Below are 54169 nucleotides of genomic sequence, written 5' to 3' on the forward strand. Positions count from 1 at the left end.
TACGGAGCATTTTCTTTGAGCACCGCGCAGATTGCTAGGTTTTCACACAGTCTGCTTTGCTCCCGTTTTGTTTGCGCAGGCTCAGCGCGGAGGGTAATTCGACAGGATCCGGGTCACCGTCTCGCGAATGGCATTGCTGCGATCCGCCGGGTTCGGCGTGCGGCTGAGCATTTGTTCATCGCTGCCACGCCACACCAGTTTGCCGTCCTTGCCGTCGAGCAGGTCAACCTGAATGGTCGCGACCTTATAGGTGATGTTGCGGGTTTCGTTGTACATCGGTGCGCCCCAGTAACCGTTCCATGGGCCACCCCAACCGCCGCCGTAATTGGTCGTCACCTGTTGCTGGCGATCCTCGACGATCAGGTAGGTCTGCACATTCAAGTCACCTTTGCTGCCCGCAGCGGCCGGACGCAGGCCGCGCTGGTCAAGCTGATCGGCGACGGACTGGCGGATGCGCTGTTCGGTCAGGTCGCTCTTGATCCGTGGATCGTCGGGACGGTATTGCAGGGCGGGTTCTTTCCAGCTCCAGCTGCGGTAGGCGGCAAAGTCGCGGCTGGCGTCGAAGTCATGATTGACCTGGTTCGCGGCACACGCACTGAGCAGCGCGGCCATGGTCAGTAAAACAAAACGGCGGAACATGGTTTTTCTCCGGTGGAAAACATGAACCTGAGGGAGCTTCCGGTTCACGGGAAGCTAACTGGGAGGATACGCCGACATCGCCTTTTCGACAGCCTCCCGGATCGCATCGGCCCGGTCACTCTGGTTGCCCTGGGTGCCGGTTTCGGCGCTGGCACTCCAGACCGGCTGACCGCTGCCGGCATCGAACAGATCGACCCGCACCACCACGACCTGTTCCTGATAGGTACGTACGATCGGCACCGTGTTGTACATCCCGTAGCCGCGGCCGTAACGGTCATAGCCACCGTATCCGCCGCCGTAGTAGCCGTAATCGTCCTGGACCTGGCGCAGGCGGGTTTCCAGACTCAGGTTGGCACTGACAAACAGGTCGGCCGGGCGATTGTCATGCAACGGGCGCAAGCCGCGCTGGTCCAGCGCATTGCTCACCGCCTCGGCCACTTGCGCCGAATCCGCCCACGCGGTGCCTGGAGGCAAGCGCCCATTGAGCCACGCCCAACTGCGGTAGCGTCCGTAATCCCGTGGCGGCGCGGGATAAGCGCTGCGGTCGAAAGTGGTCGCGGCTTGCGGTGGCGCCGGCGGCAATGGCCGCGACTGCGCCACATAGGGGTTGCTGCCCTGGCACGCGGCCAACCCCAGACAGATCAGCAGTAACCCTGAATGACCTTTCATTTCACGCTCCGATCAGATCGGCCGGCAGATCCAGTGCAAGTAGCGCCCAAGCCCGGCGAAGCTTGGGTGACGACGGTGGGCGAGCTCCATTTCGAGCAAATCAATCAACTCGGCGCGGGCCTGGAATTCCACCGGCATGTAGTCGTGGAAAACCCGCACCCCGCTCTGAGTTTCGACCTGCCACATGCCTTCGAGTTGCGTGGCCAGCTCCCGAGGATCCAGCGGCTGCTGCGGGGTCAGACTCTGCTTTTCGCCGGCCATGTCGTTCTTGCGCATTTTCTTGAAATGGCCTTTGAGCAGGTTGCGGTAGACCAGCGCATCACGGTTGTAAAACGCCAGCGACAGCCAGCCGCCGGGTTTGGTCAGTTGATGCAACACCGGCAGGATCGCGTGGGGTTCGGCCAGCCATTCGAGCACGGCGTGGCAGATCACCACGTCATAGGGTTCGGTGAGTTGACCGAGCAGTTCCTGCCACGGCGCCTGAATGAATGTCGCAGTCTGCCCGGCCTCGGCGAAACGCTGGCGCGCGCCTTCGAGCATCGGCTCAGCCGGCTCGGTGAAGGTCACATCGTGCCCGCGCTCGGCCAGCCACAGCGACATGTGGCCCAGACCGCCACCGATGTCCAGCACCCGCAACGGGCGATCCGGCAGGGATTCGGCAAGATCGGCCTGCAACACCGCGAGACGAATCGCGCCTTTGGTACCACCGTAGATTTTCTCGGCAAAGCGGGTCGCCAATTGATCGAAATGACGGTCGCTCATCAGCTGAACCGCCGTTCGCTGTCGGCGAGCTTGCTGCGCACCACTTCATTCATGTCCAGCCCCAGCTCGCTGCACAGCAGCAACAGATAAAGGACGATGTCACCGACTTCCTGGCCGGCATGGGCCAGTTTGTCCGCGGGCAATTCGCGCGACTGGTCTTCGCTCAGCCACTGGAAGATTTCCACCAGCTCGGACATTTCCACGCTGGCCGCCATGGCCAGGTTTTTCGGGCTGTGAAATTGCCGCCAGTCATTGCGGTCGCGAATGGCGTGCAGGCGTTCGGTCAGTTCAACAAGGTTCATCGATTTCTCCTGAAGGCGTATAGCTTCGGGGGGATGCTGCACGAAGGCAAGGGGCAGCCACCACCCGGCAAACCCTCTATGCTTGCAGGGAACTCGGCCGCCCCCGGCGCGGCCCAAGGCTCAGCTCTTTCATCAGGATGCAAACATGCAGGTAGAAAGCTTTTTCGAATGGCTGGGCCAGGCGCTCGGCTCGATCATCCGCTTCATCGTCGACGGCCTGAGCGGCCTGTTCAGTCTGTTGAGCAATGCCGGTGGCAACTTCGTCGACGGACTGGCGAAGGCGCTGGGCATGGACACTTCGATCATCAGCATCATCGCGTTGATCGTCGGGCTGATGCTGCTGTGGTCGGCGATCCGCGCTTTCATGAACGCGTCGATCATTGCGGGAATCATCTGGTTGCTGCTCGGGTTATGGCTGTTGAGCTGGATCATTCACTGACCCCACCCGCTACAATGCCGCTCCCCAAGGAGCCCGCATGTCCAACCTGATCGCCGACTGGCGCGACCGCCCGACCCATCGCAGGGTCTGGGCCCTCGCCGCCCCCATGATCCTTTCGAACATTTCCGTGCCGCTGGTGGCGCTGGTCGATAGCACCGTCATCGGTCACCTGCCCCATGCCCATCAGTTGGGTGCGGTGGCGGTCGGAGCCAGCCTGTATACCTTTCTGGCCTGGGCCATGGGTTTCCTGCGCATGGGCACCACCGGGTTCGCCGCACAGGCTGCCGGGCGCAGCGATGGCGCGGCGCTGCGGCAGATTCTGCTGCAAGGCCTGTTGCTGGCGATGGGGCTGGCGTTGCTGCTGGGTGCCGTGGGCGTGCCGCTGAGCGGTGTCGCCCTGCATTTCATGCAGCCGTCGCCGGAACTCAATCAACTGACCCGCGACTTCTTCCATACGCGCCTGTTCGGGCTCCCGGCGGCGCTGGCCAGTTATGCGCTGGTCGGCTGGTTTCTCGGCACCCAGAACGCCCGGGCGCCGCTGGCGATTCTGCTGACGACCAACCTGATCAATATCGTGCTGAACCTGTGGTTCGTCATCGGTCTGGACTGGGGCGTGGTCGGATCGGCCCGTGCCTCGGTGATCGCCGAATGGAGCGGCGCCCTGCTTGGCCTGGCGCTGACCCGCAAGGCCCTGCGCGCTTATCCCGGGCACATCGTCTGGGCGGCGTTGAAGGTGTGGCAGAGCTGGCGACCGCTGCTGGGGGTCAACCGCGATATCTTCATCCGCAGCCTGGCGCTGCAATCGGTGTTTTTCCTGATCACCGTTCAGGGCGCGCGACTGGGTGATGCCACCGTCGCGGCCAACGCACTGCTGCTCAACGGCCTGCTGCTGACCGCCCATGCGCTGGACGGACTGGCCCACGCGGTCGAAGCCTTGTGCGGGCATGCCATCGGCGCACGTGACCGCCTCGCCCTGCGCCGCTCGCTGGTGGTGGCCGGCGGCTGGTCGCTGCTCGCCAGCCTGGGGTTCGCCGCGCTGTTCCTGTTTGCCGGGCACCTGTTCATCGAGATGCAGACCAACATTCAGAGCGTGCGCGAGACCGCGTTCATCTATCTGCCCTATCTCGCCGTCCTGCCGTTGATTGCGGTCTGGAGCTACTTGCTCGACGGCCTGTTCATCGGCGCCACCCGCGCCCGGGAAATGCGCAACGGCATGCTGCTGACGGTCATTCTATTGCTGCCTTTTGCCTGGGCGTTGAGCGGACTGGGCAATCACGGGCTGTGGATTTCATTCCTGCTGTTCATGGTGCTGCGCAGCCTGACTCTGGGCACATTGGCGTGGCGACTGCGGCGCAACGACGGCTGGTTTGCCGGCGCCGCTCACTGAGGCGGCGTGTGCCGGATAAAACCGACAACCTGATCCAGTACCGGCGAAAGCCAGCGCAATGGCCGCGACAAGGTTGCCACCAGCGTCGCGTGGTTGGGCCGGGCATAGTACAAATCCTGCGCGGGCACACCGGCCTCGCGCAGTGTCCGCGCCAGCCCGCCGGTATTGCGGGTCGGATCGACCAGACTGTCCCGGCTCGCGGCTATCAGCAAGGCCGGTGGCGCACCGGGGCTGACATGCCGGATCGGCTGCGATTGCGGCGGTGAGTCCGGCCAGAAAAACACCGGACGCACTTGCGGATTCTTGATCGGCAGGAAATCGTAGGGGCCGGCCAGGCCGATCCAGCCACTCAGGTCCGACGGCGACATCCCGACCGCGCCCAACAGTCGCGGATCCAGCGCCAGCATCGACGCGTTGTAGGCCCCGGAACTGTGCCCCATCAGGTACAGCCGCCCGGGATCGCCGGAAAATCCGTGGATATGGGCCTTGGTCCACGCGACGGCGCGAGCCCCGTCCTCGAGAAACAACGGGTAACGCACCTGCGGATACAAGCGATAGTCCGCCAGCACCGCCACGATGCCCCGTGAAGCCAGCGCCTCGCCGACAAACCGGTAATCGCCACGGTCGCCGCTGTTCCAGCTGCCACCATAGAAAAACACCACCACCGGGGCGTCTTCGAGCAGATGGCGCGGCACGTAGACATCGAGCTTCTGACGCGGATCCTCTCCGTAGGCAATGTCCGCGGTTCTGACGTAGCTGTCCTCGGGCGTCAGGCCGTCGAGCATTTTCAGTGGCGAACAACCACTGAGTACCAACAGCAGAAAAACGGCAGGGATCGCGCACAACCAATGCCGTAAAAAGTGGGCCATGCGCGCAAAACCTCGTGTCAGGGTTGATTGTTCTGCCAGCGTCGACGCAGATGATCGAGCCGCTCCTGCTGGGTCAATCCTTGTGGCAGTTGCACCAGTTCTGCGCGCGGATGCTGCAAGCGTAGCCACAACCAGTCGTCCAGCACGGCCCGCTCGCTGAAACCCAATGTCAGGCCTTGTTCAACGTGGGAGGACAAGGTGCGGTAGTCGGTTCCCGTCGATTGGCTCCAGCGCCAAACATGTTGTTCCAGCAGGCAGCGATGCAGCCGCTCGCGCTGATGACGGGTAAGCCCCTGTTCAATCTTCAGTGGCTCGACGTCCAGGCCCGGGTTGCGCAATTGTTGCCAGCCCAGGCTGCCGCTCGCCCGGTCGGCCCAGGTGCCGCCGAACCAGCGCAACCAACTGATCGGCCCGAGCCAGCGGCTCAACTGGCGGGCATCGCAGGCGTCGAAAAAGTAGCTGGCGGTCTGCCGGTCGTAGTAATTGAGCAGCGCACGATGATTCAGGCCGACGGAAACCGTCAGCATCCGCTGCAAATGCTCACGCAATGATTCGGTCGAGGCATCGCTGCCCAGCAACAGCCCGCACCAGGTCTGCGGGTCGGTGTGACACAACGCCGACAGCACCGGACTGTCACGCAGATCGACCAACAACGGCCCCTGCTCGCACACGAGCTGGAACTCCGTGCCGTCAAACAGCCTCAGGCTCGGTACACCAGTGAACCCCCGGCGCAATACGCTCGACGCTTGCGGTGCATGCATGACATCCAGCAAAAGCCATTGCGCACTCTGCCCTGGCGCCTTGCCGCTCATCGTCCATCGCCAGGGCTGAGCCCGGCGACCAGTCGGCAGCTGCACACCGACTCACGACAGTGCCGGTAGCTGCCGCCCCCCGGCATCAGGCACAACAGCAACAAAGGCTCGCCCGTACTCAGCCATGGCGCCAGGCCTTCACTCGCCAGAATGTCGGGCAGCGGCGGTGGTTCGTCATCCTCATGTGCCTCAGTGGTTGTCGCCGGCTGCAGGACACCACTGATCACCGGTTGCTCGGGATCGCCTTCGACAAAACTCACCACCACTTCGACACCTTCACGCAATGACGTCAGTGCCGTATCCGCCAACGCGGGTGCCAGTGGCAGCCAGCAGTGACTGGGTTTCGCCCCTTCGCCCTGATAGAGCCAGTCGAACTGCACCGCGACCGGCCGTGAGCGATCCGGCCGCGGCTCATCGACCGCCACCACCCAGGCCCGTTGCAGACTGCCCATGCGCAATGCCGTACGTTCGACATCCGGCTCACACACCTGCAAGTGGTCGACGGCGCAGAGCCGGTTGCTGTAGGAGGGTTCGAGCATCTGATCGGCGCGATGCTCGATTCGGGTCAACAGCCAGTGCGTGTCGCACCCTGCAAACGGCTGAGGGGCCACACTCAGCCACCGACCGCAACGCAGGGTTGGCACATCGGAATGTCCCTGCGCCGTTCGGGCCCGCTGGGCGTATTCACCGGGCCCCAGGGCCTGTTCCCGCATCAGCCAGCGGCGCACCGCCGGCGCAGGCCCGTCAGCGGCGAAACTCACCCGACCGGTCTGCGGCAACAACGCCGGATCGTCACCGAACACCAGGCAATGTTTCTCGCGCCCATGCTCGAAGTGATAGTGGATCCGCGACTGCGCGCACAAGCGCTGCACCAGTTGCAGATCCGATTCGTCGTATTGGGTGCAGAACGTGCGGGACGGGTGCTCGGCCTGCAATTCGAACCGACGCTGGTGGCCGGTGATGCCGTGCTCCCTGAGCACCTGATCGAGGATCTGCGGCACCGACCGGCCGCTGAAGATTCGCTGGCTATGGCGCAGCCCCAGACAACTCAGTTTCGGGCCCAGTCGCGCCCGGCACAACCTGGCGCCATGGCCATGTTCATGCTGGACGAGGCTCTGCAACTGTCCGTGCACGCCGTTCCCCGGAGGCCCGAAGCACAGACGTGCCGGGCGGTACAGCAGGCCGGCAAGGTCAAGATGAGGATCGTCGATCAACAGATCGATTTCGAACGCAAAAGGCTCGCTGATCGCCTCGCAACCGGTAAAGGCCAGGACTTCGAGCGGAGCGGACAGACCCGCGACATCGAGACGAAACGACGACTCGTCGGCTGGATCGAACATGGGCGAATCTCTACAGGAGGGGCGGCCGGGGATTCTCGCCGAGAGCCATGGCCGAGTAGAGAGCCGAAGTACAGATTAGGAAATGACCTACGCGAAAAGCAGACGACATCACTTTTCTTGTGAGGATGAAGGCCATTTCGCTGGCAGAAAAAGAGAAGTCTCATCAGGTCATCCGAAACTTCCGCCACATGCGGAACAATTTCAGACAACCTGATGGATTTGGAACCTGACGTCAGGAAGACAGGTAGGAGGAACGGGTCAGACCCAGGCGCAGCGCATCGAGGAACTGGGTACGCTCGGTAGCGCTGATACGGGCACTGGCGCACTTGTCGCGGTAGTGGGTCATCAGTTCTTCCGGCGACAGGTGCACGTAGCGCAGCATGTCTTCGATGGTGTCGTGGGTTTCGATCCCGGCGTGATACACGCTGCCATCGGCGTTCTGGTAGATGTTCACCGAATCGGTGTCACCGAACAGGTTGTGCATGTCGCCGAGAATTTCCTGATAGGCGCCCACCAGGAAGATACCCAGCAGATAGTCCTCGCCTTCATTCAACCCGTGCACCGGCAGACTGGTCTCGATGCTCTGCTCGTCGACGTATTGCTTGATCTTGCCGTCGGAGTCGCAGGTCAGGTCTTGCAGGACGGCACGACGCAGTGGCTCTTCGTCGAGACGGTGCAGCGGCAGAATCGGCAACACCTGGCCGATGGCCCAGGTGTCCGGCAGGCTCTGGAACACCGAGAAGTTGCAGATGTACTTGTCGGCCAGCTTGTCGTTGAGTTCGTCCAGCACCTGACGGTGCGAACGCTGACGCGCCTTCAGCGAGTTGTGCAGACGACGGCACACAGCGAAATAGCACTGTTCGGCCAGGGCTTTCTCGGCCAGGGTCAGTTTGCCATCGGCGTACTGGGCGGCCACGTCGCTCATGTAGTGAGTGGCGCGCCAGTAGGTTTCGGTGACCATTTCGATATCGGTCGGGCCGAGCAGATCAACCAGCCATTGCACGGTTTCCGGCAGCGCTTCCTTGTTCTCGATCTGCGGCACGTCGTCGTTGTGCTTCTCGACGTCGGTCACCTGCACCACCAGCATCGCGTGGTGAGCGGTCAGCGAACGGCCACTTTCGGAGAAAATGTTCGGATGCGGCAGGCTCTGCGCATCGCAGAATTCCTTGAGCATGCCGACCACGACACCGGCGTAGTCATCCATGTCGTAGTTGATCGAACTGGCGTTGCGCGAGTGGGTACCGTCGTAGTCGACACCCAGACCGCCACCGACGTCGATGTGATCGACCGGCAGGCCCAGGTTGCGCAGTTCACCGTAGTAACGGATCGCTTCCTTGAAGCCGTGCTGGTAGTCCGCCAGGTTGGCGATCTGCGAACCCATGTGGAAGTGCAGCAGGCGGATGCCCTGATCCAGGCCGGCGGCGCGGAAGCGCTCGACCACCGACAGCAGTTGCGCCGCCGACAGGCCGAACTTGGATTTCTCGCCACCAGTGTCAGCCCACTTCGACGAAGCCAGCGACGACAGACGAACACGCAGGCCGACCTGTGGCTTGACCTTGAGCGAGGCGGCTTCTTCGATCACCAGACCGACTTCGGATTCTTTCTCGATCACGATGAACACGTTGTGGCCGAGCTTCTGGCCCATCAGCGCCAGACGGATGAACTCACGGTCCTTGTAACCGTTGCAGACAATGGTGCCGCCCTTCGGTGCCAGCGCCAGCACGGCCAGCAGCTCAGGCTTGGAGCCGGCTTCCAGACCGATGGAGACGTTCTGGGTGGCGATGATGTTCTCGATCACCGCTTCTTGCTGGTTGACCTTGATCGGGTACAGCGCGGTGTATTTGCTCTGGTATTCCAGACGCTCGATGTTGGCATCGAACGCACCGGTCAGCTGACGGACACGGTCTTGCAGGATGTCGGGGAAACGCACCAGCAACGGCAACGACAGGCCGCTCTTGCGCAACTGGTCGACTTGCTCGAACAGATCGATCGGTGAACTGCTCGGGCCGTTCGGACGAACTTCGACGCGACCGGCGTCATTGATCGCGAAATACCCGGCCCCCCAATGGCGAATCCCGTAAACACTGCGGCTGTCCGCAACTGTCCATTGGCTGCCATCGTCTTTGCGTGTGCGTCGTACGGACATCGAAGTCCCCTATAAAGAAGTCATAGTGCGTCGCCTGATTGCAGGCCGGCGCAGTCTAAAGAATGAAAATGACGGTTCGTCAGCGGGGCGGTAGACCGCGCTGACAGCGTTGAGTTTAGAAACCGGTCATGAACAGGCTCTGTGAAAACCATGGAGACGACGTCGGAACTGATGACAATCAGCACCGGAGCAAGCCGCTGGTGGTTTTCACAGAGGCTGCTAGCCGCCGGACTTCTTCGCCTTGAAACCGTGCTTGATCAACTCGGCCAAGAGTAGCTCGACATGATCGCCCTGGATCTCGATGACCCCGTCTTTCAACGCACCGCCGGTGCCGCAACGCTTCTTCAACGTTGTCGCCAGCTCTTTGAGAGCGTCTTCGGCCAGGGGCACGCCGGTAATGGTGGTCACCGTCTTGCCGCCACGGCCCTTGCTCTCGCGACGCACGCGGGCAATGCCGTCGCCGGCCGGAATCACGGTTTGTCTGCAGATACAGGCGTCCACCGGCTTACTGCATTCCGGGCAATGACGACCTGCGTCGGTGGAAAATACCAGGCCGCCCAGGGCGGCGAAGGATGCGGCTTTTTTGGCCACCGGCAATCCTCTCGGGAGGACAAAGACTGATCGCAGCCTTGGGCAAGGCTATCGACCGCGAAGCCCCACTCAGGCAGGGGCAGCGCTACTGCACCGGTTCTTCAATAAAAGCAGCCCGGCACAGCTTGAAAAGGTCGCGCAGTGTAACGGCAAAAACGCCGATTGCTAAGTGCCAATCGGCGCCAATTTATGAGTTCTTTGCGACGTCGCTTTGTTGAGCCTTCAGATAGCGCTTCAAGGCCGCCAGAGAGTCCGGGCAATAAGGCTTTTGCTCGATTTCCAGCATCACTTGATCGACCGGAATGAAGCGCGCTTCGAGCACCTCCTCCGGCTGCAGGATCAATGGCCCGTCCCACACCGCCGAAAACGCCGAGCACCACAGACGATTGCCGGTGTCTTCGAAGAAGAAGTGGTCATGGGCCGTCAGTTCGACGCCACTGACCCCCAATTCCTCTTCCAGCTCTCGGGCCGCCGACTCGGCGTAGGTCTCGTTCGCCTGCACCATGCCGCCTGCCGCCACATCCCAGTAGCCGGGATAGATGGCTTTGCTCAGGGTCCGTCGATGGACACAGAGTTCACCGGCGGAGTTGAACAGCATGATGTAGGTGCCGCGCCCGATCAGCCCGCGCTCACGCAAGTCGGAACGCACCAGCGCGCCGAGCAGGTTGTCCTGCTCGTCGACCCAGGCGATCTGTTCGGCATCCGAGGCCGCCCGGTGGGCCGCCTCTCTGGCGTTGTCGCTCATGACTCAGCCCTGATTGAGCAATTGACGAAGATCGATCACGGCGGCGTTGGCCCGGGAAATGTAGTTGGCCATCACCAGCGAGTGGTTGGCCAGAACGCCAAAACCGCTGCCGTTGAGGATCATCGGGCTCCACACCGGTTCCTGCGAGGCCTCCAGTTCACGAATGATCTGGCGCACGCTGACCGTGGCGTTCTTCTTCGCCAGCACGTCGGCGAAATCGACTTCGATGGCGCGCAGCAGGTGCGACAGCGCCCAGGCCTGGCCGCGGGCTTCATAGAACACGTTGTCGATCTGCATCCACGGGGTTTCGACGACTTCCTCGTCAACCTGCGGCACTTCGCCCACCGCCGGGACTTCGGTTTTCAGCGCGGTGTTGAGCTTGACCCGGCCAACACTCGCTGACAGTCGTTGCGACAACGAACCGAGACGAGTCCCGACATCCCCCAGCCAGTTGTTCAGGTTGTCGGCGCGGGCGTAGAACAGTGCGTTCTTTTGCGTCGGGTCAGACAGGCGCGCCTGATAACGGCTCAGGGAATTGATGCCTTCCTGGTATTCCGACTCGCTGGACGGCAGGATCCAGCTCTTGTTGTCGAAGTTGAAACGCGGTTCGGCCTTGGCCAGATCGGCGTCTTCAGCCGATTGCGACTGCGAGCGGGCGAAGTCCTTGCGCAAGGCACGGGTCAGGTCGCGCACCTGCACCAGCACGCCATATTCCCAGCTCGGCATGTTGTCCATCCACAGGCCAGGCGGGAAGCGGTCATTGGAAATGTAGCCGCCCGGCTTGTTCAGCAGCGTGCCGGCGACGGTCTTGAGGGTTTCGACGGTGGTGTAGCCAACCACCATCTGCTTGCCTTCTTTCTCGGCGGCAAGCTGTGCGTTCTGCGCCACCGGGAACAGTGCCGGCTCTTCACTCCAGTACCAGCCCAGCCCGATGGTCACCAACAGGTAAATACCGACCAGCGTGGCCAGCGCGCGGCTGAACAACAGGCCACCCACATAGCTGCGCGCGGCCGATTTCGGCTCAGCGGCACGTTCGGGCGCGCTGCCCGCGCGATTCTTCCAGTCCAGCATGGCGATATCCTTTCAATCTTGGGTTCAACGATTCGACAGCAACCATACAACAACGTGCCTGCGGGTCGCACCCGTCAATAATGACAGTAGCTGACTCTTTGGGCCTGCCGTCGTGCGCTAAGGGATTCCCTGATAGCTGTCGCCCTGAGAAATCTTTGTCGATACCAACGGAAAAATTCGTGAACCCTCAGGTTTTCATCTAGCACCTTCGGCAGAACCTGATTATCGAGGTGCCACGAAGCGCCCTGTTCACGGGGACTTTCCCGACGATCCGGTTTGAGTCGAAACCCGCCGGTCAGAAACTGAATAGTGACGCACCGCAGATTATTGACGTACGACACTCATGGAACCGGAAAGAGGTGCTAGCATAGAGCCACCAGTCGATCTCAGCATGCACCCTAACTAGTAGTCAGGATATGACCGAGCCAGAAGACCCCAGCCGTGAGCGCCTCAAGCACCACTTTGCCCAGCGGGTAATTCATCAGGCACGTCAGATTCTTGAGATATGGCAGCGCCTGCAACGCAGTGAGTGGTCCACTGCCGACCTCGCCGAACTGAGCGAGGCCAATCTGCGCCTGCTGCGTTTTGCCGAGCGCTTCGAACAGCCCGAGCACACCCAACTGGCTCACCACATCAGCCAGTCGCTGGAAGCGGTGGACGCCAATCGCGGGCGCCTGAGCAGCGGCCTGATCACCGACCTCAATCGTTTGATGCAGCGCCTGTCGCGCACCGGTCTGCGCCATGGCGACCAGCTCGACCAGACCTTCCTTCCGCCCCTGCGCAAACCGATCTATGTGATGCTTCAGGATCACGACCGCGCCGAGCGGCTGGCCAAGCAACTGGAGTTCTTCGGTCTCAGCGCCCAGGCGCTGGACAGCGTATCGGCGTTTCGCTCATCGATGGTCGAGCGCCTTCCGGCCGCTATCGTCATGGACGTGGATTTCAGCGGAGCCGGCGTCGGTCTGAAACTCGCCGCCGAAGCCCAGCAAGGTCTGGAAGAACCATTGCCGCTGCTGTTCTTCAGCCTGCATGAAACCGACACCCCGACCCGCCTCGCCGCCGTGCGCGCCGGCGGTCAGGAGTTTCTCACCGGCACCCTCGAAGCCTCGAGCCTGCTGGAAAAAATCGAAGTCCTGACCTGCGTCGCTCAGTACGAACCTTATAAAGTGCTGATCATCGACGACTCCCGCGCCCAGGCCATGCACACCGAGCGACTGCTCAACAGCGCCGGGATTGTCACCCGCACACTGATCGAACCGATTCAGGCCATGGCCGAGCTGGCGGATTTCCAGCCGGACCTGATCATCCTCGACATGTACATGCCGGCATGCACCGGTACAGAACTGGCCAAGGTCATTCGCCACAACGACCGCTACGTCAGCGTGCCGATCATTTATCTGTCGGCCGAAGACGACCTGGACAAGCAGCTCGACGCCATGAGCGAGGGCGGCGACGACTTTCTGACCAAGCCGATCAAGCCGCGCCACCTGATCACCACCGTGCGCAACCGCGCCGCCCGCGCACGCAATCTCAAGGCACGAATGGTCCGCGACAGCCTCACCGGCCTGTACAACCACACGCACATCCTGCAATTGCTTGAAGATTGCTCGTTCCGCGCCCGCCGCGAAAACAAGCCGCTGAGTTTTGCGATGCTCGACATCGATCACTTCAAACGGGTCAACGACAGCCACGGCCATCCCATGGGCGACCGGGTGATCAAGAGCCTGGCGCTGTTCCTCAAGCAGCGTCTGCGCAAGACCGATTTCATCGGCCGTTACGGCGGCGAAGAATTCGCCATCGTCATGCCCGACACCGATATAGAAGCTGCGCACAAAGTGCTCGATGAAATCCGCCAGCGCTTCGCCGAAATCCATTACCCGGCCCAGCCCCACGACCTGTGGTGCACATTCAGCGCCGGGGTGGTGGAAATGCACGAAGACTCCGACAGCCTGATGATGGCCAGCCAGGCCGACGAGGCGCTGTACCGTGCCAAGGGCGAAGGACGCAATCGGGTACAGACCGCGCGGGACTCAAAGCAAAGTGCCACTTTTTCACCGGAATCCACCGATTCGGTCATAACCCTGTAACAGAACCGCAATAAATTCAGGCGCTTACCATTTCTGCCGTTGGTAGCCGTCATGCGCCTGAAGTTGCTCACCAATCTCAACACGCTGTTGCTGGTCGCCGTGTGCGTGGCCCTCGGCGCCACGCTCTGGTGGTCGCAAAAAGCCCTCGAACGCCCTTATCTGTTGATGGAGCGCTATCTCGGGCTGTCGCAGCAATTTCAGAACGAAGTCGCGCGCAATGTCGAAGACTACCTCGGCAGCGGCGATGCCCTGCGCCTGAGCAGCGCCAGCCAGGCCATCGACAGCTTGCAGAAAGAGCTCGGCGAACTGCCCCCGGCACTCGCCGACACCCTGCGCCCGAGCCTGTCGAGCCTCGAAGAATTCAGCAAGACCGACCTGCTCGCGGCCGGCAAACTGGCCGGCGATCCACAGGCCTTGCTGTTGCAGGCCGAGCGCGAACTGAGCGCCAGCCTTGATCAGCTCAGCACCTATGCCGGCGGCAACTCGACTTACATGACACCATTGCTCGCGGCGTCTCAACACCTGGGCAAGCTGTCGCTGGCCCGGGACAAACTGGTCAGCAGCGGACGCAGTGAACTGGCTGCCGATGTCGAGCGCGAAGTCACCAACATCCGCACCCAGGCCCAGGCGATCAATGCCCTGCCACTGCTCGGCGTGGTCACTCGCAGTGAATCCGGCAGCGACGATTTCGCCTCGATGATGGGCATTGAAAGCACTGAAAAGGCAGTCGCCGAAGACGCCGGTGTCGGCCTCAAACGCGAACTCAACAGCCTGCTCGGCCGATACCCCGCAGAACTGGCCCGCACCCGCGACCAGATCCAGAAACGCACCGAACTGAGCACCGCTACCCACCAGAAAATCGCCGCGGTGCAACAAGCCATCGCCGGTCTGGAGCCAGTAGTGCGCGCCCAGCATGGCCAGATCCAGAGCGAAGTGCGGCTGATGCAAGGCGTGATGATCGGCCTGATCCTGTTGATCGCCCTGCTGATCGACACCTTGCAGCGACGCCTGGCCCGCACTCTGACCAATCTCGCGCCCGCGCTGTCGACCTGGGCCGAAGGCGACTTCAGCCGCGACATTCACTTGGGCAAGACCAATCGCGAGCTGCATGACATCGAAGCGTCGCTCAATCGTCTGCGCGCCTATCTGGTGGACCTCGTCGGGACGATTCGCGGCAATGCCGAGCAAGTGGCGGGTAGCAGCCGCACCCTCGCAGAGCTGAGCAATGACCTGCACAGCGGCGCCGAACATCAGGCCGGCGATACGGCGCTGATCCGCGATTCCCTGAGCGAACTGGAAGCGACCATCCAGCAAGTGGCCGGGGATGCACGTCAGGCCGCAGACGCCAGCCGTCATGCGGGACAGGCTGTCGAGCATGGGCAAAAGGTCATCGGCCTGAGCCTCACCGGCCTGCATGCACTGGTAGAAGAAGTGCAAGGCAATGCGCAGATGATCGAGCACCTGGCGGAGGAATCGGCCACCATCGGCGGCGTGCTGACGGTGATCCGCTCGATCGCCGATCAGACCAACCTGCTGGCACTCAACGCGGCGATCGAAGCCGCCCGCGCCGGGGAAATGGGCCGTGGTTTCGCCGTGGTTGCAGAGGAAGTCCGCTCACTGGCGCAACGCACCGCCGGCGCCACCGCAGAAATCCAGACCTTGATTGCCGGCCTGCAAACCGCCGCCCGACAATCGGTCGAAGGCATGCGCGCCCAGGTCGAACACGCCGAAGCCACGGCCAATCAGGCGCAATCGGCGGACGGAGCGCTGGACAAGATCGTCGGCGCGATCCAGACCATTTCCGACACGGCAGTGCGCATCGCCGATGTCACAGCGCAGCAAAGCGGCGCGGTCAGCGAAATCCGCGATCACAGCGAACGGATTCACCAATTGGGTGGGGATAACCTGCTGCGTATCGGCGAAGGACGCGAACAGGGTGAGAACCTGCTGGTATTGGGTGGGCAACTGCATACAGCGGTTCAGGCTTTCCGCGTTTGATCGCAACTTTGCGGGTTTTGGCAGTGTGAATGACCGGATCTGGTCACTCAGTCACATATTTCGCGCAAACATCGGAGATCGTGCTGGCTATTGCAGAGAACTGGACAGTCACAAAGTCTTTGCGGCATAGTCGCCGGGTTCTGACGAGGCTCACCCATAACAAGGAACACGCAGATGGCAACGCTACTGGTGCTGCACGGCCCCAACCTGAACCTGCTCGGCACCCGGGAACCCGGGACCTACGGGTCGACCACCCTGGCGCAGATCAATCAGGATCTGGAACGCCGCGCCCGTGAAGCCGGCCATCACCTGCTGTACCTGCAAAGCAACGCCGAGTACGAATTGATCGACCGCATCCACGCCGCACGCGGCGAAGGTGTGGACTTCATTCTGATCAACCCAGCAGCTTTTACACACACAAGTGTCGCATTACGTGACGCGCTGCTGGCGGTGAGCATCCCATTCATCGAAGTGCATTTGTCCAACGTGCACAAACGCGAACCTTTCCGCCATCACTCTTACTTCTCCGACGTAGCGGTGGGAGTGATCTGCGGCCTTGGCGCCAGCGGTTATCGACTGGCCCTGGAGGCTGCACTAGAGCAGCTTGAACAACAAGCTATACGCCCCTGACCGACCCTTGGGAGTTGATGATTCATGGATATCCGTAAAGTTAAGAAACTGATCGAATTGCTGGAAGAGTCCGGCATCGACGAGCTCGAGATCAAGGAAGGCGAAGAGTCCGTACGCATCAGCCGCCACAGCAAGACCCCGGCGCAGCAGTACTACGCTCCGGCTCCGATGCAGGCTCCGGCCGCTGCACCTGCCGCCGCTGCCGCTCCGGTTGCTGCTGCAGCAGCTCCAGCAGCCGCTGCGGCTCCAGCGCTGAACGGCACCGTTGCCCGTTCGCCGATGGTCGGCACCTTCTATCGCAAATCTTCGCCAACCTCGCCGTCCTTCGTTGAAGTCGGCCAGACCGTGAAGAAAGGCGACACCCTGTGCATCGTCGAAGCCATGAAGATGATGAACCACATCGAAGCTGAAACCAGCGGTGTGATCGAGTCCATCCTCGTCGAAGACGGCCAGCCGGTTGAGTACGACCAACCGCTGTTCACCATCGTTTGAACTGCGGAGAGCCTTTGATGACTGCGAAGTTGGAAAAAGTTCTGATCGCTAACCGCGGTGAGATCGCCCTGCGGATTCTGCGTGCCTGCAAAGAGATGGGCATCAAGACCGTCGCCGTTTACTCCAAGGCCGACAAAGAGCTGATGCACCTGGGTCTGGCAGACGAATCCGTCTGCATCGGCCCGGCTTCTGCCGCGCACTCTTACCTGCACATCCCGGCAATCATCGCGGCTGCTGAAGTGACTGGCGCTACCGCCATTCACCCAGGCTACGGTTTCCTCGCGGAAAACGCCGACTTTGCCGAGCAGGTCGAGAATTCCGGCTTCGCTTTCATCGGCCCGAAAGCCGACACCATTCGCCTGATGGGTGACAAGGTATCGGCCAAGCACGCGATGATCGAAGCGGGCGTTCCAACCGTTCCAGGCTCCGACGGCCCACTGCCGGAAGACGAAGAAACGGCGCTGCGCATCGGTCGCGAAGTCGGCTACCCGGTGATCATCAAGGCCGCCGGTGGCGGTGGTGGTCGCGGCATGCGCGTGGTGCACAAGGAAGAAGACCTGATCGCCTCGGCGAAACTGACCCGCTCCGAAGCAGGCGCGGCGTTCGGCAACCCGATGGTTTATCTGGAAAAATTCCTGACCAACCCGCGTCACGTCGAAGTGCAGGTTCTGTCCGACGGCCAGGGCAACGCCATCCATCTGGGCGACCGTGACTGCTCGCTGCAGCGCCGTCACCAGAAAGTTCTCGAAGAAGCGCCGGCACCGGGCATCGACGAGAACGCGCGCAAGGAAGTCCTCGCCCGCTGCGTCAAGGCGTGCATCGACATCGGCTACCGTGGCGCCGGCACCTTCGAGTTCCTGTACGAGAACGGTCGTTTCTACTTCATCGAAATGAACACTCGTGTTCAGGTGGAGCACCCGGTTTCGGAAATGGTCACCGGTATCGACATCGTCAAGGAGATGCTCAGCATCGCCGCTGGCAACAAGCTGTCGTTCACTCAGGATGACGTGGTTATCCGCGGTCACTCGCTGGAATGCCGGATCAACGCTGAAGACCCGAAAACCTTCATGCCGAGCCCGGGTACGGTCAAGCATTTCCACGCACCAGGCGGCAACGGCGTTCGCGTCGATTCGCACCTGTACAGCGGTTATGCGGTTCCGCCGAACTACGACTCGCTGATCGGCAAGCTGATCACTTACGGCGCCACCCGCGACGAAGCCATGGCACGCATGCGCAATGCCCTGGACGAAATCGTGGTCGACGGGATCAAGACCAACATCCCGCTGCACCGTGATCTGACCCGCGACGAAGGCTTCTGCAAAGGGGGCGTGAACATTCACTACCTCGAGCACAAGCTGGCTGGCGAGAAGCACTAAGCTTCAGTCCGCACCTGACAAAGCCGCCTTCGGGCGGCTTTGTTGTTTCTTAAGGTTTCATCTGCTCACACATTACCCGCTCCCACAAAACCGTCGCGCTCGCGTAAACTTGCGCGCTTCTCGCAGGCCGCTAGGCTGCAATCAATCTTTTTCACAGGTGCCCGCCATGCCTTGGCTGCAAGTCCGTCTCGCCATCAGCCCAGAACAAGCCGAAACCTACGAAGACGCTTTCCTTGAAGTGGGCGCCGTTTCGGTGACCTTCATGGACGCCGAAGATCAGCCGATCTTCGAACCGGAACTCAATACCACCCCTCTGTGGGCGCACACCCACCTGCTGGCCCTGTTCGAGGGCGGCACCGAAGCGGCGCCGGTACTGGCCCATCTGGAACTGCTGACCGGCAGCCCGCTGCCCGAGCATCACAGCGAAGTGATCGAAGACCAGGACTGGGAACGCAGCTGGATGGACGGCTTCCAGCCGATGCAATTCGGCCAGCGCCTGTGGATCGTGCCGAGCTGGCACGCCGCGCCGCAGCCTGACGCGGTCAATCTGCTGCTGGATCCGGGCCTGGCGTTCGGCACCGGTACCCACCCGACCACTGCCCTGTGCCTGGAATGGCTGGACGGTCAGGACCTGAAAGACTGCAACGTACTGGACTTCGGCTGCGGCTCGGGGATTCTGGCCATTGCCGCCCTGCTGCTCGGCGCCAAGGAAGCTGTGGGCACCGATATCGACGTGCAGGCGCTGGAAGCTTCCCGCGACAACGCCGGTCGCAACGGGATTGCCGACGAACTGTTCCCGCTGTACCTGCCGGAGGATCTGCCGCAAGTCAAAGCCGACGTGCTGGTGGCCAACATTCTGGCCGGTCCGCTGGTTTCCCTGGCCCCGCAACTGTCGGGCCTGGTCAAGTCCGGCGGGCGTCTGGCGCTGTCCGGGATCCTCGCCGAACAGGGCGAAGAAGTCGCTGCCGCCTATGCGCAGGACTTCGATCTCGACCCGATCGCCAATCGTGATGGCTGGGTGCGCATCACTGGCCGTCGGCGCTAGAATGATCGCCTGCTCAATCCGGATCGCCGCATGACCGACAGCTTCGTCACCCAGTGCCCGCATTGCCAAACCAGCTTCCGCGTCAGCCACACTCAATTGAGCGTGGCCCGTGGAGTGGTTCGTTGCGGCTCCTGCCTGCAAGTGTTCAACGCAGCCAAGCAGTTGCTCGAACAACGCGCAGGCAAGGAAGCAGTCACGCCGGTAGCGCCCGCCATTGTCGAACCGGCACCGGTTACCGAAGCACCGGTCGTCGCCAGACAACCCGAGCCAATCGAACCGCCTGAACCGCGCGCCATCAGCCAGAAGCAGTGGAGCGCCGCCGAACTGGATCTGGACAGTCTCGACCTGGATCAGGAACTGGCCCGCCTCGAGCAACGGGAAATCCAGCCGACCACCGAATTCGGCCGCCCGCGCGAAGAGTCTCTCAGCGCTCGACGCGACAGCCATGAACCGGAAGACGAGCCGTGGTCGGACAGCCTGTTCAGCGAACCGGCAGACGAACGGACAGCCGAACCTGAACACGAAACCGAAGTCATTGACGTCGAGCCGGCAAAACCGGAACGCACCGAACCTTCGCTGTCGCTGGAGCCGGTGGACCTCGATGACGAGCCACCCATCCCGCAACTGCGCCTGCACGACCCGATCGATCATTCCGCGCGCCACGAACGCCTGTCGGCCAGTGACGAGGTGGACGACGACCCGACACCGATCGAACCGCCGCGTAAAAAGCGCGAACGCAATGAACCCGGCGTACGAGCCGAAGTGCTGCAGGACCTGACCGACGATCCGCTGCAACTGGACTGGCAGAAACGCCGTTCGCCCTGGGGCCGACGCCTGCTCTGGCTGTTGCTGATCCTGCTGGCCGCCGGTGCCCTCGCCGGCCAGTACATCGCCTATCATTTCGATGAACTGGCCCGCCAGGATCAATACCGTCCGTGGTTCCAGCAACTGTGCCCGCAGATCGGCTGCACAGTGCCGTCCAAGGTCGATATCGCCAAGATCAAGAGCAGCAACCTGGTGGTGCGCAGCCATCCGGAATTCAGCGGGGCGCTGGTGGTGGACGCGATCATTTATAACCGCGCGCCGTTCTCGCAACCGTTCCCGCTGCTGGAGTTGCGCTTCGCCGACCTCAACGGCCACCTGATCGCCAGTCGCCGATTCAAACCCGGCGAGTACCTCAACGGCGACCTCGAAGGCATGGCGGAAATGCCGCCGCAGACGCCGATCCACATCGCCCTGGACATACTCGACCCAGGACCGAAAGCGGTGAACTACAGCCTGAGTTTCCACTCGCCCGAGTGAAACGGCTTACCGTTCCGGGATTGACGGCAGTTTTCTGACTTTGCGCCCCACGACCAAACCGGCGGTAATAACAGAATAACTGTTCAGATTTTGTTCAATTCAGCCTTTATCCAGTCATCGAGAGCGGGTATCATGCCAACCCTTTTTCGAACTCTCATGATCCGGCCCCACTTCAGGGAAGTCCTATGTCGGCGGTACGCATCGGCCCATATACATTGCAGAACGGCTTGATCCTCGCCCCTATGGCGGGTGTCACCGACCAGCCCTTTCGTCAGTTGTGCAAGCGATTGGGCGCAGGGCTTGTAGTCTCGGAAATGGTCACCAGTGACATGAGCCTGTGGAACACCCGCAAGTCGCGCATGCGCATGATCCACGAAGGCGATCCCGAGCCGCGCTCGGTACAGATTGCCGGTGGCGATGCGCAGATGCTGGCGGATGCGGCCCGGGCCAACGTCGAACTGGGCGCACAGATTATTGATATCAACATGGGTTGCCCGGCGAAAAAGGTCTGCAACAAGGCTGCCGGCTCTGCGTTGTTGAAGGATGAAGCACTGGTTACCGAGATCCTGCATGCCGTGGTGGCGGCGGTTGATGTGCCGGTAACCCTGAAGATCCGCACCGGATGGGATCGCGACAACAAGAACGGCCTGACCGTGGCGAAGATCGCCGAGCAGGCCGGGATCACGGCGCTGGCGGTGCATGGCCGCACCCGCGCCGACCTGTACACCGGCGAAGCCGAGTACGACACCATTGCCGCGATCAAGCAGGCGGTGTCGATTCCGGTCTTTGCCAACGGCGACATCGTATCGCCGGAAAAGGCCCGCTACGTGCTCGACGCGACCGGTGCCGATGGCCTTTTGATCGGCCGGGCTGCCCAGGGGCGGCCATGGATTTTTCGTGAGATCGAACACTTCCTGCGTACCGGCGAAAAACTGCCGGCACCGGAGCTGATCGAGGTGGAACGCATTCTGCTTGAGCATCTGGCTGCCCTCCACGCCTTTTATGGGGACGTGATGGGCGTACGCATTGCCCGAAAGCATGTGGGCTGGTATCTCGCAACCTTGCCGGGCGCCAAGGAGTTTCGCGCCCGTTTCAATCGTTTGGATGGTACGGAAACACAATGCGCCAACGTTCGGGAGTTCTTCGCCGAACGTTACAAGAGCCTGACAGGGGACGGAGAAGGGGTGGCCGCATGACGATGATGACCGAGACTTTAGTGAGTGGAACAACACCCGTGAGCGACAACGTGAATTTGAAACAGCACCTCAATACCCCGAGCGAAGAAGGCCAGACCCTTCGCGGGAGTGTCGAGAAGGCGCTGCACAATTATTTCGCCCACCTTGAGGGCGCAGCCGTCACGGACGTGTACAACCTGGTGCTCTCCGAAGTCGAGGCTCCCCTGCTCGAAAGCGTGATGAACTACGTCAAGGGCAACCAGACCAAGGCCAGCGAGCTGCTCGGACTCAACCGCGGCACGCTGCGCAAGAAACTCAAGCAGTACGATCTGCTGTAAGCATTCAATCAAACCAGAAAGGCGCCCGCGTAAAACCGGTCGCCTTTTTTGCTGACTTCCCTTGCTTTTGATGGAAATTGAGATGACCGACCAGACTACCCGCCTGCCGATCCGCCGCGCCTTGATCAGTGTTTCCGACAAGACCGGGATCCTCGAATTCGCCAGGGAGCTGGAAGCCCTGGGCGTGGAAATCCTTTCCACCGGCGGGACCTTCAAACTGCTGCAGGACAACGGCGTGGCCGCAGTGGAAGTCGCGGATTACACCGGTTTCGCAGAGATGATGGACGGTCGGGTGAAAACCCTGCACCCGAAAATCCACGGCGGGATCCTCGGTCGTCGCGGTATCGATGACGCGATCATGAACGAGCACGGCATCAAGCCGATCGATCTGGTAGCCGTCAACCTGTACCCGTTCGAAGCCACCATCAGCAAGCCAGGCTGCGACCTGCCGACCGCCATCGAGAACATCGACATCGGCGGCCCGACCATGGTCCGTTCGGCGGCGAAAAACCACAAAGACGTGGCCATCGTGGTGAATGCCAGCGATTACGCCAACGTCCTGGAAAACCTCAAGGCCGGCGGCCTGACCTACGCTCAGCGTTTCGACCTGATGCTCAAGGCGTTCGAACACACCGCCGCCTACGACGGCATGATCGCCAACTACATGGGCACCGTGAACCAGGCCGCTGACACCCTCAGCACCGAAGGTCGCAGCGAATTCCCGCGCACCTTCAACAGCCAGTTCATCAAGGCCCAGGAAATGCGCTACGGCGAGAACCCGCACCAGAGCGCGGCGTTCTACGTTGAAGCCAAGCCTGCCGAAGTCGGCATCGCCACTGCCACCCAGCTGCAAGGCAAAGAACTGTCGTACAACAACGTGGCCGACACCGACGCCGCGCTGGAGTGCGTGAAGAGCTTCGTCAAACCGGCGTGCGTGATCGTCAAGCACGCCAACCCGTGCGGCGTGGCCGTAAGCCCGGACGCTGAAGGCGGCATCCGTCAGGCCTACGAACTGGCCTACGCTACCGACACCGAGTCGGCGTTCGGCGGCATCATCGCCTTCAACCGTGAACTGGATGCCGAGACTGCCAAGGCGATCGTCGAGCGTCAGTTCGTTGAAGTGATCATCGCTCCAAGCGTCAGCGAAGAAGCCCGTGCCATCGTCGCTGCCAAGGCCAATGTGCGCCTGCTGGCCTGCGGCGAGTGGTCGGCTGACCGCGCTGCTGCCTGGGACTACAAGCGCGTCAACGGCGGCCTGCTGGTTCAGAGCCGTGACATCGGCATGATCGGCGCCGACGACCTGAAAGTGGTGACCAAGCGCGCACCGACCGAACAGGAAATCCACGACCTGATCTTCGCCTGGAAAGTGGCCAAGTACGTTAAATCCAACGCCATCGTCTACGCCAAGAACCGTCAGACCATCGGTGTCGGCGCCGGCCAGATGAGCCGCGTGAACTCGGCGCGTATCGCCGCGATCAAGGCTGAACACGCCGGTCTGCAAGTCGCAGGTTCCGTGATGGCATCGGATGCGTTCTTCCCGTTCCGCGACGGTCTGGACAATGCGGCCAAGGTCGGTATCACTGCTGTGATCCAGCCAGGCGGTTCGATGCGTGATGCTGAAGTGATTGCTGCTGCTGATGAAGCGGGCATCGCCATGGTCTTCACAGGCATGCGCCACTTCCGTCACTGATAATCCGATTCAAATGTGGGAGCGGGCTTGCTCGCGAATGCAATCTGTCAGCGACATTTGTTTCGACTGACACTCCGCTTTCGCGAGCAAGCCCGCTCCCACAGAAAAGCAGTCTTAGTGCTGTCTCCAGAATTAGCGTCATCCGAGGTTTTTGAAATGAATGTTTTGATCATTGGCAGCGGTGGCCGCGAACACGCCCTGGCCTGGAAAGTGGCTCAGGATCCGCGTGTGCAGAAGGTTTTCGTCGCACCGGGCAACGCCGGCACCGCGATTGAAGCCAAGTGCGAAAACGTCGCCATCGACGTACTGGCCCTCGAGCAACTGGCCGACTTCGCCGAGAAGAACGTTTCCCTGACCATCGTCGGTCCGGAAGTCCCGCTGGTTGCCGGCGTCGTCGATCTGTTCCGCTCCCGCGGCCTGGATTGCTTCGGTCCGACCGCCGGTGCCGCGCAGCTGGAAGGCTCGAAAGCCTTCACCAAGGATTTCCTGGCCCGCCACAAGATCCCGACTGCCGACTACCAGAACTTCACCGAGATCGAGCCTGCCCTGGCTTACCTGCGTGAAAAAGGCGCACCGATCGTGATCAAGGCCGATGGCCTGGCCGCCGGCAAAGGCGTGATCGTCGCCATGACCCTGGCCGAAGCCGAAGACGCTGTGCGTGACATGCTCGCGGGCAATGCCTTCGGCGATGCCGGTTCGCGCGTCGTGATCGAAGAGTTCCTCGACGGCGAAGAAGCCAGCTTCATCGTCATGGTCGACGGCAAGAACGTCCTGCCGATGGCCACCAGCCAGGACCACAAACGCGTTGGCGACGGCGACAGCGGCCCGAACACCGGCGGCATGGGTGCTTACTCCCCGGCTCCGGTGGTCACCGCCGACGTGCACCAGCGCGTGATGGATCTGGTGATCTGGCCGACCGTGCGCGGCATGGCCGAGGAAGGCAACGTCTACACCGGTTTCCTGTACGCCGGTCTGATGATCGACAAGGCCGGCAATCCGAAGGTCATCGAGTTCAACTGCCGTTTCGGCGATCCGGAAACCCAACCGGTGATGCTGCGTCTGCAGTCGAGCCTGGCGTTGCTGGTCGAAGCGGCACTGGCCCAGGCACTGGATAAAGTCGAAGCGCAGTGGGATCCACGTCCGAGCGTCGGCATTGTGCTGGCTGCTGGCGGTTACCCGGGCGACTACGCCAAGGGCGCGACGATCAACGGTCTGGACGCGGCAGCAAGCCTGGAAGGCAAGGTCTTCCACGCCGGCACCGCGCTCAAGGACGGCAACGTCGTGACGGCCGGTGGTCGGGTGCTGTGCGCTACTGCCATGGGCGCCAGCGTGGGTGCTGCCCAGGAGCAGGCCTACAAACTGGCCAAGGCCATCGACTGGGAAGGCTGCTTCTACCGCACCGACATTGGCTACCGCGCCATTGCCCGTGAACGCGGCGAAACCCGGTAATAAGCTACGCTGTGTTTCCGGCAAGGGCCCTTGGTCCTTGCCGGACTGTTCCGACGCTGCGCATCGTTATATTCTGGCATCAACCTACGAAGGGATTTCGCCGTGCGCTGGCTCAGGATTGCCATAGGCTTCACCGTCACACTGTTGACCTTGCTCTGCATGCTCCCGGCCCAGGCCGCGCAAGGCAGTGGCTGGTCGGTATTGCTCGACGATCAGGGCAACCTCCAGCTGAGCGACATCCGCTCCGCCCGCTACACCAATCAATTCAGCCCTATCGAGCTTGACCGCCTCACCGCGGCCGAACCCGATGGCGCGTTATGGCTGCGCTTCAGACTGGCGCCCGGCAAGCACGAACAAGTGCTGCGCATCTTCGCTCCCGACCTGTCGCACCTCAATCTGTACGTGCTCGATGGCGACCGGCTGATCGAGCAACGGGAAACCGGCACCGTCCAGGCCCAGGCCGAGCGCCCCCTGCCGAGCAGCGACTTCCTGCTGCCGCTGCCGCAAAGCGACAAGTCCCTCGACATCTACCTGCGAATGGTCTCCGACCACCAGTTACGTCCGTACATCACCCTGCAATCGGCGGTGATGGGCGCGGCCAACCATAATCAGACGCTGATCTACGGCTTGCTGTTCGGCTGCCTCGCCATGCTGATCCTGCACAACCTGATCCGCTACGCCTACACCCGCTCGCGCAGCAGCCTGTGGCTGGCGGTGTGTGAAGCGCTGCTGAGCCTGAGCCTGTTGCTGTTGCTCAACCTGGCCGGCCCCTGGCTGCCGAACTGGCATGCGATCCAGACCCCCGGCGCCTATCTGGCCCTGCTGCTGACCGCGCCGGCCGGCCTGATGTTCGCCTACCGCTTTTTCGCCCCGCTCGGCCCGCACCCGCTGAACAAATTGCTGCTGGGCGACATCCTGTTCATCGTGATCTGCAGCCTGCTGTTGCTGTTCGTCAACACGCTGCCGCTGAACATCATCACCTACGCACTGGTGGCCCTGGCCGGTCTGAGCATGTTGCTGGTGGCGTTCTATCACTGGCAGAAAGGCTACCGCCCTGCCCGCTTGTTCGTCGCCGCGATGGTGGTGTTCAACATCGGCACGCTGATCATCCTTCCGGCCTTGCTGGGGCTGACCCTGGTGGCACCGCAAGGCCTGATCATGACCCTGATGGGTTTCATCTGCATCAGTGGCCTGCTGATGAGCATCGCCCTGGGCGAACGCCAGCGCAGTATCACCGAAAGCCGCTTCAGCATCAGCCGCGACCTCGCCGCGAGCAACGCCGAGATCAATGCCAAGGCCGAATTCCTGGCCAAGATCAGCCACGAGATCCGCACGCCGATGAACGGCGTACTGGGCATGACCGAACTGCTGCTCGGCACGCCCCTGTCGGTCAAGCAACGCGACTACGTGCAGACCATCCACAGCGCCGGCAACGAACTGCTGACCCTGATCAACGAGATCCTCGACATCTCCCGCCTCGAATCCGGGCAGATCGAGCTGGACGACGTGCAGTTCGACCTCAATGCTTTGATCGACGATTGCCTGAGCATCTACCGCGCCAAGGCTGAACAGCAGAACGTCGAACTGATCAGCTTCATCCAGCCGCAAGTGCCACGGGTCATCAGCGGCGACCCGACGCGTCTGCGCCAGACGCTGCTGAGCCTGCTGGAAAACGCCCTGAAGAAAACCGAAGAAGGCGAAGTGCTGGTGGTGGTCGCCCTCGACGAACGCAGCGCCAAACCACGCCTGCGCATTGCCGTGCAGGACAGCGGCCAGCCGATGGACCAGGAAGAGCGTGATGCGTTGATGCACGCCGAGCTGCACAGCAAGCACTTTCTGTCGGCCAACCGGTTGGGCGGCAATCTCGGGCTGGTGATCGCCCGGCAACTGATTCGCCTGATGCAGGGCGAGTTCGGCATCAAGAGCGGCGCCAGCCAGGGCAGCACGCTGTGGCTGACCTTGCCGCTGGACCCCGATCGCCTGGAACATCCGACCTCGGACCTCGACAGCCCGTTGCAGGGCGCGCGAGTGCTGGTGGTTGATGACAACGACACCTGCCGCAAAGTGTTGGTGCAACAATGCAGCGCCTGGGGCCTGAACGTCAGCGCGGTACCGTCGGGCAAAGAAGCGCTGGCCCTGTTGCGCACCAAGGCGCATTTGCGTGATTACTTCGACGTGGTCTTGCTGGACCAGAACATGCCCGGCATGACCGGCATGCAACTGGCAGCCAAGATCAAGGAAGACCCGAGCCTGAACCACGACATCCTGCTGATCATGCTCACCGGCATCAGCAATGCGCCGAGCAAGATCATCGCGCGAAACTCGGGGATCAAACGCATCCTGGCCAAACCGGTGGCCGGCTACACGCTCAAGACCACACTGGCCGACGAACTGAATCAGCGCAATCGGGGTCAGGCGGTGTTCCAGCCACAAGCAGCCGGCCCGGCCACGGCAGTCAAGGTTCCGAGCGATTTCCGCATTCTCGTCGCCGAGGACAACACGATTTCCACCAAAGTGATCCGCGGCATGCTCGGCAAGCTCAACCTGCAACCGGATACCGCCAGCAATGGCGAAGAAGCCTTGCAGGCGATGAAAGCCCAGCGCTACGACCTGGTGCTGATGGACTGCGAAATGCCGATCCTCGATGGTTTCTCCGCCACCCAGCAACTGCGAGCCTGGGAAGTCGGCAATCAGCGCATCCGCACGCCGATCGTGGCGTTGACCGCGCACATCCTCGCCGAACACAAGGAACGTGCGCGCCAGGCCGGCATGGACGGGCACATGGCCAAACCGGTGGAACTGTCGCAACTGCGCGAACTGATCGAGCACTGGGTGGCCCAGCGTGATCAGCAAAACCGCACGACGGCCCGTACTTCCTGATCTCGGCAAGTACTCATCTTCTCGAAAGGATCATGGCGTGATGGCGCCAGATCCGCCTGATAGACTCCGTTCAACTTTCGTCGGCGCGAGTTTCAATCATGCTCCATGTGCTGTTCAGCGTTTACCTGAAGATGCTGGTGCTCTACAGCCCGTTCTTCGTGTTGTCCTGCTTCATCAGCCTGACCCGGGGTTATTCGCGCAAGGAACAACGGCGCCTGGCCTGGAAAGTAGCGATCGCCACCCTGGTATCGAGCGTGTTGCTGTACCTGTTCGGGCGGGTGATCTTCGATGTGTTCGGTATCACCGTGGATGCGTTCCGCATCGGCGCGGGCAGCGTGCTGTTCATCTCGGCGCTGGGCATGGCACAGGGCAAGTCGGCCGTACAGACCGACAACGTGCAGCAAGATGTGACGATTGTTCCTCTGACCATTCCACTGACCGTCGGCCCCGGCACTATCGGCGCATTGCTGGTGATGGGCGTCAGCCAGCCGCACTGGGATGACAAGCTGATCGCGATCATGAGTATCGCCCTGGCGAGCTTCACCGTTGGCGTGGTGTTGTATCTGTCGAACCGCATCGAGCGGATTCTCGGTGACCAGGGTCTGCAGATTGTCAGCCGCCTGATGGGCCTTTTCGTGTGTGCACTCGCAGCGCAGATCATCTTTACCGGGGTCAAAGGCTATCTGGTGCCGTGACCCCTGAAACGAAAAGACCGCCAACGGCAACGTCGGCGGTCTTTTTTTCGTCAGTACCCGCAATCCCTCAACCGGCAGACTCGACGGTTTTCTTCGTGCCTGACTGATCGATCAAGGCTTTCAACGTCACGCTATCGCTTCCGTCCTTGCGCGCCTTCAGCCAGATCACCAGTGCCGATACCTTGCAAGGAAGCAGGCCTGCGACCTCAAGCATGGCGTCACCACGCAGAGCCGGATCCTGCGCATCCGCATTGCGTACCAGCATGCAGTGCCCACTGTCGGGGTCGATCAGCACCAGATGATCCTCGACTATCGCCACTTCCAGCTTCTGTGGATCGCACAGCGTCAGGATCAAGCGGCTCATGACCAGCGGGCGGTCGCCCAGCGGATAACGACAGTCGACCACCAATGAGTCGAGCTTGCGTATCAGCGCCTCGGTCAGATGCCATTTCATCGAACCACGCCCCACCCTCAGGACCAGCGTGCTCACGTCGTCCGGAATCAGCGGCAGAAGATCGAGCGCATCCACTTGCCCTTCGAGCACCAGCACGTCCCCTGTGCGCTCGACATAATCCAGCGGTTTGATCTGGCGCATGCTCGGGTAGCCTTGAACGACCCGCTCCTGCGGCTCATGCAGCAGTACATCGGTATGCCGCCGGGTTCCAAGCAGCTCGAAATTCTCCGGCAGGTCGGCAACGGGAATCTGGATCAGTCGCGCGCTGCTGGCGATGTACCACTGAACACTGGCGCCTTTCGCGGCAAGGGAAATAAATGGACGATGCGCCTCGGTCGCGAGCAAGGCCTGCAAGTTGCCGATCAGATTTTCGCCATGGGTCGCCAGCCACTGGTGCTGTACACCGGTGATCAACGGTGGCTCCTGATGTTCCAGCTGCAGCACCACGCCCTCCTGCGTCGTACCCACAAGACCGGCACCGTCAACCCGCACATCGGCAAAGCGCCACGCTGTCCACTGTCGCTCTGGCTTGGGCAGCATTTGCGGGTGCAACAGCTGCGCGCCCTTTCCGAATGCCCGTTCAAGTTGCAGCTGATCGATAAAGGTCTGGCGCCAGATCTCGCCGCCCTCGGGTTCGAACAACCATGCCGATTGATTGTCCGGCGTCATACCGAGCAACCGGACCTGCGTCTGTTGCGCCTCACATAGCAACAAGCGGTTGTCCACGTACCAGGCATGCAACCGCGCATCACCGGCAGCATTGGCAATGCCGACAATCGAGAACTGCTCGACGGCTTGTTGCCGGGCTACGGCTTCGAGCGCCAGCCACCACTGCTCCCGCCCCTTGAACCAAGACTCGGCCAGACCCGCAAAACGCACTTTACCGTCAGCGCCGATCTCGAACGACAAACCGTCTCCGGTCCTTGCCTGATAACCGTTGTGCTCAGCCGTCACCTGCTTCAGGCGTTCGGGCTGCACCCAACGGTGCGTCCATTGGCCTTGCCCCTGCGTCACGGTGCGCTGCACTCGACACAGCGTCTGGAATCCCCGGTCGTAGATGACAAACATGTCGCCGTCACCGGCCAGCGGCAGCAACATCAGTTCGTTCAGATTCTGGATCGAGTCCGGCCAGCCGCGGGCACGGCGGCGACGGGGCACCGGGCGCACGATCAAGTTGTCGCGGGTACGAACCCAGGCCATGTCCCGGTGTTTATCTTCGATCGTCCAGCAAATCGAAACGTAAGACGCGAACTGCCAGTCGACCGTGGCATACCCACTGTCAATCCGGGCCGGCTTGTGTACCACCCGATCGCCCAGTAACGGCGCCCAATCAGTCAGCGGCGTGCGGTCATCGAGCAGGGCCTCGAAAGTTGGCTCAAGTCCGCGAGTGACCGAGCTCAGCCACAGTTCGCCTTCGTGGATCAGATAATTCAGACGCTCGATTGCGCCGTCCTGGCGGGCATACTCCTGCACCACATGGACAACACCCTGCCCGTCGGCTTCAACGCTGCGAATCGTGCTGATACCTTCGTGCCGTAATAACAACCGATAGCGGTGGCTGAGCAGCCCGGTGTCGGCATCGACCTGGCAGATATCGTAGCCACTCGGATCATGGAAAAACGCCGAGCCGCCGCTCACCACCGACAACTGTGTATCTTCAATGAACACTTCATCGTTGCGGATATAGAGAATCCGGTCCTCTACGGCGTCGTACCAGCCATTGGTATAACGGGGCGCCTTGATGTTCTCGAACGGAATCAGGTAGTCGTGGATCGGCGTATAGCGCAGCGCCAGTCGATGAGCCCGCGCCAGTGCTTGCAGATGATCCTGCAGGATCTGGTTGTCCAGCCCCTTGGGCACCTGCTCTTGCAACAGCTGCAGATCGTGCCGCTTGCCGTCGACTCTGAAGAGCCGGCCATTTTCGATCAGCAGGGAAATCTCCGGCGCACTGTCCGCTGTCACCTTGAACTGGCAGCCTTTGATACTGAATTGCCCGTCGCTGCCGAACACCACCTCCTTCTCGACGGCCCACGGCGCGACAATGATCCAGCGGTCTTTTTGTTGCCCCAATGACGTCAATTCGACATCGACGCCCGGGTTGAGCACCAATGTGCACGTGCCTCCTCCACCCTGAATCCGGTAGCTGATCTGCTCCTGCCACGCTTCGGGGATCACCGGCACGATCAACTTTCGCACCTGCGCATCGAGTGTGACGCTGATGTCGGTCGGACGATAATCGGGGTACATCCGATGGACGATGTAGTGGCTGGGAAAGGAATAGAACGAAAACAGAAAAAGCCACTGACCGTCCGCTTTTTTCTTCTCCAGACGTCGCGCGATGTCGAAGCCCTTGTCGTGGCGTTGCGACGAAAAAGGCAGGATCTGATACTCGTAGCGGTAGCAGGTGATCGGCGTACACGGCAGGACAATGGCCTGGTCGGCCGGTGGTGCAAACTTCATCTCGGTGGGGTAGCCCAGCTCCTTGCTGAGATGAGTGGCGCGAGAGTAGTCGACCTCGAATTCCGGTACGCCGAAATGATCGCGCAGCGGATACAGGCGGGTGCTGTCGAGCAACAGTCTGCCGGTGCTCAGATCCAGTCCATTGAGAATCAGAGAAGGTCGGGGCAACCAGGCACCTTGTTCACCGCTGTAGCGATATGCGCTCCCGTGATGCGCGTCCTCCAGCTCTGCGAACAACAATCCGACCGCTTTCGCTTCTTCGGCGATGGCTGCGAAGTTCTGCGCCAGCGCAGCCACACCCACTGCCAGACCACCCAGGATCACGCCTGCGCCTCCCAACACCGCTGCCGCCGTTCCCGCCCCGGCAAGTGCGGCCCCCAGCCCTGCGCCGGTCAGGGCCAGACTGCTGGCGTCAAAGGCCAACTGAGTGGCATAGGTAGCCGTCTCGACATCGTTCCGGGCCGTCGCCACCTGATAGATATCGAAACCGACGTTGGCCAGTCCCAGCACGGCACCGACACCCTCGTTGGCCACATGGCCGGCCACGGTACCGAAAGTGCTGCCGGTCAGCGGCTCGAGTGCTTCGCCGACCACCTTTGAACTGGTGCGGGCGATCAGTTTTTCATCGCGCAACGCAGCTTGCACCAAACCGATCAGCCCTGCCACGTCGACTACATTGCCATGCACCAGTTGCGCGTAGTTGACGTAGGCGTGCCATTGCACCGCAGTGGTCATTGTGCGGTCTTCGCCTTCGCGCCCGCGCAATGCGTTCATCAGGGCCTGTATCGCAAACCCGGCATTCAACGTGTGCACCGCCGCCACCTCGGCCGGGTCCATCCCGGTGCCCACCGCACGTTTGCGCCCGAGAACCGAGAACAGTTCAGTCAGATGAGCCTTGATTCGCAACAGGCGATCATCCTGGCTGATGACCGTGGCGACCAGCTCGCCACTCTGAGGATCAATCATGCTCACTCGGTAGCTGCCCTCTGGCGTCACTTCCAGGGATTCGAACAACGGCACCAGGGGCGACACCGAGTCATGGCCCTCCTGCAAGCGCGAAGTAGCGTCGGCAATCTGCTCGGCCCACCAGTCATTGTCTGAAGACAGCAAGGCATTGCCCAGGCGTGAATTTTCCATCAGCGATTTGCCGTGCGCACTGTTCACCCTCTGGCGAACGGATCTGAATGGCTTGTCTGGCAGCGGTTCATCTCTGTACAACTGATTCACCTTGGCGCCGTTCGACAGGTCCAGATCGGCAACTTTCTCACCTTGCACATCGATCAGATCGAACAACGGCCGGTCAGGTTTCCCATACAAGGCGTAATGCCGGGCTATGCCTGCATGTTTGAAAAATTGCGCCATGGCCGTTTTGAAGGTCGCCAGGCTGTCGAATTCGAACAGACCGAAGTTCGGATCATAGAAGTGATAAGTGTGTGCCTGCCCGTTGGAAGTCCTGGCCACCAGCATCGAATGGTTGTCCGAATTGAGCATCAGGGTTCGGGTACCGACGGACTCCTCAAGGGTCGCAACCATTTTGTCCAGATCGACCCGCCCCAGCGGCGTGCCCACATCCGTGACTTTCACCCCACGCAACTCCTCCAGCGCACCCAGAAACGCCGTCGAGTCCGATTGCTCCGGCTCAAGCACCGCCAGGAAAAACCGCTCGCGCAATTGTCGGGTCGAGCCCTCGCCCTGTGTGAGGGCGGCACTCATCGCCAATGCCAGTGGAAAACAGCGGCCCGCTGCAGTATCACCCGGCCCGTGCATCAACAAATCCTGAGGCACCAGTTTTACGGTGCCAGCGTCGAACTGATTGAGCACCTGCTCCAGCTTCAACTGGACCTGTTCACGATGTTCCTGAGTCGCCAATCGCTGGATCCGTGCCACCTGACGCCCCCAGTCGGACAGTGTCACGGCCTTGGCCAGCGCGTCCTTCTTCAGGCCCAGCGCGTTGACCGAAGGCGCCGGCAAGCCATCGTCGACACTCGCCATGCCCGTTACAAAGGCTGGTGCCTGGCGCCGATAGAGTTGCTGTTCGATCGCCGCATAGCGCCCGGACGCCCCGCGCTCACTCATGCTGTTGATCAAATTGTCCATTGCACTGCTCAGTGCCGAAAAACTCTGATCATCCAGTGATTCGGCCCCCAGCAAAGCGCCTATCGTCAAACGTTGCAAAGGACTGAGGTGCGCAAGCTGCCAGGAGCCCTTGCCGAGACCGATCAACAGTTCATCCAGCGCAAGCCCCTGCGTGGACTGAGTGCTCAGAGATGCGGGTGGCCGCAGGCGAGTGTCCTGATTGCGGATGGCCTGACGATCGTCGAAGTTCAGCGGCAACCTGTCGGCAAACACAATCTCGCCGTCGTGGCCGCTCATCATCGCCTTGGCAAACGCTTCGCCAAGGCGCTCGGCCATGCGCTGCAACAAGTCGGTATTGAGCACATGACGTCCCTCGATAACGGGCCAGCCCAGTTCGAACTCGACGGTCGAGTGTTTCAGCAATTCGCCGATGTCGCCTGCGTAGCGGGTTTTGTATTGGCCGTCATTCCAGCGTTGTTTTTCATTTATTACCCACCGAACGAAATCGCTTTCGTTGTCTTTCCAGGAGTGATCCAGCTCCTCCTCGCTCGAACGATTGACCGTGCCCTTCGGTTCAATTTCGACTTCATCTCGAGAAGCCTCAGCAGCCCGGGCAGTGAAATGTGCCTGCTCATAGTCGCCCATGCCAAGGCGCATTGCTGCAGGTCCCGTCAGAAAAATCGTGCCTTCGCTTTCCGGGCGGATGCCGTCGCTGTAATAACTGGCAACCGCCATAGCCAGTTTGTTCATCGCAATATCATCATCGGCGGGCAGAGCCCTCAAAGGGCCGACGCGGCTCTCAATCTCGGCTATTGCGAGAACACGCATGGGCTCAAAGTCATGAGGGGCTATCCCTTTTGCCGTCGCCGTACGGAACACTGCGTCGACTACTTGATAGTTGAAGCGCAGCCGCTCCTGTACCGCACGCAGCATTTGCGCTCCGGGGTGCGCCATCAGATATGCATTGCTCAGCGAATTGCCTTCAGCCACAGCGCGCAACATATAGGGGCGCGCCAAAAGGTCGGAGGGCGGCTGGAAAACCTGATCCAACGCAGGCGAGCTTTTGGCGAACGCCTCCAGCGCTGCGCGATGTTCTGCGGGAATACTGTCGGCATAATCCGTGTAGCGACCGCGTAACGCCTGGCGCCCCGGCATCCATTGCGGATTATGGTCCAGCAGCAGTTGCACAATGCCTCGCTGGCCATCCTCACCGATTGCGCTGATGTCCACTCCACCCAGCACCTTCATCAACGGCGGAAGGTTATCGACATCCGCGTACATGCCTCCTTCCGATACCAATGCCTCCAGCCGCACCACATCGGAGCCAGCGGCCAGATTGCCGCGCAAACCCATTTCCTGATCGTAAATGGCTTGCAAATGCATGGGTTGCCCGGCATCCGCCAGATCGCGCAATTGCAAACCGCTGCTGCTCATCGCGCGCACACTTTCAAGATTCCGGGCTCTCAGCGCTCGCAGATCAGCAACTTCCTGACCATAGGCCAGACCCAATAACTGAATCCTGGCTTCATCGGCTGACAAGCCATTGGCTCGTGCCTCATTGATGTGCGCAAACATTTGTTGTTTGAGAGCAATCGCACGCGCCTCATACATCGTGCCAAGTTGCTCTTCGGTAGTACTATCAGCCCCACCATTTTGCATGCTGCTTGCTTTTGCCGCCTCCACCACAAGCCGAGTCGTTTGATGCACCAGCATTGCATCACCGTCATACCAGAGATTGATCTTATATCCCTGCCCGGCCAACACGCTCGCCCAAAGATTGATGTAATCACGTTGAATTTCGCCAAGCCCCCCACCCAACCACACGAAGTGTAAAACTTTCGGAACTTGCGTCGCAGGCAACTTCATTTGTTCGATGCTGTAAAGCAGGCGCGACTCGAAGCTTTCAACCCGACTGGTGATTTGAGAAAGGGTGGGGGGCGATTCTTTATCAGGACTGGGAGACGGTTCCTGCTCCACTTCCCGGCGTACACGACCCTGGCCAAATTCGCCCAGCGCCTGTTTTAACAACGCCAGAGGCTGCTGCAGCCGCGGCGAATCGAGCAGGCCGATGCAGGCAAAGTAATAACGGATAACGGCATCATATTGTCGGGTGTTCTTGTACGGCGAAAGTGCCTGCTCAAGGTCCGCCAACTTGAACAAGTTGACGAACTTTACATATTCACCATCAACGGCTTTAACTTTTGCCTCTTGCATAAACCGACCTCCTTGAAACATCCAATGACATACGCACAAAAAAACAAGCACGCACCAAAACACTTAGCCAAAAGAGGAATCCCCTGATGGCAAACCAAAATAGTGGAGGCTTAAAAACTCATTGAGCGCAAAACTAGTGCAAAAGAGCTTCACAGACAAACATGAAACCATTCAAACAATGTCAGAAGAAACATCCAACAACATCAACTCAACATCTTTTACAACAACAAAATACAAAGCCGAAAACAGGCCACACAGAAACAGACAAGGCCGCAAATTTTCATTCGCGGCCTTGTTATTGACATCCATTTAGAGAAACAAAACGGATTACAAAAGCGCTGTCATCCGGCCGGTTTTTCCCCGTACCAACGCGGCGTATACACCCACTCACCGCCCTCGATGCGAGGGAATGTGCAGGTGGTGGACGAACCGATCAGCACCATGGTGCGCATGTCGACCTGATCCGGTGTCAGCGCTCCCAGCGTGGTCACCCGTAGCGTCTGCCCCGGACGGCCAATATCGCGGCCCAGCACCACCGGTGTTTGCGGGGTGCGGTGTTGCGCGACGATTTCCAGTGCTCGCCCCAGTTGCCACGGACGGGCACGGGAGATCGGGTTGTAGAACGCCAGCGCCAGATCCGCCTCGGCGGCCAGATCCAGACGTTTCTCGATGATCGACCACGGCTTGAGGTTATCCGACAGCGACATCACGCAAAAGTCATGACCCAGCGGGGCACCGGCCTGAGCGGCGGTAGCGAGTGACGCAGAAACACCCGGCAGGATTTCCAGATCGACGCTGTGCCACGCCGGATCCGTCGACTCGTGCAACGCCTCAAGCACCGCCGCCGCCATGGCGAACACCCCCGGATCGCCGGACGAAACCACGATCACCGAACGCCCCTCGGCCGCCAGCCTGAAGGCATGACGGGCACGCTGCATTTCCTCGCGGTTGTCGGTGCAATGCTGCACCTGATCATCGCGGAACGGGCCAGCCATGCGCACGTAGGTTTCGTAACCGAGCACGTCTGTGGCCCGAGCCAGTTCGGCTTTCACCGCCGGCACCATCAGCTCTGCCGCGCCAGGGCCGAGGCCGATCACTGCCAGGCGACCACGCGGACGACCGACCTGCGAAACATCCAGCGGCTGTTCGGCCACGGCAATGGCAAGCTCGCGGGATGTTGTGACGATTCGAGCGTCGGGGACCGCATCGCGAGCCAGCTCACCGATGTCATTCGCTGGCGCAACAAAGCGCAGCGGCACCGCCAGCTCAAGCGCAGCTTCACGCAATGCCGGACTCGCCATTTGAACATCAGCCGCCACCAGACAGGCCAGCGATTGAATCGCCACACCGGCCTGCTGCAACGCATTGCGAATCGCATCCGGCAGGTCGGCCACATCGGCACCGACCGCCACCGCCACGCTGCGCGGATAAATCAGCAACTCACTGGCGCTCGCCACGCGGGCATCACTGCCCACATGAATCGAGCGCTGCGCCTGTGGATCCTCCGGCAGTTGCGCCTGCTCAAGCCAAGGTGCAGCACCGTCGATGCGCACGCTGTGGCCGGCGAGCAAATCGGAGACAAAGCGTTTGCCCTGCTCCAGATCGCCAAGGGCATAACCGCCGGGCGGGTTGAGCAGGCAGGTGCCGAAACGCAGTTCGCCACTGGTGGTGATCGCCGCCGGCGCTTCAAGCGCAGACGCGATCTCACGGGCCATGACATTCACTCCGCCCAGGCCGCCAAGCAGCGGCACCACGGCGCTGCCATCTTCAGCCACGGCGAGCACCGCTGGCTCGACGCCTTTCTCCAGCAACAGCGGCGCCAGTGTGCGAATGACGATACCCGCCGCACACAAGGCAATGATCGGCGTGTCCTGTCGATACAGCTCACGCAGGGTCGCGCCGAATTCGCTGTACGTCAGATCGGCGCCTTCAACGCGCCCGGAGAGGCCGTGAATCTGCGCATCTGGATAAACCTGTTGAAGGCGACGGGCCGTGGCCAGTGCGCCCTGGCCGAGAATGACGATGGCGGGTGTGGAATGGGTCATCAGCCTTGCCACCGTTCGCCGGGAACAATGATCAGCGAGAAGTACGGCGACGACATCGGCTCGACCTCATCCAGCGGCACGATCTTCTGATTGGCCATGGTCGCGCGCTCGACATACAGCGCGCGCTCGGCCAGGCCCAGTTCCGCCAGCACGTCGCGCACTTTCGGGAAATTGCGCCCCAGCTTCATGATCACCGCCGCGTCGGCATCGGCCAGGCGGCGCTTGAGCTCGTCATGTGGCAATACACCGGACAGCACCGACAGGCTCTGATTGCGATAGACCAGCGGTGCACCCAGTACCGACGCGCCCCCAAGCATCGAGCAGACGCCCGGCACCACTTCGGCTTCGTAGCGACTGGCGAGGCGATCGTGCAGGTACATGTAGGAACCGTAGAAGAACGGATCACCTTCGCAAATCACCGCCACGTCGCGACCGGCATCCAGATGCGCAGCCACTTCCTCTGCCGCGTCATCGTAGAAATCGCTGATCACCTGTTCGTAGGACAGCGGCGCCGGCAGTACTTCAGTGGTCACCGGGTACACCAGCGGCAACAGATTCTGCGCGTCTTGCAGGTGTGCTTCGATGATGCCGAACGCGTTGCCCTTCTTGCCCTTGGCCACGAAATACGCCACCACCGGCGATTCGCGCAGCAGGCGCAGGGCCTTGACGGTAATCAGTTCCGGATCACCGGGGCCGACGCCCAGGCCAATCAAACGTCCTTGAGCCTGCATCATTCGATCTCCGTGGCGAGGGCATTGACCGCAGCGGCGGCCATGGCGCTGCCGCCGAGGCGGCCCTGCATGATCACGAACGGCACGCCACGGCTGTTGGCGGCCAGCTCGGCCTTGGACTCGGCAGCGCCGACGAAGCCCACCGGGAAGCCGAGGATCAGCGCCGGTTTCGGCGCGCCGGCGTCGAGCATTTCCAGCAGATAGAACAGCGCGGTCGGCGCGTTGCCGATCACCACCACGCTGCCTTCCAGATGCGGGCGCCACAGCTCCAGCGCCGCTGCCGAGCGAGTGTTGCCCAGCTCACGCGCCAGCTCCGGCACGCTGTCGTCGCGCAGGGTGCAGATCACCTCGTTGTTGGCAGGCAGGCGCGCACGGGTCACGCCTTCGGAAACCATCCGCGCATCGCACAGGATCGGTGCGCCAGCGGCCAGCGCATCGCGCCCGGCCTTGCCCGCGCCTTCGGAAAATTGCAGCCCGTCGATGGCCTCGACCATGCCGCATGCGTGGATCACCCGCACCGCGAGTTTTTCCAGGTCGGCCGGAATACGCGAGAGGTTGGCCTCGTTGCGAATGATCGCGAAGGAGTTGCGATAGATCTCCTGACCGTCGCGGATGTAATCAAGCATCAAGGGGGCTCCGTGAGCGGGCGGCGAGCAGGGTCGCGGCCGCTTCGATAGTAAGGTTGTGGGCGTGCAGCGCGCCGAAACCCGGCTGCGTTGCATCGCGAAAATAGAGATCGTAATGACAAGGGCTGACCGCCAGCAGAGTCACAGCAGCCCGGTGTGCGGCGGCGCAGGAGCGCGAGCAGCCGGACAAGTGCACATCAACGGCGTGAAGCAACAGCGTAGCCAGAAGGCGGGCATCGTGTTTGGTGTCGGCCAGACCTTTGCCGCAGCCGTTGGAGCCGGTGCAGGCGATCAGGTGTGACAGCGGATCTTCGGTCTGGGTCAGCAAGTTCAGCTTGCCCAGAGCATCGAGCACTTGAACCGCATTCGCTTCCCGCACATTGGGCAGCAACAGGCTTTGCCAAGGGGTGAACCGAAGACTGCCATCGCCAAAGGTTCTGGCCAATTGCGCGGCACCACGCAGCATGTCCGGATCGAGACGACCGAGCGGCGGTGCGGCACCGACATAGACCTGACCAGCCGATTGCTGAGGATGAATGCCGATGTGCAAGCCTTGCGGCACGGTTCCACGCTGCCAATCGCCAACGACTTGCAGGTTGATCCGCTGACCGAGCTTTTCCAGAAACACCGGTGCAGGGCATTCATCCAGCAGATGACGCATACGTGTCTGCTCCGGTCGGGCCAGTTCGAGGAACAGCTCCAGCACCGCGACCACCAGCGCATGTCCGTCCGCAAGCGCCACGGCGGCCAGCGGTCGATCCGTGGGGCAACCCGCCAGGCCGAACGCCAACAGCGTATTTTCACCGCTTTTGAATGCCGATAACCACAGGTCATGGGGATGTTCGAGCATCGCCAGCCCTTCACCGCCATCCAGTTGCACAGCGAACTTGGCGCTCAGTTCATGGAAACGCGGATGGCTTTGCAGGGTCTCGAGGATCTGTCCGGCCAATGGACGAGTATCGAAGCGCATCTGCCGGTCGATGCCGGCAGCCGGGCTGAGCATCAGGTTGCGCACGTCGTCGCCCGCCGCAGTTCGCGGCCCGAGACCGGCGGCCAGCAGGCTCTCGATCAGCGCGGCGGACCGGTCGCCGATACCGCGGATCTGCAGATTGCCCCGGTTGGTCGCCTCGATCGCGCCACCGGCAAACCGCTCGGCGGCATTGGCCACTGCATCGGCCTGATCGGCCGTGATCGAACCGCCATCGAGCTTGATCCGGCAGATACCGCCATCCAGCGCCTGGACGATGCGCAGCAACCCCGGACAGGCCGAGGGGCGTATGGCGTTGGATATCGAGCGTTCGTTCAAAGGATGACCGGCTGACAGGCAGCGCTTGGTGGGCGAAAGGTCGCCATTATGCCTGCTTTGCCTGACAGCATGAAAAGTCTGCCCGTCGGACAACCGATCGCCCCTCTTGAGTGCTCAAGCCAACGCGATGATCTGCTCTTGGCGCCGGTCGCCCAATAGCGCAATCACCTTGTCCCGGGAAAAGACGTAATCTTCGGGATCAATCAGCGCCTTGTAGCTATCGATTGATACGTTACCCAGCACGCTCGCGGTATTGAATCGGTGGCACAAAAGATTGCCTTCAATGACCTCATCGACTTCGAACGCGATGAACACCGTCGACACACTCAGGCCCCGAGACAGAAGGCTGAAGCCGAACCGCACCCACTTGCCCTCATGCAGGGAGTGCTGGAGCAACACCTCCATTGCGGGCCCGCTCGATGCTTGCCTCGACAGCAACGTGAGGCTTGAATCCAAGACCTCGTCGGTGGCAGCCGGAACCCATTGGTGAAAGATTCGACGAGTCAATTCGGCGAGGGTAAAACTGCTCGGCATCGGCACAGGCAGGCTGGCTTGCGGGTTATCCAGCAACATTGCACCCGTTACTCTCAGCGCGATCTTGTTGGCCTGATTCCATAAATCGGCCCGGGTGAGATCAGGACATTTGTGAGAGGCGACCAATTGAGCATAAAGCAGCGCATCCAAACCGTCGCACCGGTCCGACTCCAGCAATTCATCCGCAACCAGAACCACCGTACCGGCACATATGAACGTTTTAACACCGACCTCTGTATTCATTGATGACTCCTTATAAAAAGGCCAGAGGCGCATACCTCTGGCTTGAATGAATGTCAGGCGGTGCCAAACTCATAACTGAGCGCTTTTGCACGCTGCTCGGTCAGTGCCTGGACGATCAGAGGCTCGACCGACAGGAAGTCTTCTTCCTCCATGGTCATGCTGGCGTAGCCGTGGTAAATGTCGACGCTGGAAGTAGCCCACTCCACAAACAGTACTTTTGTCGGTTGAGCCGAGGCGAAGTACTGCACAGCAGCAATGGCCATGCTGATAGTCCCGTCCTTGGCTTCCAGAGCGCTCGACATGCAGAAGTTACCGCCTTCGGCTTTCTTGGCGTTGCGGTCAAAAAGTGCCAACGCTTCAGGCTCATCCTTCAGCGCCTCCATGGTCGTGTCTGCCACATTCTTGAGCGCTTTCAGTGCGGTAGCGCCCCGAGCCACCGCCGCTGTCACCGCAGTGTTGAGAATGGTCAGCGCAACGTTGTCCATGGTCAGTTTTTCGGAGGTGGCGTTGTAAAGATCGTAGGGCTCACTGAAAGCAAACCAGCCCGCCAGCTTCATCAATCGCATGAATTCGTTGTAACGCTGTTCCTTCTCTCTGGGAGAAGGGAATTTGAGCAAGGCCACCAGATCGGCGTACATATAAGTATTTTTCACAATGCGCTTGCTGCGCTTGGACATGCTTTCGTCAAAACCCGCGATGCCTGTCCCCATGATGGCCGCGTTAAGTTCATCCTTGTCGATGGGCAGGTTCGAGCCAACGGACAACTTCATTGTGCGCGGAGCCGGTTGAGCGGCGATAAAATCATTGCACTCCCGAATCAAAGCAATACGTTGTTCTGCGGTAACTGCCTGCTTGGATAATTCGTTCACAACATTCATTCCCTTTATTAAATAAGTACGCCTTCATGGCGTAATTCAAAACTAACAAACCCAAAAAACCGTGACAACCTCAAGAGAATTCAAGACATTACATCTACAACCCTGAAATACATAAGTACACGATCACATCGAAAACTCGATCTCTTTTCTCCTCATATCCTTTACCGTTTCCGCCAGACCCGATCGGTACTGATCCATCTTTCGAGGGTTAATCACTAAGCGGCGGGATTGAATATCAAGTTGCGACATTGAATGGTCCACCTCCCAGAACAGGTACCTGGAACCCCAGGTATTGCTCAGCATGCGCACGTTGCTGATAACTATTTCCAGTTCCTGATTGCGATTGTAAAAGGCGGGAGAGAAGCTGAAATCGCCCGACTTCCTCGTACTTTGCGTCAGCAGGTCCAGCCCGTCTGGATGGGTTTCGAGAAATTTGAAGGTCTCTCTCATCTGCCTGATTTTTTCCCTGCTTAACAGTGTCGACATCGACTTTTCCCAGATATCGAGAATATTTCCGGAAACATTCTTTTCCACGACGATTACCGGTGCACCTTCCAATTCCCAGCCTACGGACCAGAGTGCTCCTGAATAGAATTCAAACCAGTCGGCCGGACGACGTTGACTGTCATGACGCAGATCAGCCTGGTGCTCCGCCCATCGCATACTGTCCTTGATGTACTGCTTGTCCTGATGACTGACTCCGGAAAAAAAGGCCCACACATTATTTTCCACAACACTGGAACTACTCACGCTCATAAACTGTTCCACAGCCTGTCCTCCTCTGTTTGCACACTCACTGTTCAATCCTTATGTTCTGAAGATTAATTACACGTTCCAATACAACCTGAAAAACAGGAAGAACACTGAAACTAACAACAATCAAGCGCGCCCATCAAATAACAACTTCGACACTTGTTGTCCGAGCTTCGTAAAAATGCAAGGCAGCCAGTTCGAGGCAGCCGCGTTATCATGTCGCCCATTCACGAAGAACCCATGATGAGGATCCGCATGACCCCTTGGCTGACGGTTGTAGGCATTGCTGAAGACGGCTTTAACGGTCTTGGTAAAAATGCCCGGCGCGCCCTGCTGAGCGCTTCGCGAATCGTCGGCGCACAGCGTCAGCTGGATCTGCTACCGGTGTGCATTCGCGGCGAGCGCCAGTTGTGGCCAAGTCCGTTTTCGCTGGCCCCGGTTCTCGAGCGCCGTGGCGAAGCGGTGTGCGTCCTGGCCAGCGGTGATCCGATGTTCTACGGCGTTGGCGCGACCCTGGCGCGTCAGGTTCCGGGCGCGGAGATGCTGGTTCTACCCGCGCCATCCTCCTGCTCGCTGGCGGCCGCCCGATTGGGTTGGCCGTTGCAGGACGTTGCCGTGCTGTCGCTGGTGGCGCGTCCCCTGGCGGCCCTCAATGGTCAGTTGTCCTGCGGCGTGCGCCTGTTGCTGCTGAGCAATGACGGTCAGAGTCCGGCCGCCGTTGCCGAATTACTGCGCGAGCGTGGATTCGGCGCCAGTCGCCTGAGTGTTCTGGAACATCTGGGCGGCAGCGCCGAGCGCCGGATCGACGGCACCGCCAACGATTGGAACGACCCGGTCATTGCCGACCTCAACGTGATCGCCATCGAGTGCCTCGCCGATCCGCAGACACCGCGCCTGTCGCGCCTCGCCGGTCTGCCGGACTCGGCCTTCCAGCACGACGGCCAACTGACCAAACGCGATGTGCGCGCCATCACCCTCGCCCGCCTTGCCCCGACACCGGGCGAACTGCTGTGGGACGTCGGCGCCGGCAGCGGCTCGATCGGCATAGAGTGGATGCGCGCTCACCCAAGCTGCCGCGCTCTGGCCATCGAGGCTGACGAAGGTCGCCAGCAATTGATCGAACACAACCGCGATGCGCTGGGTGTTCCCGGCCTGCAACTGATTCGCGGCAGTGCACCGCAAGCCCTCGCCGGACTGGAACGTCCGGACGCGATTTTCATCGGCGGCGGCGTGACTCGCGAAGGCGTGCTCGACACCTGCTGGGCACAGCTCAAGCCTGGCGGGCGACTGGTCGCCAACGCCGTGACCCTGCAAAGCGAAATGACCTTGATGAGCTGGCGCGAACGCCACGGCGGCGAGCTGACCCGCATCCACATCGCCCAGGCACAGCCGCTGGGCGAGTTCGATACCTGGCGCCAGGCCTTGCCGATCACCCTGCTCGATCTGGTCAAACCCCTCGATGCGTGACGAGACCGCCGAACAACCCGCGCCCCTGCGCAGCGGCCTGACCACCGGCAGCTGCGCCACGGCCACCAGCCTTGCCGCCGCGCGCCTGTTGCTCGGCGGTGTGGTGGCAGACGCCGTGCAGATCGTGTTGCCCAAGGGCAAGCAGGTGCAGATGCGCCTGGAGTTCTGCCGACTGACCGAGAACGGCGCCGAAGCCGGAACCATCAAGGATGCCGGTGACGATCCGGACGTGACTCACGGCGCATTGCTCTATTCCCGCGTGCAGCTGATGGCCGAGCCGGGAATCCGCTTCATCGCCGGCAAAGGCGTCGGCACCGTGACCCGTCCGGGTTTGGTGCTGGCCGTCGGCGAACCGGCGATCAACCCGGTGCCGCGCAAGATGATCAGCGATCACCTGACGTTGCTCGCCGAAGAAACCGGCTATCGCGGCGGCTTCGAGGTGACGGTCAACGTCGAGGGCGGCGAAGCCCTGGCGCTGAAGACCATGAACCCACGCCTGGGCATCCTCGGCGGGCTGTCGATCCTCGGTACCAGCGGCATCGTCCGGCCGTTTTCCTGCGCGGCGTACATCGCCTCGATCCATCAGGGCATTGATGTAGCGAAAACCAACGGCTACCTGCACATCGCCGCCTGCACCGGCAACGCCAGCGAAGACACCATGCGCCGGGTCTACAACCTGCCGGAAATCGCCCTGATCGAAATGGGCGACTTCGTCGGTGCCGTGCTCAAGCACCTGCGCAAAGTCCCTGTGGATAAACTCAGCCTGTGCGGCGGCTTCGGCAAGATCAGCAAACTGGCGGCCGGGCACATGGACTTGCACTCGCGCCATTCGAGCATCGACTTGCCGCAACTGGCCGAATGGGCGGCGGCGATTGGCGCCGACGACACTTTGCAGCAAGCCATTCGCGAGGCGAACACCAGCCAGCAGGCGTTGGCGATGGCCAGTGCGGCGGGTGTTGCCCTCGGTGACGAAGTTTGCCGCCACGCCCTGGAATTTGCCCGCAGCGTGGTGCCGGCTCAAGTACAGGTCGAAGTATTTGCGATTGATCGTCAGGGCGGCATCGTCGGCCATGCGGGAGCTTTTGCATGAAGCAGATTCTGTTGTTGGGCGGCGTGACTGAAGCGTTGGCCATCGCGCGCACTTTGGGGCCGGAACACATTTACAGCCTGGCCGGAGTGGGCCGGGTGCCGACCGATCTGACGTGTCAGGTGCGCGTCGGCGGCTACGGCGGTGCCGAAGGTCTGGCGCAGTTCATTCGCGACGAAGGCATCACACTTTTGCTCGACGCGACCCACCCGTACGCCGCACAGATCAGCCAGAACGCCGCCACCGCCGCGCAACTCACCGGCATCCCCTGCTGGGCCCTGCGCCGCCCGGCCTGGCAACCACAGCCGGGCGATGACTGGCGCGAAGTCGCCGACTGGGCCGAACTGATCACCGCCCTCGCCCCTTTCCATCGCCCACTGTTCACCCTCGGCCGCGAACCGCTGCAACACCTCGATGAAATCCCGGCGCACCAGTTCTGGACCTTGCGCGCGCTCGACGTCTACCCCGGCAACGAACGCTGCGAAGTCATCGGCGCCCGTGGGCCGTTTCTGCTGGAGGATGAACGGGCGCTGTTCGAACGCCGGCAGATCGACGTGTTGATCAGCAAGAACAGCGGCAGCACCGCGACCGAGCCGAAACTGGACGTGGCGCGGGAGCTTGGGGTGCCGGTGATGGTGTTGAAGCGACCGGTGTTGGCGAGGGTTGATCGGGAGTTTTCGACGGTTGATGACGTCATCTCGGCTCTTGAAAAACGTGATCGGGGCTGAGTTTTTTCCTCTCGCGATAGCTTCAGTTGTTGACGCAAGTCCCATGCAATGCAAATTCGAGCCGCTACACTCTCTTGAAAGTGCGCTGCGACACCAAACCGCACGACGCTTTTTTACTTATCGGCCCTGATCAGGCTAAATAGCCGCGCCTGATCGCCCACCCTACGGACCTGTCCCATGAACCGACACCGGCTCGCATTTGCCTGGATCGCCTGCTTTGCAGTGCTGTTCAACATGCTCGCCATGCCGTTGACGGGAGCGATGGCGCAGGCGGCGCAGACACCGGCCGAGCAGTTGCTGTGGAGCAGTTTCTGCACTGGCAGCGGCACGAAGATGGTGGCGATCGACATCAGCGGCGTGGATCAGAAAGCACCGCAAAACGGTGACAATCATTCGACCATGCAGCATTGCTGGTGCTGTTCCGGATCGGCGCCGGTGGTGGCGTTGCCGGGGCATTCGCCGCAGCTGTATTTCGCCCGGTACGAAAGCAATCGCAGCGTGGCGCCCGCCTTGCTGCAAGCCCCGACACCGCGCCAGCAATGGCCGAGCCTCAATCCCCGCGCCTCTCCTCTGGTTTGATTTGTTCCCGCATTTGACCTGCGTTTCAAATCGTTCTGGAGAACTGCCATGTTGAACAAATTCATCGTCATCGTTGCGCTGTTGCTGCCTGCGTGCTTCGCCCATGCCCACGAATACAAGGCCGGCGAGCTGGAAATCGCCCACCCGTGGTCGCAGGAACTGCCGCCCAACGCGCCGACCGTTGCCGCGTATTTCATCATTCACAACGGCGGCAAAACCGCTGACCGCCTGCTCAGTGTCGATTCGCCCATCGCGTCGAAAGCAGAACTGCACGAACACGTGATGCAGGGCGACCTGATGAAGATGCAACAGGTGCCGAACGTGGCTATCCCGGCCGGCGAGAACGTGACCTTCGCGCCGATGGCCTATCACGTGATGCTGATGAATCCGACCGACCGCAGCCTCCTGACCGACGGCAAGCGTTTCCCGCTGACGATGCACTTCGAGAACGCCGGTGACGTGACCGTCGAAGTGGCCGTGCAGAAGAAGCCACCGCAAGACATGCCGGAACACGCGCACGCCCAGTAACCCCTTCGGCAGACTCCGCCCATGCGCCCGCGCAGCGCCAGGTCGTCCGTGCAACGCCGTCAGACTGAACACCTGACACGCGGCAGCTGGATCGCCCTGTTCGCCATGTTGATGATCTTTATCGGCCCGCTGATTTCTCAGTCGATGCCGATGGATCAGCACGCCTCGACTTCGATGCCATCGAGCATGGACATGTCGATGGACATGGCGGGCATGGATCACTCCGCGCATGAAGCAAAACCCTCGGCCGAACACTGCCCGCCGCAATCTTCGCACCACGTTCTGTGGGAAAAGTGCGGTTATTGCAGCCTGCTGTTCAACTGCCCGGCGCTGACCGGTGGCGGCAGTTTTGCCACCTTCAGCATTCCCCACGTCAACACCTTCACCACGCCCTCCCCACGTCTGGGCCATGCCCGACAGACCTTCTTCCCCGGCGCCCGCACCCGCGCCCCGCCCGTCGCAGCGTAAACACCCACCTCTGATTGCACACGGTTGAGAAGACAGCTTCAGGCTGCCGGCCGTGTCGTTTACGACTGTTTGATGGAAATTGTCATGTCCAGGTTTTCTGCTGTCCCACGCTCGGGTTCTGCCCCGGCGTCCTTTGCCCTGAACGAAACCCGTGTTCGTTTCAGGCACGCTACCGCCGTCCTTTGCGGCGTCCTGCTGTCCCCGCTGGTACACGCCGATGAACACGCCAGCCATGCTGAAGAACTGAGCCCGACGGTGATCACCGCCCTCGCTCCGAGCTCGCCGCTGACCATCGTCACCAACCCGAAAGACCCGCGCCAACCGGTGCCGGCCAGCGACGGCGGCGACTACCTGAAAACCATTCCCGGCTTCGCACTGGTGCGTAACGGCGGCACCAACGGTGATCCGGTATTGCGCGGGATGTTCGGTTCGCGCCTGAACATCCTCACCAACGGCAGCATGATGCTCGGCGCCTGCCCCGGCCGGATGGACGCGCCGACCTCGTACATCTCGCCCGAGACCTACGACAAACTCACCGTGATCAAAGGCCCGCAAACCGTGCTCTACGGACCGGGCGCCTCGGCCGGCACGATCCTGTTCGACCGCGAGCCGGAAAGCTTCGGCGAACTCGGCACCCGCGTGAATGCCAGCGTGCTGGCCGGCTCTAACGGACGCTTCGACAAGGTTGTCGATGCCGCTGCGGGCGGGCCATTGGGCTACGTGCGCGTGATCGGCAACACCGCGCACTCCGACGATTACCGCGACGGCAACAACGACACCGTCGCTTCGCGCTACGACAAGTGGAATGGCGATGTGGCGCTGGGCTGGACCCCGGACGCCGACACCTTGCTGGAGCTGACCGCCGGCAAGGGTGACGGCGAAGCACGCTACGCCGGGCGCGGCATGGACGGCTCGCAGTTCCTGCGGGAAAGCCTTGGCTTGCGCTTCGAGAAATCCAACATCACCGACGTGCTGGAGAAGCTCGAAGCGCAGGTCTACTACAACTACGCCGACCACGTGATGGACAACTACACCCTGCGCACGCCGTCCGGCACCGGGATGATGGCAGGTCCCATGGCGTCCAACGTCGACCGCCGCACCCTCGGCGCCCGGATCAAGGCCACCTGGCGCTGGGCCGACATCCAGCTGATCACCGGACTCGATGCGCAGACCAACGAACACCGTCAGCGCGCCGCCATGGGTATCGACACCTACAAGGATCTGCCGCGCAACAAGGACGCCGACTTCCATAACTACGGGGTGTTCAGCGAACTGACGTGGTACGCCGCCGACCGTGACCGCCTGATCACTGGCGCCCGGGTCGACCGCGCCTCGGCCAAGGATTATCGGCAGACCACCGGATCGGGAATGATGTCCCGGCCCAATCCCACTGCCGACGAAACCCGCGCCGACACCTTGCCCAGCGGCTTTATCCGTTACGAGCATGATCTGGCCGACAGCCCGACCACGCTCTACGCCGGCCTCGGTCACGCCCAACGGTTCCCGGATTACTGGGAGCTGTTTTCGCCCAAGTCCGGCCCGGCCGGCTCGGTCAATGCGTTCGATTCGATCAAACCGGAAAAAACCACTCAGCTCGACTTCGGCGTGAACTACAAGGACGCCGACCTCGAAGCCTGGGCCTCGGGCTACATCGGCGTGGTGCGCGACTACATCCTGTTCGACTACACCCCGACGATGATGGGCATGAGCACCTCCCGCGCCGAGAACATCGACGCGCGGATCATGGGCGGTGAACTCGGCGCAGCCTACAAACTCACCGACCACTGGAAAGCCGATGCGACCCTGGCCTACGCCTGGGGCAAGAACAGCAGCGACGGCAAGGCCCTGCCGCAGATGCCGCCGCTGGATGCACGTTTCGGCCTGACCTACAGCGAAGACAACTGGAGCGCCGGCGCACTGTGGAGGGTGGTTGCCGCGCAAAACCGTATCGACCAGAACAAGGGCAACGTGGTCGGCAAGGATTACGACAAGAGTTCGGGCTTCGGCGTGTTCTCGCTCAACGGTGCCTACCGGATCAACAAAAACTGGAAGGTCAGTACCGGCGTCGACAACCTGTTCGGCAAGGCTTACGCCGAGCACTTGAACCTGGCGGGCAACGCCGGGTTCGGCTACCCGGCCAACGACCCGCAAGCCATCAACGAGCCGGGGCGCACGCTCTGGACCAAGGTGGACATGAGTTTCTAACCCTCAAGGGCACTCGCTCCCCTTGAGGGAGCGAGTGACAACAGACAACTAGAAGATCCAAGCCAAGCGGAGCACTCGTGATGAAACAGCCCAAACCGAATTTCTACAACCTGGCCTGGCGTTGGCATTTTTATGCCGGATTGTTCGTCGCGCCATTCATGGTGATGCTGGCCCTGACCGGCATCATTTACCTGTTCAAACCGCAGCTCGATTCGCTGATGTACAGCAGCCTGCTGAACGTCCCGGCCGGGCATCACACCGTGCCGGCCGATGACTTGCTGCAAAAGGTCAAAAGCGCTTACCCACAGGGCCAGGTCACCCAGTACCTGCCGCCAGCGAACGCCGAGCGCAGCGCGCAATTTGTGGTGAAGAATGCCGGCCATGAGCTGAACGTGTTCGTCGACCCGTACCACGGCGACATCCTCGGCGAGCAGGATGCCAAGCAGAACCTGCAAGCACTCGCCCGGGCGATCCACGGCGAATTGATGATCGGCACCGTCGGTGACCGACTGATCGAACTCGCCGCCGGTTGGGGCGTAGTTTTAGTTGTGTCCGGGGTTTTCCTGTGGTGGCCGCGAGGTCAGGCAGCGGGGATTCTGTGGCCACGCCTGAACAGTCGCGGTCGCGTTCTGTGGCGTGACCTGCACGCAGTCACCGGGTTCTGGGGCGCGGCATTGCTGCTGGTGATGCTGCTCAGCGGCATGACCTGGACCGGTTTCTGGGGCAAGCAGTACGCTCAGGTGTGGAACGTGTTCCCGGCGGCGATGTGGAACAACGTGCCGACCTCCGACGTCGAGGCCGGCAGCCTCAACAACGCAGCCCGCCAGACCGTACCGTGGGCCATGGAAAATACGCCGATGCCGATGTCCGGCGACCACGCCGAACACATGGCCCACGGCGGCATGCAACACGGCCCCGCCGCGCCGATCATCAGCCTGCAGGATGTGCAAAACATCGCCATCGAGCGCAAGGTCGAGCCGGGCTACAGCATCACAATGCCGACCACCGCCACCGGCGTGTTCACCATCGCCGTATTCGCCGACGACCCACGCAACGATGCGACCCTGCACGTTGATCAGTACACCGGCAAAGTTTTGGCCGACGTGCGATTCGAGCAGTACGGGGCTGTTGCACGGGCTACCGAGATCGGCGTGATGCTTCATGAAGGCAAGATGTTCGGCACCTTCAACCAGATCATCGTGCTGCTGATCTGCCTGATGATCCTGCTCAGCGCCGTCAGCGGTGTGGTGATCTGGTGGAAGCGCCGGCCACAGGGCAAGTTCGGCGTGCCGCCGCTGCGCCACGATCTGCCGAAGTGGAAAACCGGGGTGGCGATCATGCTGGTGCTGGCGGTGGTGTTTCCGCTGGTGGGGGCATCGCTGGTGGTGGTGTGGCTGCTGGATCGGCTGCTGTTGTCGCGTCTGGGCCGGCAAACTGAATCTGCCTCAACTTCATCATGAAACAGGCGAGATGCGCGACCTAGACAGATCTTTAAACTGCCGGGGCTTAAACTCCGGCAATTTTTAGTGTTACTGTATAACGCAAATTTGTCGCTCTGCCCGCAGCCATGCATTGTCATGAGCCTGCGGGCTTTTCTTTTGAAGAAGTGATCCACCGTCCAGATGAACAAGTACCTCTTGTCCAGCCTCTGCCTGTTCGCCCTGAACAACAGCGCCCACGCCGACAGCGCGCCGCTGACGTTGCCCACCGGCACCATCACCGCCCTGGCCAATGACGACCAGACCGTCAGCCTGACCACGCCGACCAGTGCCGGCTCGCGCTTAAACCTCAGCGCCATGGAAACCCCGGCCAGCGTCGAAAGCCTGAGCGGCGAGCAAGTCCGCGCCCGTGGTGATCGCAGCGTGCAAGACGCGGTGTCGCGCAGCACCGGCATCAGCCGCACAGGCACACCGGGCGATGGTGGTACCTCGTTGCAGGCCCGGGGTTTTACCGGGCAGAGTTCGGTGATGCAGTTGTATGACGGCAACCGCATGTACAGCGGTATGGGCACCGTGACCTTCCCGGTCGACACCTGGTCGGTGGAGCGCGTCGATGTGCTGCGCGGCCCGGCCTCGGTGCTGTACGGCGAAGGTGCAACGGGCGCGGTGGTCAACGTGATCCCGAAGAAACCGTTCGAAGGCGAGATCGAAAACCACGTGCGCGTCGGTTACGGCTCGTTCGATAGCCAGCAGCAGGCGTTCGACAGCGGCGGTTCGCTGACCGACACCCTGAGCTATCGCCTCAACCTCAACCACCTGCGCAGCAACGGCTGGGTCGATCGCGGCGACTCGTCCAGCGACTTCATCAGCGCCGCCCTGCGCTGGCAGGCCACCGATGATCTGACCTTCACCCTCGCCCACGATTACGGCGATCAGCGCCCGCAGAACTACTTCGGCACGCCGCTGATAAACGGCCAGTTGAAAGAAAGCCTGCGCAACAAGAACTACAACGTGCGCAACGACAAGCAGCACTACAACGATCAATGGACGCGCCTGACCACCGATTGGCAGATCAACGATGCGGTCAGCGCCAGCAACGAGCTGTACTACCTCAAGGCCCAGCGCCGCTGGCAGAACGCCGAGAACTACAACTTCGACGCCGACAGCCAGCAGCTCAGCCGCAGTGGTTACTTTGGCATCGGCCACAAACAGGAGCAGGTCGGCGACCGTCAGACCTTCACCTTCAAGCATTCACTGTTCGGCCTCGACAGCCAGACCGTGACCGGCGTCGACTACAACCGCATCCGCTTCCAGCTCGACAGCAACTCGCCGTTCAATGACGTATCGCCGAACGGCCAGCCGCTGGATCTGTATCACCCGCAAACCGGTTATTTCGAGAGCGCCGACCCGTATCGCGATCAGTTCGACAGCACCACAAAGCAGATGTCGTTGTTCGCCGAAAACCGCACGCAACTGAGCGAGCGCTGGTCGCTGGTGACCGGCGTACGTCGCGATTACGTGCATGTGGATCGCACCAATCTGGTCGATGGCAGCCAGAGCGACAAGACCCTGACCGGCAACAACTGGAAGGCCGGGCTGGTGTTTGCGCTGACCCAGGACACCTCGTTCTACGGCCAGGTCGCCACCAGCACGGATGGCATCGGCGGCCTGATTTCCCTGAGTCCGAGTCAGCAGCAATATGACTTGTCCACGGCACGGCAAACCGAGATCGGTATGAAGCAGCTGTTCTGGGATCAGCGTGGCGAGTTCACCCTGGCGGCGTATCGCATCGTGAAGAAAAAACTGCTGACCGACGATCCGGGTAACCCGACGCTCAAGCAGCAGGTGGGTCAGCAATCGTCGAACGGCCTGGAAGCCAGCCTCGATCTGCAACTGCCCAACGCCTGGCAACTGCAAGCCAACGCCGCCATCGTGAAGGCCAAATACGACGATTTCGAAGAAGTGGTCGGCGGCGTGCCGGTGTCACGCAATGGCAATCGCCCGGTGGATGTGCCACGTCGCACCGCCAACCTGTGGCTGAGCAAGGCGCTGACCGATGACCTGAAGGCCGGTGCCGGTGTGCGTTATGTCGATGCGCGCTACGCCGACATGGCCAACCGCAACGAGCTGCCGAGTTACACCGTGGTCGATGCGACGCTGTCGTGGAAAGCCTTGCGCAACACCACGCTGGGGTTGCAGGTGAACAATCTGTTTGACCGGACGTATGCGCAAAGCCAATACAATGAGGGGCAGCAGTGGATTCTGGGTGAGCCTCGTTCGTTCTTTGTCACGGCTGACTACAACTTTTGACTCACGGGCCCCGCCCTCACCCTAGCCCTCTCCCAAAGGGAGAGGGGACTGACCGAGGTGCCTGGGCAAGTTGCACCGACTTGAAATACCGAGTCGAACTCAGGATTTG

The 54169-nt window shown here is 61.2% G+C and carries 43 protein-coding genes; 24 read left to right on the top strand and 19 right to left on the bottom strand.

Features of this window, described 5'->3' with window-relative positions:
* Positions 1–81: 81 nt before the first annotated feature.
* Genes ACW9HX_RS21175 through ACW9HX_RS21190 form a run of 4 tightly spaced genes read right to left on the bottom strand, consistent with a single transcriptional unit; the run spans position 82 to position 2372 of the window.
* Entirely contained in the window at positions 82–639 is a 558-nt protein-coding gene (locus tag ACW9HX_RS21175) for a DUF4136 domain-containing protein (protein ID WP_457382109.1), read from the bottom strand.
* Between the two features lie 54 nt (positions 640–693).
* Positions 694–1308: a DUF4136 domain-containing protein gene (locus ACW9HX_RS21180; protein ID WP_457382110.1), complete on the bottom strand. Its 615-nt coding sequence runs from the start codon at positions 1306–1308 to the stop codon at positions 694–696.
* A gap of 12 nt (positions 1309–1320) precedes the next feature.
* Positions 1321–2070 (bottom strand): methyltransferase, encoded by a 750-nt coding sequence (locus ACW9HX_RS21185; protein WP_457382111.1) that lies wholly within the window; start codon positions 2068–2070, stop codon positions 1321–1323.
* Positions 2070–2372 (bottom strand): MazG-like family protein, encoded by a 303-nt coding sequence (locus tag ACW9HX_RS21190; RefSeq protein ID WP_134825353.1) that lies wholly within the window; start codon positions 2370–2372, stop codon positions 2070–2072. Before ACW9HX_RS21190 ends, ACW9HX_RS21185 begins: the two co-directional genes overlap by 1 nt.
* Positions 2373–2517: 145 nt before the next feature.
* Here ACW9HX_RS21190 and ACW9HX_RS21195 point away from each other — a divergent pair, with 145 nt between their 5' ends.
* Both ACW9HX_RS21195 and ACW9HX_RS21200 read left to right on the top strand, forming a co-directional pair.
* Positions 2518–2811 carry a hypothetical protein gene (locus tag ACW9HX_RS21195; RefSeq protein WP_457382112.1) on the top strand — a complete coding sequence of 98 codons (294 nt, stop codon included), beginning with the start codon at positions 2518–2520 and terminating at the stop codon, positions 2809–2811.
* 37 nt (positions 2812–2848) lie between these two features.
* Positions 2849–4198 (top strand): MATE family efflux transporter, encoded by a 1350-nt coding sequence (locus ACW9HX_RS21200; RefSeq protein ID WP_457382113.1) that lies wholly within the window; start codon positions 2849–2851, stop codon positions 4196–4198.
* Here the strand turns inward: ACW9HX_RS21200 and ACW9HX_RS21205 are convergent.
* The 7 genes from ACW9HX_RS21205 to ACW9HX_RS21235 form a co-directional block, all read right to left on the bottom strand.
* Positions 4192–5067 carry an alpha/beta hydrolase gene (locus ACW9HX_RS21205; protein WP_457382114.1) on the bottom strand — a complete coding sequence of 292 codons (876 nt, stop codon included), beginning with the start codon at positions 5065–5067 and terminating at the stop codon, positions 4192–4194. The two genes, ACW9HX_RS21200 and ACW9HX_RS21205, sit on opposite strands and share 7 nt — an antisense overlap.
* A gap of 17 nt (positions 5068–5084) precedes the next feature.
* Positions 5085–5879: a DUF4123 domain-containing protein gene (locus ACW9HX_RS21210; protein WP_457382115.1), complete on the bottom strand. Its 795-nt coding sequence runs from the start codon at positions 5877–5879 to the stop codon at positions 5085–5087.
* Positions 5876–7219, bottom strand: a complete 1344-nt coding sequence (locus ACW9HX_RS21215) for a type VI secretion system Vgr family protein (RefSeq protein ID WP_457382116.1) — start codon at positions 7217–7219, stop codon at positions 5876–5878. Before ACW9HX_RS21215 ends, ACW9HX_RS21210 begins: the two co-directional genes overlap by 4 nt.
* Positions 7220–7451: 232 nt before the next feature.
* Positions 7452–9365: an arginine decarboxylase gene (speA, locus tag ACW9HX_RS21220; RefSeq protein ID WP_457382117.1), complete on the bottom strand. Its 1914-nt coding sequence runs from the start codon at positions 9363–9365 to the stop codon at positions 7452–7454.
* Between the two features lie 219 nt (positions 9366–9584).
* Positions 9585–9956 (bottom strand): translation initiation factor Sui1, encoded by a 372-nt coding sequence (locus tag ACW9HX_RS21225; protein ID WP_085732741.1) that lies wholly within the window; start codon positions 9954–9956, stop codon positions 9585–9587.
* Between the two features lie 187 nt (positions 9957–10143).
* On the bottom strand, positions 10144–10701 hold the full coding sequence (locus ACW9HX_RS21230; RefSeq protein ID WP_457382118.1) for an NUDIX hydrolase: 558 nt from the start codon (positions 10699–10701) through the stop codon (positions 10144–10146).
* Between the two features lie 3 nt (positions 10702–10704).
* Positions 10705–11772, bottom strand: coding sequence for a DUF2333 family protein (locus ACW9HX_RS21235; protein ID WP_457382119.1), 1068 nt, complete (start codon positions 11770–11772; stop codon positions 10705–10707).
* 416 nt (positions 11773–12188) lie between these two features.
* Here ACW9HX_RS21235 and gcbA point away from each other — a divergent pair, with 416 nt between their 5' ends.
* The 13 genes from gcbA (at position 12189) to ACW9HX_RS21300 (ending at position 28929) form a co-directional block, all read left to right on the top strand.
* Positions 12189–13859 carry a diguanylate cyclase GcbA gene (gcbA, locus tag ACW9HX_RS21240; protein WP_457382120.1) on the top strand — a complete coding sequence of 557 codons (1671 nt, stop codon included), beginning with the start codon at positions 12189–12191 and terminating at the stop codon, positions 13857–13859.
* A 1449-nt stretch (positions 13860–15308) separates the two neighbouring features.
* Positions 15309–15857, top strand: a complete 549-nt coding sequence (locus tag ACW9HX_RS21245) for a methyl-accepting chemotaxis protein (RefSeq protein ID WP_371320910.1) — start codon at positions 15309–15311, stop codon at positions 15855–15857.
* 174 nt (positions 15858–16031) lie between these two features.
* Positions 16032–16487, top strand: coding sequence for a type II 3-dehydroquinate dehydratase (gene aroQ, locus ACW9HX_RS21250; RefSeq protein WP_096819739.1), 456 nt, complete (start codon positions 16032–16034; stop codon positions 16485–16487).
* Positions 16488–16511: 24 nt separating this feature from the next.
* Entirely contained in the window at positions 16512–16979 is a 468-nt protein-coding gene (accB, locus tag ACW9HX_RS21255) for an acetyl-CoA carboxylase biotin carboxyl carrier protein (RefSeq protein ID WP_007951023.1), read from the top strand.
* Positions 16980–16996: 17 nt separating this feature from the next.
* The gene (gene accC / locus ACW9HX_RS21260) at positions 16997–18355 is read left to right on the top strand and encodes an acetyl-CoA carboxylase biotin carboxylase subunit (RefSeq protein WP_457382121.1); all 1359 of its coding nucleotides are present in this window, start codon (positions 16997–16999) and stop codon (positions 18353–18355) included.
* Between the two features lie 166 nt (positions 18356–18521).
* Complete coding sequence (gene prmA, locus ACW9HX_RS21265; RefSeq protein ID WP_085732735.1) at positions 18522–19400, top strand: 50S ribosomal protein L11 methyltransferase; 879 nt, start codon at positions 18522–18524, stop codon at positions 19398–19400.
* Between the two features lie 30 nt (positions 19401–19430).
* Positions 19431–20702 carry a DUF3426 domain-containing protein gene (locus ACW9HX_RS21270; RefSeq protein WP_457382122.1) on the top strand — a complete coding sequence of 424 codons (1272 nt, stop codon included), beginning with the start codon at positions 19431–19433 and terminating at the stop codon, positions 20700–20702.
* A gap of 185 nt (positions 20703–20887) precedes the next feature.
* Positions 20888–21898, top strand: coding sequence for a tRNA dihydrouridine synthase DusB (dusB, locus tag ACW9HX_RS21275; protein WP_085732733.1), 1011 nt, complete (start codon positions 20888–20890; stop codon positions 21896–21898).
* Positions 21895–22215: a DNA-binding transcriptional regulator Fis gene (gene fis, locus ACW9HX_RS21280; RefSeq protein ID WP_003186237.1), complete on the top strand. Its 321-nt coding sequence runs from the start codon at positions 21895–21897 to the stop codon at positions 22213–22215. The genes dusB and fis overlap by 4 nt, the downstream gene beginning before the upstream one ends.
* A gap of 82 nt (positions 22216–22297) precedes the next feature.
* Positions 22298–23905: a bifunctional phosphoribosylaminoimidazolecarboxamide formyltransferase/IMP cyclohydrolase gene (gene purH, locus ACW9HX_RS21285; RefSeq protein ID WP_249482507.1), complete on the top strand. Its 1608-nt coding sequence runs from the start codon at positions 22298–22300 to the stop codon at positions 23903–23905.
* A gap of 156 nt (positions 23906–24061) precedes the next feature.
* On the top strand, positions 24062–25354 hold the full coding sequence (gene purD, locus ACW9HX_RS21290; protein ID WP_457382123.1) for a phosphoribosylamine--glycine ligase: 1293 nt from the start codon (positions 24062–24064) through the stop codon (positions 25352–25354).
* A 102-nt stretch (positions 25355–25456) separates the two neighbouring features.
* On the top strand, positions 25457–28234 hold the full coding sequence (locus tag ACW9HX_RS21295) for a response regulator (protein WP_457382124.1): 2778 nt from the start codon (positions 25457–25459) through the stop codon (positions 28232–28234).
* A gap of 98 nt (positions 28235–28332) precedes the next feature.
* The gene (locus tag ACW9HX_RS21300; protein WP_096819748.1) at positions 28333–28929 is read left to right on the top strand and encodes a MarC family protein; all 597 of its coding nucleotides are present in this window, start codon (positions 28333–28335) and stop codon (positions 28927–28929) included.
* A gap of 67 nt (positions 28930–28996) precedes the next feature.
* Here ACW9HX_RS21300 and ACW9HX_RS21305 read toward each other — a convergent pair whose 3' ends face one another.
* The 8 genes from ACW9HX_RS21305 to ACW9HX_RS21340 form a co-directional block, all read right to left on the bottom strand.
* Positions 28997–36154 (bottom strand): TcdA/TcdB pore-forming domain-containing protein, encoded by a 7158-nt coding sequence (locus ACW9HX_RS21305; RefSeq protein ID WP_457382125.1) that lies wholly within the window; start codon positions 36152–36154, stop codon positions 28997–28999.
* A 320-nt stretch (positions 36155–36474) separates the two neighbouring features.
* The gene (gene cobJ, locus ACW9HX_RS21310) at positions 36475–38178 is read right to left on the bottom strand and encodes a precorrin-3B C(17)-methyltransferase (RefSeq protein WP_457382126.1); all 1704 of its coding nucleotides are present in this window, start codon (positions 38176–38178) and stop codon (positions 36475–36477) included.
* A complete protein-coding gene (locus tag ACW9HX_RS21315) occupies positions 38178–38912 on the bottom strand; it encodes a precorrin-2 C(20)-methyltransferase (RefSeq protein WP_007951035.1) in 735 nt (244 codons plus the stop codon). Before ACW9HX_RS21315 ends, cobJ begins: the two co-directional genes overlap by 1 nt.
* Positions 38909–39535 (bottom strand): precorrin-8X methylmutase, encoded by a 627-nt coding sequence (locus ACW9HX_RS21320; RefSeq protein ID WP_457382127.1) that lies wholly within the window; start codon positions 39533–39535, stop codon positions 38909–38911. Before ACW9HX_RS21320 ends, ACW9HX_RS21315 begins: the two co-directional genes overlap by 4 nt.
* Complete coding sequence (gene cobG / locus ACW9HX_RS21325) at positions 39528–40826, bottom strand: precorrin-3B synthase (RefSeq protein ID WP_457382140.1); 1299 nt, start codon at positions 40824–40826, stop codon at positions 39528–39530. The genes ACW9HX_RS21320 and cobG overlap by 8 nt, the downstream gene beginning before the upstream one ends.
* A gap of 129 nt (positions 40827–40955) precedes the next feature.
* Positions 40956–41618, bottom strand: coding sequence for a hypothetical protein (locus tag ACW9HX_RS21330; protein ID WP_457382128.1), 663 nt, complete (start codon positions 41616–41618; stop codon positions 40956–40958).
* A gap of 53 nt (positions 41619–41671) precedes the next feature.
* Positions 41672–42487, bottom strand: coding sequence for a hypothetical protein (locus ACW9HX_RS21335; protein ID WP_457382129.1), 816 nt, complete (start codon positions 42485–42487; stop codon positions 41672–41674).
* A gap of 132 nt (positions 42488–42619) precedes the next feature.
* Entirely contained in the window at positions 42620–43264 is a 645-nt protein-coding gene (locus ACW9HX_RS21340; protein WP_457382130.1) for a hypothetical protein, read from the bottom strand.
* A gap of 240 nt (positions 43265–43504) precedes the next feature.
* Between ACW9HX_RS21340 and cbiE the strand changes: the two genes are divergently transcribed.
* The 9 genes from cbiE to ACW9HX_RS21385 all read left to right on the top strand — a co-directional run bounded on the left by cbiE (position 43505) and on the right by ACW9HX_RS21385 (position 54060).
* A complete protein-coding gene (gene cbiE, locus ACW9HX_RS21345) occupies positions 43505–44716 on the top strand; it encodes a precorrin-6y C5,15-methyltransferase (decarboxylating) subunit CbiE (protein ID WP_457382131.1) in 1212 nt (403 codons plus the stop codon).
* The gene (locus ACW9HX_RS21350) at positions 44709–45806 is read left to right on the top strand and encodes a cobalt-precorrin-5B (C(1))-methyltransferase (RefSeq protein WP_457382132.1); all 1098 of its coding nucleotides are present in this window, start codon (positions 44709–44711) and stop codon (positions 45804–45806) included. Before cbiE ends, ACW9HX_RS21350 begins: the two co-directional genes overlap by 8 nt.
* Positions 45803–46531 carry a cobalt-precorrin-6A reductase gene (locus ACW9HX_RS21355; RefSeq protein ID WP_457382133.1) on the top strand — a complete coding sequence of 243 codons (729 nt, stop codon included), beginning with the start codon at positions 45803–45805 and terminating at the stop codon, positions 46529–46531. Before ACW9HX_RS21350 ends, ACW9HX_RS21355 begins: the two co-directional genes overlap by 4 nt.
* Before the next feature lie 177 nt (positions 46532–46708).
* A complete protein-coding gene (locus ACW9HX_RS21360) occupies positions 46709–47110 on the top strand; it encodes a DUF2946 domain-containing protein (RefSeq protein ID WP_457382134.1) in 402 nt (133 codons plus the stop codon).
* 48 nt (positions 47111–47158) lie between these two features.
* The gene (locus ACW9HX_RS21365) at positions 47159–47638 is read left to right on the top strand and encodes a copper chaperone PCu(A)C (protein ID WP_457382135.1); all 480 of its coding nucleotides are present in this window, start codon (positions 47159–47161) and stop codon (positions 47636–47638) included.
* Between the two features lie 21 nt (positions 47639–47659).
* Positions 47660–48106, top strand: coding sequence for a DUF2946 domain-containing protein (locus tag ACW9HX_RS21370; RefSeq protein ID WP_457382136.1), 447 nt, complete (start codon positions 47660–47662; stop codon positions 48104–48106).
* 84 nt (positions 48107–48190) lie between these two features.
* Positions 48191–50311, top strand: a complete 2121-nt coding sequence (locus tag ACW9HX_RS21375) for a TonB-dependent copper receptor (RefSeq protein WP_457382137.1) — start codon at positions 48191–48193, stop codon at positions 50309–50311.
* An 80-nt stretch (positions 50312–50391) separates the two neighbouring features.
* On the top strand, positions 50392–51771 hold the full coding sequence (locus tag ACW9HX_RS21380) for a PepSY-associated TM helix domain-containing protein (RefSeq protein ID WP_457382138.1): 1380 nt from the start codon (positions 50392–50394) through the stop codon (positions 51769–51771).
* Positions 51772–51933: 162 nt separating this feature from the next.
* Complete coding sequence (locus ACW9HX_RS21385) at positions 51934–54060, top strand: TonB-dependent receptor (RefSeq protein WP_457382139.1); 2127 nt, start codon at positions 51934–51936, stop codon at positions 54058–54060.
* The last annotated feature ends 109 nt before the right edge of the window (positions 54061–54169 follow it).

It is taken from the genome of Pseudomonas sp. SDO52101_S400 (assembly GCF_054071635.1).

Excerpts from the sequence above, each read along its gene's own strand:
- accB (WP_007951023.1), top strand. The coding sequence starts at position 16,512 with ATGGATATCCGTAAAGTTAAGAAACTGATCGAATTGCTGGAAGAGTCC.
- ACW9HX_RS21380 (WP_457382138.1), top strand. The coding sequence starts at position 50,392 with ATGAAACAGCCCAAACCGAATTTCTACAACCTGGCCTGGCGTTGGCAT.
- ACW9HX_RS21320 (WP_457382127.1), bottom strand. The coding sequence starts at position 39,535 with ATGCTTGATTACATCCGCGACGGTCAGGAGATCTATCGCAACTCCTTC.
- ACW9HX_RS21205 (WP_457382114.1), bottom strand. The coding sequence starts at position 5,067 with ATGGCCCACTTTTTACGGCATTGGTTGTGCGCGATCCCTGCCGTTTTT.
- ACW9HX_RS21365 (WP_457382135.1), top strand. The coding sequence starts at position 47,159 with ATGTTGAACAAATTCATCGTCATCGTTGCGCTGTTGCTGCCTGCGTGC.
- ACW9HX_RS21330 (WP_457382128.1), bottom strand. The coding sequence starts at position 41,618 with ATGAATACAGAGGTCGGTGTTAAAACGTTCATATGTGCCGGTACGGTG.
- speA (WP_457382117.1), bottom strand. The coding sequence starts at position 9,365 with ATGTCCGTACGACGCACACGCAAAGACGATGGCAGCCAATGGACAGTT.
- dusB (WP_085732733.1), top strand. The coding sequence starts at position 20,888 with ATGTCGGCGGTACGCATCGGCCCATATACATTGCAGAACGGCTTGATC.
- ACW9HX_RS21305 (WP_457382125.1), bottom strand. The coding sequence starts at position 36,154 with ATGTTTCAAGGAGGTCGGTTTATGCAAGAGGCAAAAGTTAAAGCCGTT.
- aroQ (WP_096819739.1), top strand. The coding sequence starts at position 16,032 with ATGGCAACGCTACTGGTGCTGCACGGCCCCAACCTGAACCTGCTCGGC.
- ACW9HX_RS21200 (WP_457382113.1), top strand. The coding sequence starts at position 2,849 with ATGTCCAACCTGATCGCCGACTGGCGCGACCGCCCGACCCATCGCAGG.
- ACW9HX_RS21190 (WP_134825353.1), bottom strand. The coding sequence starts at position 2,372 with ATGAACCTTGTTGAACTGACCGAACGCCTGCACGCCATTCGCGACCGC.
- prmA (WP_085732735.1), top strand. The coding sequence starts at position 18,522 with ATGCCTTGGCTGCAAGTCCGTCTCGCCATCAGCCCAGAACAAGCCGAA.
- accC (WP_457382121.1), top strand. The coding sequence starts at position 16,997 with ATGACTGCGAAGTTGGAAAAAGTTCTGATCGCTAACCGCGGTGAGATC.
- ACW9HX_RS21180 (WP_457382110.1), bottom strand. The coding sequence starts at position 1,308 with ATGAAAGGTCATTCAGGGTTACTGCTGATCTGTCTGGGGTTGGCCGCG.
- ACW9HX_RS21385 (WP_457382139.1), top strand. The coding sequence starts at position 51,934 with ATGAACAAGTACCTCTTGTCCAGCCTCTGCCTGTTCGCCCTGAACAAC.
- ACW9HX_RS21375 (WP_457382137.1), top strand. The coding sequence starts at position 48,191 with ATGTCCAGGTTTTCTGCTGTCCCACGCTCGGGTTCTGCCCCGGCGTCC.
- gcbA (WP_457382120.1), top strand. The coding sequence starts at position 12,189 with ATGACCGAGCCAGAAGACCCCAGCCGTGAGCGCCTCAAGCACCACTTT.
- fis (WP_003186237.1), top strand. The coding sequence starts at position 21,895 with ATGACGATGATGACCGAGACTTTAGTGAGTGGAACAACACCCGTGAGC.
- purD (WP_457382123.1), top strand. The coding sequence starts at position 24,062 with ATGAATGTTTTGATCATTGGCAGCGGTGGCCGCGAACACGCCCTGGCC.
- ACW9HX_RS21215 (WP_457382116.1), bottom strand. The coding sequence starts at position 7,219 with ATGTTCGATCCAGCCGACGAGTCGTCGTTTCGTCTCGATGTCGCGGGT.
- ACW9HX_RS21300 (WP_096819748.1), top strand. The coding sequence starts at position 28,333 with ATGCTCCATGTGCTGTTCAGCGTTTACCTGAAGATGCTGGTGCTCTAC.
- ACW9HX_RS21270 (WP_457382122.1), top strand. The coding sequence starts at position 19,431 with ATGACCGACAGCTTCGTCACCCAGTGCCCGCATTGCCAAACCAGCTTC.
- purH (WP_249482507.1), top strand. The coding sequence starts at position 22,298 with ATGACCGACCAGACTACCCGCCTGCCGATCCGCCGCGCCTTGATCAGT.
- ACW9HX_RS21210 (WP_457382115.1), bottom strand. The coding sequence starts at position 5,879 with ATGAGCGGCAAGGCGCCAGGGCAGAGTGCGCAATGGCTTTTGCTGGAT.
- ACW9HX_RS21315 (WP_007951035.1), bottom strand. The coding sequence starts at position 38,912 with ATGATGCAGGCTCAAGGACGTTTGATTGGCCTGGGCGTCGGCCCCGGT.
- ACW9HX_RS21185 (WP_457382111.1), bottom strand. The coding sequence starts at position 2,070 with ATGAGCGACCGTCATTTCGATCAATTGGCGACCCGCTTTGCCGAGAAA.
- ACW9HX_RS21245 (WP_371320910.1), top strand. The coding sequence starts at position 15,309 with ATGATCGAGCACCTGGCGGAGGAATCGGCCACCATCGGCGGCGTGCTG.
- ACW9HX_RS21350 (WP_457382132.1), top strand. The coding sequence starts at position 44,709 with ATGCGTGACGAGACCGCCGAACAACCCGCGCCCCTGCGCAGCGGCCTG.
- cbiE (WP_457382131.1), top strand. The coding sequence starts at position 43,505 with ATGACCCCTTGGCTGACGGTTGTAGGCATTGCTGAAGACGGCTTTAAC.
- ACW9HX_RS21370 (WP_457382136.1), top strand. The coding sequence starts at position 47,660 with ATGCGCCCGCGCAGCGCCAGGTCGTCCGTGCAACGCCGTCAGACTGAA.
- ACW9HX_RS21175 (WP_457382109.1), bottom strand. The coding sequence starts at position 639 with ATGTTCCGCCGTTTTGTTTTACTGACCATGGCCGCGCTGCTCAGTGCG.
- ACW9HX_RS21235 (WP_457382119.1), bottom strand. The coding sequence starts at position 11,772 with ATGCTGGACTGGAAGAATCGCGCGGGCAGCGCGCCCGAACGTGCCGCT.
- ACW9HX_RS21360 (WP_457382134.1), top strand. The coding sequence starts at position 46,709 with ATGAACCGACACCGGCTCGCATTTGCCTGGATCGCCTGCTTTGCAGTG.
- cobJ (WP_457382126.1), bottom strand. The coding sequence starts at position 38,178 with ATGACCCATTCCACACCCGCCATCGTCATTCTCGGCCAGGGCGCACTG.
- ACW9HX_RS21230 (WP_457382118.1), bottom strand. The coding sequence starts at position 10,701 with ATGAGCGACAACGCCAGAGAGGCGGCCCACCGGGCGGCCTCGGATGCC.
- ACW9HX_RS21355 (WP_457382133.1), top strand. The coding sequence starts at position 45,803 with ATGAAGCAGATTCTGTTGTTGGGCGGCGTGACTGAAGCGTTGGCCATC.
- ACW9HX_RS21195 (WP_457382112.1), top strand. The coding sequence starts at position 2,518 with ATGCAGGTAGAAAGCTTTTTCGAATGGCTGGGCCAGGCGCTCGGCTCG.